The sequence below is a fragment of the Collinsella sp. AM17-1 genome (assembly GCF_003470665.1).
Lineage (GTDB): Bacteria > Actinomycetota > Coriobacteriia > Coriobacteriales > Coriobacteriaceae > Collinsella.
The window spans coordinates 1-57,671 of record NZ_QRJZ01000007.1 but is presented as its reverse complement, the minus strand read 5'-3'; the positions used below and the strand labels follow the sequence as shown (position 1 = coordinate 57,671).

At 61.1% G+C, this 57,671-nt stretch carries 46 protein-coding genes and 2 tRNA genes (1 of these 48 running past the window's edge); 12 read left to right on the top strand and 36 right to left on the bottom strand.

The window, feature by feature from the left end:
• From DW195_RS04965 to DW195_RS04925, 10 genes are all read right to left on the bottom strand, one after another.
• A protein-coding gene (locus DW195_RS04965) for an ABC transporter substrate-binding protein (protein ID WP_118206029.1) crosses the window boundary here: on the bottom strand, positions 1–806 show its 5' portion. It extends 250 nt beyond the left edge of the window; only the first 806 of its 1,056 coding nucleotides appear in the window; the start codon lies at positions 804–806; the stop codon falls past the left edge of the window.
• Positions 807–808: 2 nt separating this feature from the next.
• Positions 809–2,563, bottom strand: coding sequence for an NADH-dependent [FeFe] hydrogenase, group A6 (locus DW195_RS04960; RefSeq protein ID WP_118206052.1), 1,755 nt, complete (start codon positions 2,561–2,563; stop codon positions 809–811).
• A gap of 50 nt (positions 2,564–2,613) precedes the next feature.
• Positions 2,614–4,446, bottom strand: a complete 1,833-nt coding sequence (locus DW195_RS04955) for an NAD(P)-binding protein (protein WP_118206028.1) — start codon at positions 4,444–4,446, stop codon at positions 2,614–2,616.
• A gap of 256 nt (positions 4,447–4,702) precedes the next feature.
• A complete protein-coding gene (locus tag DW195_RS04950; RefSeq protein ID WP_117583957.1) occupies positions 4,703–6,085 on the bottom strand; it encodes a 6-phospho-alpha-glucosidase in 1,383 nt (460 codons plus the stop codon).
• Positions 6,086–6,088: 3 nt separating this feature from the next.
• Positions 6,089–7,705 carry a PTS transporter subunit EIIC gene (locus tag DW195_RS04945; RefSeq protein WP_118206027.1) on the bottom strand — a complete coding sequence of 539 codons (1,617 nt, stop codon included), beginning with the start codon at positions 7,703–7,705 and terminating at the stop codon, positions 6,089–6,091.
• A gap of 99 nt (positions 7,706–7,804) precedes the next feature.
• Positions 7,805–8,659, bottom strand: a complete 855-nt coding sequence (locus tag DW195_RS04940) for a PRD domain-containing protein (RefSeq protein WP_117862088.1) — start codon at positions 8,657–8,659, stop codon at positions 7,805–7,807.
• A gap of 18 nt (positions 8,660–8,677) precedes the next feature.
• Positions 8,678–9,190, bottom strand: a complete 513-nt coding sequence (locus DW195_RS04935) for a PTS glucose transporter subunit IIA (RefSeq protein WP_158559620.1) — start codon at positions 9,188–9,190, stop codon at positions 8,678–8,680.
• Between the two features lie 280 nt (positions 9,191–9,470).
• Positions 9,471–9,644, bottom strand: a complete 174-nt coding sequence (locus tag DW195_RS10745) for a 4Fe-4S binding protein (RefSeq protein WP_370215087.1) — start codon at positions 9,642–9,644, stop codon at positions 9,471–9,473.
• Between the two features lie 12 nt (positions 9,645–9,656).
• Positions 9,657–10,232 carry a 4Fe-4S ferredoxin gene (locus tag DW195_RS04930; RefSeq protein ID WP_199576312.1) on the bottom strand — a complete coding sequence of 192 codons (576 nt, stop codon included), beginning with the start codon at positions 10,230–10,232 and terminating at the stop codon, positions 9,657–9,659.
• A 627-nt stretch (positions 10,233–10,859) separates the two neighbouring features.
• A complete protein-coding gene (locus DW195_RS04925) occupies positions 10,860–13,130 on the bottom strand; it encodes a DEAD/DEAH box helicase (RefSeq protein WP_118206026.1) in 2,271 nt (756 codons plus the stop codon).
• Positions 13,131–13,690: 560 nt separating this feature from the next.
• Here DW195_RS04925 and DW195_RS04920 point away from each other — a divergent pair.
• The 4 genes from DW195_RS04920 (at position 13,691) to DW195_RS04905 (ending at position 17,306) form a co-directional block, all read left to right on the top strand.
• The gene (locus DW195_RS04920; protein ID WP_118206025.1) at positions 13,691–16,030 is read left to right on the top strand and encodes a cation-translocating P-type ATPase; all 2,340 of its coding nucleotides are present in this window, start codon (positions 13,691–13,693) and stop codon (positions 16,028–16,030) included.
• Positions 16,031–16,177: 147 nt separating this feature from the next.
• Entirely contained in the window at positions 16,178–16,399 is a 222-nt protein-coding gene (locus DW195_RS04915; RefSeq protein WP_006235338.1) for a heavy-metal-associated domain-containing protein, read from the top strand.
• Positions 16,400–16,447: 48 nt separating this feature from the next.
• Positions 16,448–16,720, top strand: coding sequence for a metal-sensing transcriptional repressor (locus tag DW195_RS04910; protein ID WP_117583949.1), 273 nt, complete (start codon positions 16,448–16,450; stop codon positions 16,718–16,720).
• 112 nt (positions 16,721–16,832) lie between these two features.
• Positions 16,833–17,306 carry a hypothetical protein gene (locus DW195_RS04905; protein WP_118206024.1) on the top strand — a complete coding sequence of 158 codons (474 nt, stop codon included), beginning with the start codon at positions 16,833–16,835 and terminating at the stop codon, positions 17,304–17,306.
• Positions 17,307–17,439: 133 nt separating this feature from the next.
• Here the strand turns inward: DW195_RS04905 and DW195_RS04900 are convergent, their stop codons facing one another.
• From DW195_RS04900 to gltB, 5 genes are all read right to left on the bottom strand, one after another.
• The gene (locus DW195_RS04900; protein ID WP_233540820.1) at positions 17,440–18,810 is read right to left on the bottom strand and encodes an amidohydrolase family protein; all 1,371 of its coding nucleotides are present in this window, start codon (positions 18,808–18,810) and stop codon (positions 17,440–17,442) included.
• A gap of 295 nt (positions 18,811–19,105) precedes the next feature.
• Positions 19,106–20,182: a hypothetical protein gene (locus tag DW195_RS04895; protein ID WP_147356486.1), complete on the bottom strand. Its 1,077-nt coding sequence runs from the start codon at positions 20,180–20,182 to the stop codon at positions 19,106–19,108.
• A gap of 353 nt (positions 20,183–20,535) precedes the next feature.
• Complete coding sequence (locus DW195_RS04890; RefSeq protein ID WP_118206021.1) at positions 20,536–21,243, bottom strand: hypothetical protein; 708 nt, start codon at positions 21,241–21,243, stop codon at positions 20,536–20,538.
• A gap of 354 nt (positions 21,244–21,597) precedes the next feature.
• Complete coding sequence (locus DW195_RS04885) at positions 21,598–23,079, bottom strand: glutamate synthase subunit beta (protein ID WP_118206020.1); 1,482 nt, start codon at positions 23,077–23,079, stop codon at positions 21,598–21,600.
• 5 nt (positions 23,080–23,084) lie between these two features.
• Entirely contained in the window at positions 23,085–27,791 is a 4,707-nt protein-coding gene (gene gltB / locus DW195_RS04880; protein WP_118206019.1) for a glutamate synthase large subunit, read from the bottom strand.
• Between the two features lie 203 nt (positions 27,792–27,994).
• On the opposite strand from gltB, the gene DW195_RS04875 reads away from it, so the two are divergent.
• Positions 27,995–29,251 (top strand): Nramp family divalent metal transporter, encoded by a 1,257-nt coding sequence (locus DW195_RS04875; RefSeq protein ID WP_118206018.1) that lies wholly within the window; start codon positions 27,995–27,997, stop codon positions 29,249–29,251.
• Positions 29,252–29,717: 466 nt separating this feature from the next.
• On the opposite strand, the gene DW195_RS04870 is transcribed toward DW195_RS04875, so the two are convergent.
• The 6 genes from DW195_RS04870 to DW195_RS04845 all read right to left on the bottom strand — a co-directional run bounded on the left by DW195_RS04870 (position 29,718) and on the right by DW195_RS04845 (position 32,250).
• The gene (locus tag DW195_RS04870) at positions 29,718–29,861 is read right to left on the bottom strand and encodes a rubredoxin-like domain-containing protein (protein ID WP_055251878.1); all 144 of its coding nucleotides are present in this window, start codon (positions 29,859–29,861) and stop codon (positions 29,718–29,720) included.
• An 89-nt stretch (positions 29,862–29,950) separates the two neighbouring features.
• Positions 29,951–30,454 (bottom strand): flavin reductase family protein, encoded by a 504-nt coding sequence (locus DW195_RS04865; RefSeq protein ID WP_118206017.1) that lies wholly within the window; start codon positions 30,452–30,454, stop codon positions 29,951–29,953.
• A gap of 153 nt (positions 30,455–30,607) precedes the next feature.
• A complete protein-coding gene (smpB, locus tag DW195_RS04860; RefSeq protein ID WP_006235325.1) occupies positions 30,608–31,078 on the bottom strand; it encodes an SsrA-binding protein SmpB in 471 nt (156 codons plus the stop codon).
• The gene (locus DW195_RS04855; RefSeq protein WP_118206016.1) at positions 31,068–31,985 is read right to left on the bottom strand and encodes a hypothetical protein; all 918 of its coding nucleotides are present in this window, start codon (positions 31,983–31,985) and stop codon (positions 31,068–31,070) included. Before DW195_RS04855 ends, smpB begins: the two co-directional genes overlap by 11 nt.
• A 97-nt stretch (positions 31,986–32,082) precedes the next feature.
• A tRNA-Glu gene (locus DW195_RS04850) sits at positions 32,083–32,159 on the bottom strand.
• Positions 32,160–32,176: 17 nt separating this feature from the next.
• A tRNA-Gln gene (locus tag DW195_RS04845) sits at positions 32,177–32,250 on the bottom strand.
• 276 nt (positions 32,251–32,526) lie between these two features.
• Between DW195_RS04845 and DW195_RS04840 the strand changes: the two genes are divergently transcribed.
• The gene (locus DW195_RS04840) at positions 32,527–32,937 is read left to right on the top strand and encodes a hypothetical protein (RefSeq protein ID WP_118206015.1); all 411 of its coding nucleotides are present in this window, start codon (positions 32,527–32,529) and stop codon (positions 32,935–32,937) included.
• A 72-nt stretch (positions 32,938–33,009) separates the two neighbouring features.
• Here the strand turns inward: DW195_RS04840 and DW195_RS04835 are convergent, their stop codons facing one another.
• The 15 genes from DW195_RS04835 to DW195_RS04765 form a co-directional block, all read right to left on the bottom strand.
• Complete coding sequence (locus tag DW195_RS04835) at positions 33,010–33,369, bottom strand: arsenate reductase family protein (protein ID WP_118206014.1); 360 nt, start codon at positions 33,367–33,369, stop codon at positions 33,010–33,012.
• A 122-nt stretch (positions 33,370–33,491) separates the two neighbouring features.
• Positions 33,492–34,073, bottom strand: coding sequence for a VanZ family protein (locus DW195_RS04830; protein ID WP_158567900.1), 582 nt, complete (start codon positions 34,071–34,073; stop codon positions 33,492–33,494).
• Positions 34,074–34,177: 104 nt separating this feature from the next.
• A complete protein-coding gene (locus DW195_RS04825) occupies positions 34,178–34,783 on the bottom strand; it encodes a recombinase family protein (protein WP_035137411.1) in 606 nt (201 codons plus the stop codon).
• Between the two features lie 177 nt (positions 34,784–34,960).
• Positions 34,961–37,096: a ribonuclease R family protein gene (locus DW195_RS04820; RefSeq protein ID WP_118206012.1), complete on the bottom strand. Its 2,136-nt coding sequence runs from the start codon at positions 37,094–37,096 to the stop codon at positions 34,961–34,963.
• Positions 37,097–37,231: 135 nt separating this feature from the next.
• Entirely contained in the window at positions 37,232–38,152 is a 921-nt protein-coding gene (ftsX, locus tag DW195_RS04815) for a permease-like cell division protein FtsX (RefSeq protein WP_089572231.1), read from the bottom strand.
• A complete protein-coding gene (gene ftsE, locus DW195_RS04810) occupies positions 38,139–39,359 on the bottom strand; it encodes a cell division ATP-binding protein FtsE (protein WP_117759469.1) in 1,221 nt (406 codons plus the stop codon). The genes ftsX and ftsE overlap by 14 nt, the downstream gene beginning before the upstream one ends.
• Positions 39,360–39,809: 450 nt before the next feature.
• Positions 39,810–40,751 (bottom strand): transketolase family protein, encoded by a 942-nt coding sequence (locus DW195_RS04805; RefSeq protein ID WP_055251857.1) that lies wholly within the window; start codon positions 40,749–40,751, stop codon positions 39,810–39,812.
• Between the two features lies 1 nt (position 40,752).
• Positions 40,753–41,583: a transketolase gene (locus tag DW195_RS04800; RefSeq protein WP_099432020.1), complete on the bottom strand. Its 831-nt coding sequence runs from the start codon at positions 41,581–41,583 to the stop codon at positions 40,753–40,755.
• A 207-nt stretch (positions 41,584–41,790) separates the two neighbouring features.
• Positions 41,791–42,681, bottom strand: a complete 891-nt coding sequence (locus DW195_RS04795; RefSeq protein WP_035137417.1) for a YitT family protein — start codon at positions 42,679–42,681, stop codon at positions 41,791–41,793.
• A gap of 167 nt (positions 42,682–42,848) precedes the next feature.
• Entirely contained in the window at positions 42,849–43,997 is a 1,149-nt protein-coding gene (gene prfB, locus DW195_RS04790) for a peptide chain release factor 2 (protein ID WP_118206011.1), read from the bottom strand.
• Positions 43,997–46,804 carry a preprotein translocase subunit SecA gene (gene secA / locus DW195_RS04785; protein WP_089572242.1) on the bottom strand — a complete coding sequence of 936 codons (2,808 nt, stop codon included), beginning with the start codon at positions 46,802–46,804 and terminating at the stop codon, positions 43,997–43,999. Before secA ends, prfB begins: the two co-directional genes overlap by 1 nt.
• 342 nt (positions 46,805–47,146) lie before the next feature.
• Complete coding sequence (gene rpmE, locus DW195_RS04780) at positions 47,147–47,572, bottom strand: 50S ribosomal protein L31 (protein ID WP_006235303.1); 426 nt, start codon at positions 47,570–47,572, stop codon at positions 47,147–47,149.
• A gap of 186 nt (positions 47,573–47,758) precedes the next feature.
• A complete protein-coding gene (locus DW195_RS04775; protein WP_158567899.1) occupies positions 47,759–49,441 on the bottom strand; it encodes an ABC transporter ATP-binding protein in 1,683 nt (560 codons plus the stop codon).
• Positions 49,442–49,720: 279 nt separating this feature from the next.
• A complete protein-coding gene (locus DW195_RS04770; RefSeq protein WP_117769450.1) occupies positions 49,721–50,461 on the bottom strand; it encodes an ATP-binding cassette domain-containing protein in 741 nt (246 codons plus the stop codon).
• 5 nt (positions 50,462–50,466) lie between these two features.
• The gene (locus tag DW195_RS04765; RefSeq protein WP_117734371.1) at positions 50,467–52,689 is read right to left on the bottom strand and encodes a hypothetical protein; all 2,223 of its coding nucleotides are present in this window, start codon (positions 52,687–52,689) and stop codon (positions 50,467–50,469) included.
• 135 nt (positions 52,690–52,824) lie between these two features.
• On the opposite strand from DW195_RS04765, the gene DW195_RS04760 reads away from it, so the two are divergent.
• The 6 genes from DW195_RS04760 (at position 52,825) to DW195_RS04735 (ending at position 57,434) form a co-directional block, all read left to right on the top strand.
• Positions 52,825–53,337 (top strand): DUF2975 domain-containing protein, encoded by a 513-nt coding sequence (locus DW195_RS04760; protein ID WP_006235293.1) that lies wholly within the window; start codon positions 52,825–52,827, stop codon positions 53,335–53,337.
• 9 nt (positions 53,338–53,346) lie between these two features.
• Positions 53,347–53,598 (top strand): helix-turn-helix transcriptional regulator, encoded by a 252-nt coding sequence (locus tag DW195_RS04755; protein ID WP_006235292.1) that lies wholly within the window; start codon positions 53,347–53,349, stop codon positions 53,596–53,598.
• A gap of 18 nt (positions 53,599–53,616) precedes the next feature.
• Entirely contained in the window at positions 53,617–54,324 is a 708-nt protein-coding gene (locus DW195_RS04750; RefSeq protein ID WP_255413538.1) for a site-specific integrase, read from the top strand.
• A gap of 396 nt (positions 54,325–54,720) precedes the next feature.
• The gene (locus tag DW195_RS04745; RefSeq protein WP_006235289.1) at positions 54,721–55,008 is read left to right on the top strand and encodes an ACT domain-containing protein; all 288 of its coding nucleotides are present in this window, start codon (positions 54,721–54,723) and stop codon (positions 55,006–55,008) included.
• 79 nt (positions 55,009–55,087) lie between these two features.
• Entirely contained in the window at positions 55,088–56,506 is a 1,419-nt protein-coding gene (locus DW195_RS04740) for a citrate synthase (protein ID WP_118206008.1), read from the top strand.
• Positions 56,507–56,591: 85 nt separating this feature from the next.
• The gene (locus tag DW195_RS04735; RefSeq protein ID WP_118206007.1) at positions 56,592–57,434 is read left to right on the top strand and encodes a Cof-type HAD-IIB family hydrolase; all 843 of its coding nucleotides are present in this window, start codon (positions 56,592–56,594) and stop codon (positions 57,432–57,434) included.
• The last annotated feature ends 237 nt before the right edge of the window (positions 57,435–57,671 follow it).

Sequence of the window (57,671 nt, the reverse complement as noted above, 5' to 3'; positions counted from 1 at the left end):
AAGAACTCCGCAACGGCCTCGGGATGCTCCTCGGCAAAGGCACGGCGCACCACGGTCACGCCCGTCAGCAAACGGGAGCCTGTGTCACCCGCGAGCTCGTCCCACACATCGGTCAGGCTCACCGGTGCCGACAGCTTGCCCTCGCTCTTGGCGATGGCAGCGGTCTTGAATGGCTCCGGCAGCACGCCCACGGCGGACGGGTCGGCAAGCAGGGCCGACAGCACCTCGGTGGGTTCGCTCTTAAACTCAAGCGCCACCTGGCCAGTCAGACCTGCGCGCTCCAGCAGGTAGTTCATGACGTACTCCGGTGTGGTGCCCTTGCCCGTCATATAGACGGTATGGCCCGCCAGATCGCCAAACGAGGCCACACTCGCGTCGCCCGTCACCACATTCAGCACGCCCAGCGTGTTGATGTCGATGACCTGCACCGCGCCCTCGGTCTTGTTGTAGAGCACACTCGCCACGTTGGCGGGCACCAGGGCAATGTCGATATCGCCCTGAATGACCTTGGGCACAATCTCATCGGCGGCAGTATTGATCGCAAAGTCGAACTCATTGTCCGTCTCGCCATCGGCCGCCCGGTCCATAAACTGCACCAGACCAATCGAGGTTGGCCCCTTGAGCGAGGCGACGTGCACCTCGACCGGCTCTGCGGCAGCACCGGCGCCGTCCGTGGCAGCCGAGCCCGCGGCGGACCCGGCACCGGCACCCCCGCCGCCACAGCCCGCGAGCGCAAGTGACAGGGCGCCCGCGGCGAGCGCCGAGGCAAACCCCCGGCGCGACATTTCAAAATCAAACGCGCGCATCGCTAGCACGTCCCCTCGTTAGGCATCGTCCATGCGTGATGATCGGTATGCAGCAATTCCTCGGCCAGCGGCGAGGGCGGCGCACCCAAGAACTCGCGATAGCATACCTGAACATCGGGGTTCTCGTGCGAGAAGCGAATGTCGGCCGCCGCATCGAGGCCCCAGAGCACCTGGCCGCGCTCTTCCGCCAGCTCGCAGCCGTCATGGATGGGCTGACCACCGCCACCGACGCAACCGCCCGGACACGCCATGACCTCGACGAAGTCATAACTCACGCGGCCGTCGCGAATCGCGTCAAGCAGGCGGGCGGCGTTGCCCAGCCCGTGCGCCACGGCGACGCGCACCTTGGTGCCATCGATATCGGCCACGGCTTCCTTCCAGCCGTCCAGGCCGCGCACGTCGGTAAAGAAATCGGCATCGGGGTTCTTGCCCGTCACCAGGTAGTAGGCCGAGCGCACGGCGGCCTCCATCACGCCGCCCGTGGCGCCAAAGATCACACCCGCGCCCGTGCCAAAGCCCAGCGGCGTATCGAGCGGCTCCTCGGTAAGCGTGTCAACGCTCACGTGGCTCGCGCGAATCATGCGCACCATCTCGCGCACCGTCAGCGCAACGTCAACGTCGGGCGTACCGTCCTCGCCCACCATGCTCGGCAGCGCACACTCGGCCTTCTTGGCCGTACACGGCATCACGGACACCACAAACAGGCGCTCGGGCTCCACGCCCAGCACCTTGGCGTAGTAGGTCTTGGCGATGGCGCCAAACATCTGCTGCGGCGACTTGGACGTGGACAGGCTGTCGACAAACTCCGGATAGCGCGCCTTCACAAAGCGCACCCAGCCCGGGCAGCAGCTCGTAAACATGGGCCAGCCGCGACTGTCGCCCTCGCCCTTGGCGGCCTTACCCAGGCGCTCGAGCAGCTCGGAGCCCTCCTCCATAATGGTGAGGTCGGCCGAGAAATCGGTGTCGAACACGTACTCAAAGCCAACGCGGCGCAGCGCGCAAGCCAGGCGCTCGACGGTAGCCTCCTCGCGCGGAATGCCGAGCTCCTCGCCCCAGGCGCTACGCACGGCCGGCGCAATCTGCACCAGCACGATTTTGTCGGGATCGGCGAGAGCATCGAACACGGTCTCGGTATCGTCGCGCTCGCGCAGTGCGCCCGTCGGACAATGTGTAATGCACTGGCCGCACGCGACGCAATCGGTCTTGCCGATCGGCGCGCGCCCGCGGGTACCCACGGCGGTATGCGTGGCGCGGTTGGTCAGGTCCCAAATCCCTAAGCCCTGCACGCTCTCGCATACCTTGATGCAGCGCATGCATTTGATGCACTTGTCGTTATCGCGGATGATGGGGAAATCGAAGTCCCAGCCCTCGCGCGCCAGGTGCTGCTCGTACGGCAGATAGAAAATGCCAAGGTCGTTGGCGATGGTCTGCAGGTTGCAGTTGCCGCTGCGCACACAGCTCGTACAGCGCGAGTCGTGCTGGGACAGCAGCAGCTGCACGTTGGTGCGACGGGCCTCGCGGGCCTTGGGGCTGTTGGTATGGACCACCATGCCGTCGAGCACGTAGTTGTTGCAGGCGGCAACCAGCTGGTCGCAGCCCTCGACCTCGACCACGCACACGCGGCAACCGCCGATCTCGTTCAGATCGCGCAGGTAGCACAGGGTGGGAATCTGGATGCCGACGGACTTGGCCGCATCCAGGATCGTGGTGTGCTCGGGCACCACGACCTCACAATTATCGATCGTGAGCTTGACCATGTTGAGTGCTCCGCTTTCGGTGTTGTCGCTGACAGTGGTTTTGTTGGGCTCTACCATTCCAGGTTCCTCCCTCCGCGGAACGCGCCAAAGCCAAAGTGGTCGCAACGCAGGCAGCGGCTTGCCTCCTGGCGTGCCTCCTCCTCGGTAAGACCTTGCTCGACCAGATTCCAATCGTGGATGCGCTCGCCGGCTTCGCGCTCGCCCAGCTCGCAGCGGCCGCACTCGTGCTTGCCCTTAAACTGCACGGTCGGCAGCTCAACGTCGAGTTTGATCTTGTGGTCAAAGCCCAGATAGCGGTCGATATTTGCCGAAGCAACGCGGCCGGCGTTGATGGCACGGATGACGGTGGCGGGGCCGGTCTGGCAGTCACCGCCGCTAAAGAGGCCATCGAAGTTAGGCACGGCGCCATCCGAATCGGTGACGACGCGACCCCACTTGCAGGCGATGCCCATGTCCTCAAACGGCTTGGAATCGATGTCCTGGCCAATGGCCACAAACACGCGCTCGCAGGGAATGACGCGCTCGGGCGTGGCGGCGGCACGCGGGGCCGGACGCCCACGACGGGGCTCGCCGATGATCTGCGGCTGCACGCGCAGGCCACTCACGCGACCTTCCTCGCCCGTCTCGATAGCGAGCGGGGCGGTCAACTCCAGTACCTCGCAGCCCTCGGCCTGGGCGCCGGCGATCTCGGCGTCCTGGGCCGTCATGTCGCAGATGCGACGGCGGTAGACGATGCTCACCTTTTCGGCACCGCAGCGCACGGCGGAGCGCGCCACGTCCATGGCCACGTTGCCGCCGCCGATGACGCACACGCGCTGGCCGCTCAGGTCGGGCAGCTCGTCGTCGCCGATGGCGCGCAGCATCTTGACGGCCGACTCCACGCCGAGCGCTTCCTCGCCCGGAAGGCCGAGCTTCTTATCGCTGTGGGCGCCAATGGCCAGGTAGACGGCATCGAACTCGTCGCGCAGGCGGACAAGCTCCTCGCCGTTCACGGAGTGGTCGAGTTCCGCATCGATGCCGGCGCTCAAGATCCAGTCGATCTCGGCCTGCAAGCGCTCGCGCGGCAGACGATAGCTGGGGATGCCGTAGCGCAGCATGCCGCCCAGGTGGTGGCGCTGCTCAAAGATGGTCACCTTATGGCCCATCACGGCCAGGTAGTAGGCGCAGGAAAGGCCGGCCGGGCCGCCGCCGATCACAGCAACGCGCTTACCGGTGTTGTCCACTACATGCGGCTTGTGATCGTTGAGGTCACTGTGCTCAACGGCAAAACGCTTGAGGGCGAGGATGTTCATGGGGTCGTCGACCATGCCACGGCGACAGTGCATCTCGCAGGGATGCTCGCACACCAGACCGCAGACGAGCGGCAGCGGGTTGTTCTTGCGGATGACCTTGACGGCATCAGCATAGCGGCCGGCCTCGACGAGCGAAATGTAACCGGGAATGTCGACGTGTGCCGGGCAGCCCGAGACACACGGAACGCGGGCCTCGCGATCAAAGCCGCAGGAATGCTCACGGATGTGGTGCTCAAAGTCATCACGGAAGCCACGAATAGCCGTGAGTGCCATGGCGCCGGCCTCGTAACCGATGGCGCAGTCACTCGAAAGGTAGATAGTGCGGGCCGTGCGCTCAATCAGGTTGAGCGTGGACTCGTCGGCGCGGCCCTCGAGCACATCGGCAAGCAGGTCGCTCAGCGCGCTCAGGCCCACGCGACAGGGCGTGCACTTGCCGCAGCTCTGGGTGGAGCACAGGTTGACGAGCGCTGCCGTAAACTCCACGGGACACGGGGCGAGCGAGCTCACCGCCAGACGACGTCCGAGCGCATCGTGCAGGTCGTCCATGACGGCCTGAGCGTGGCTGCGTTCCATTACATGCAGTCGAGCCATAAGATCCCCTCTCACATGGCAGCCCGGAGGCGAGGCCGGGCGAAATTGCTACACGCACAACACTGACCTAAAAAGTTGTTAGGTCTCAACGCAGTTCGGCAGGCGGCATGAAATGTCACCCTCAGCGGTGAAATAGAACATTACCGCAGATAAATGCCATATTTGATAAAACGCGTTACCAAATGACAATGCCCCGTCCACGCAATCACGTGGACGGGGCATTACTCTAGGTATGCGGCCAGCGACCCTGTTGCTTTTACTTAAGCTCGGGCCAGTAACCCTTGTTGGCCTCGATCATGTCGTCGAGAACCTCCTTGGCGACCTTCATCGAAGGCACGGTCTTGTTGAGCGTAAAGGCCTTGAGTGCCTTCTCGTACGAACCCTCGATCGTAGCCTCGACCACGAGCTTCTCGGAGTTCAGCTGCTGCATCATGAGGCCCTGCTGGAACAGAGGAATGTTGTCGCGGCTGATGACCTCGGGGCCGTTCTTGCCAATGTAGGCAGGCAGCTCGACCATGGCGTCGTAAGGCATGTTAGGGATAGCGCCCTTGTTCTCGCAAATGACCAGGAAGCGCTGCTTGGTATCGTTCTTCAGAGCGATGGCCAGGTCGGCAATCCAGTCGCCGTGGCTGCCCGCATAGAACGTGCTCTCGTCGATCTCGCCCGTCTTCTCGTAATGGTCGATGCCGTCGAAGAGGTTCTTCTCGCGCGTTTCCTCAACCTCGTTAGCACGGGTGCGCTCGGGGTTGGAATGCTCGACGAACTCCTTCTGCTGCAGGTAGTAGTTCAGATACGTGTTGGGCAGGTACTCCGGGAAGCACTCCATGATCTCGTACTCGCCCTTCCAGACGTAGTACCAGCTGCCCTTGGTGTGGCGGTTCTGCTCGGGGTGCTCGTCGGTGGCCTCCTCGGGCTTCTTGGACATCAGCGAGCTCATGCCCTTGAGGTAGGAATCGGGCAGCAGAATCTCATGCTCCTTGATGTACTCGCGCAGCTGCGGGAGCACCTCCTCGCCCTTGTGGCGGATCGAGGTGAACCAACCAAAGTGGTTGAGACCAAAGTAATCGTACTCGACATCCTTCTTGTCGATATCGAGCGCGGCGCAAACCACGTCGATAATCGCGATCGGCATGTCGCAGATGTTGATGATGCGAGCGTTGGGACGCAGGACGCGGCAGCCCTCGGAGACGATGGCGGCAGGGTTGGAGTAGTTAAGAATCCAGTAGTCCTTCTTGGCATACTTCTCAACGTCGTCAATCAGCTCGACCATGGGGAAGATGGTGCGCATGCCGTAGGCAAGGCCGCCGCAACCGCAGGTCTCCTGGCCCACGCAGCCGTGACGCAGCGGAATCTTCTCGTCCTGCTCGCGCATGGCATAGCCGCCCACGCGCATCTGGGCAAACACGAAGCTCGCGTCCGTAAAGGCAGTCTCCTTGTCGGTGGTCACCGTGAGCTTGATGTCCAGGCCAAGGTCCTCGTGCAAAATCCAGTCCACGAGCACGCCGATCTTGCGCTGGCGCTCCTCGTTGATGTCGTACAGACGAATCTCGTCAACGTCGAGCTCGTCCTTGCGAAGAGCGATGGACTTGACGATGCCGGGGGTAAAGGTGGATCCGCCACCACACAGAGTAATGATCATTGTTTACTGCTCCTTCTCAATTGCGTTTTCGACCTTGTCGCGCATCTCGGCGACCTTCATGCCAAAGATGATCTGGATATTGTTGCCGTTGCGGTTGATGCCGCTGTTGGGCACGTGGTTGATAAGGTTCTCATCGATGAGGTCCGGGTTCTTAACGTTCACGCGGAGACGCGTAAAGCAGTTCTCGAGCTCCTCGATGTTGTCCTTGCCGCCAAGACCTGCGACCAGGTCGGCAATGCCCGCATCGACGCCCTCTGCGGGAGTCGCGGCAACAGCACCCTGCTTCACCGCGACAGACGCGGCGGCCTCGCCCTCGGCAACGGACTCAGCAAGCTCGGACTCTTCCTCGCGACCAGGCGTGTGGAGGTTGAGCTTCTTAATAAGGAAGGTGAAGAGGAAGAAGTACAGCGCAGCGTTGACGACTCCAAGCACCAGCATAACCGGCCAGTTGGTCTTATCGACACCGAGGACCAGGTTGGAGACCACGATGTTGATGATGCCGCCTGCAGTCGAAGCGGGCACGGAGAGGACCTTGAGCAGGACCAGGAAGATGCCGGAAAGAACCGAGTGGACGACAAAGAGCACGGGAGCGGCAAAGACAAAGAGGAAGTCCATGGGCTCGGTCACGCAGGAAAGCACGGCGGTGATGATCAGCGGGATGATGACGGCCTTGGTCTTGTCCTTGTTCTGCTTATAGGCGGTGAAGATAAAGGCGAGACCGATGCCGATGTAGGGCCACAGGTTGTTGAAGGTGTAGCTGTTGAAGTAGGTGCTATCGGAGAAGGGCTGGCCCGTCATTGCCATCTCGGCAACACGGATGGGATAGGCGCCGGCGATAACCTGATCGCCCAGCGTCAGGGTGCCACCCACATCGGAGAACTGGAACGGGGTGTAGATGAGGTGATGCAGACCGGTGGGAACGAGCAGCTTGTTGAGCATGCCGTAGATAAACAGACCGATGTTGCCCGACTCCTTAATGATGCCGGCAACGGAGGAGATGGCACCCTGAACCGGAGGCCAAACGATGCAGAAGCCGGCGCCCATGATCCAGGAGATGATGATCATGATCAGGAACGGGAAGCGAACGCCCGAGAACATCGAAAGGGCAATGGGGAACTGCTTGTTCGAGTACTTGTTGAACACGGCACCGGTGATGCAACCAAGAATGATGCCGCCGAACACGCCGGTATCGAGCACCTGGATGCCCATAACGGTGGCCTGGCCGGTTCCGGTAAGACCGAGCATACCGTTCGCCTCGGCAAGAGAGCCGGTGGCGTTGAGCACGATGTTGTTAGCCTGCAGGAACAGGAAGAACGACATCAGGGCGATCAGCGAAGCGTGGCCCTTGTTCTTCTTTGCCATGGCGCCGGCGATGCCCACGCAGAACAGAATCGAGAGGTTGTTGATGATAAACATCAGCGACTGATAGACAACGGCGCCCACAAGCTGGAACGGACCGGAGCCCAGCACAGGAATCACGGCGCAGATGGTCTTGTTGGTCAGAATAATGCCCACGATGAGCAGGATGCCGGCAACCGAGAGATACATCATCGGCTGAACGATCGACTTCGCGAACACCTCCAACGGCGCTTTGAAATTGAACTTCTTTTTTGCGGTCATAGCGGTACTCCCCTTCCTTTTCCGCAAATTGAGATAGGTGTGCCCTAGACAAGACCGTGAGCCTTGCCTTATATCAATCGATGTGTGGGCACGTTATGCCTAGAGACCAGGTTCTCCAAGCAGGTTAACAATGTGATATGCGAGATAACTCTTCTCGGCATCGGTAACGACAACGTTATAGGTAGACGCCAAGTGGTCGGCAATTGACTCCGCGCACGAGAACGCCCTCGGATACGCCGTTTCATCGATACGGAACAGCGCGTCGCCATTGACCTGCCCCGCCGCGGGATCGAGCGCTCGCTGCGCAAAAAACTGCAGATGGCGAACGAAACGCTCGTACGGCAACGAGGTGACGTCAAGGGTCGTGGCATAGTGCTCGGAAACAATCGCGAGCACGTCGCGAACAAGCTGGACCGAAACAATCAGACGGTCAGAGCGCTGCGGCATGGTGGCGTTGACGATATGCAGCGTAATAAAACCCTGCTCTTCTTCGCTCATCTGGATGCCCATATACTCCTTGATAATCTGCAGCGCACGGCCCGCAAGCGCGTACTCCTTGCGATAGAACTGCTGGATCTCGAGCAGCAGCGGGTTCTCGCAGGGAACGCCTTTGCGCTCGCGCTCCAAAGCAAGGCTGATATGGTCTGCGAGAGCAATGAGAATCTTGTCGTTGATATCAACATTGAGCTCTCGACGGAGCATCTGAACGATGTCCTCGGAAATCACGAGGTTGACGGTGGGGATGGACTCCAAAAGATGTGCCAAGCGGTCAATCGTACGCGAATCCTGAGAAGTTCCCTCCTGCAGCGCATAGGTCTTTTCGACCGACGCCTCGTCGATAGCGTCGCCGGCATGGCGGCCAAAGCAGAGGCCTCGGCCGATGACGATGAGCTCGGAGCCATCGTCCGAAGTGACCATTGCGACGTTATTGTTGAAAACTCGCTTGATAACCACGGTACCCACCACAAGAATTTACTCGGAAAGCCAGACGACAGGCTCTTTAACAGCAACAGGGCCGGAAGCATGCTCACGAAGAGTCGAGTTCTCCGAACGCTCGCACACGATAACGAAGACCGTGGGGTCGAAGCCAGCGGCGCGAACCGCCTCGAAATCGACCTCGACGAGGGGCTGGCCCGCGTCGACATGGTCACCCTGAGCAACAAGCGCATGGAAGCCCTTGCCCTCAAGTTTAACAGTGTCGATTCCGATATGCAGCATCACCTGAGCAGAGCTGTCGTCGGACATGATGCCCAGCGCGTGCTCAGTCGGAAACAGCGCCGCGACGGTGCCGGAAACAGGAGCGCACACCGTTCCCTCTTGGGGAACCACGGCAACGCCATCGCCCACGGCACGGCTGCTAAAAGCGGGGTCATTGGTATTTTCTAGATGAACAAGCTCGCCGGAAACGGGAGCGAGGATTTCGAACTCGGAAGCTGCAGTCTTCTGCTCATCCGAACCGCCCATCAGGCGAGAAAAGAAACCCATGGTGGCATGTCCCTTCATAAATATAGCCCAACCAAAATCAAGCGAATGCATCCATAGAGACGCACCCGTTCAAAGACTTTGGTTAGGCCCACGTCCGAGGGACTCGGTAACCTTCCGCATTTTTTTTTACGCGAATTATTGTAGACAAGCCCAAAGCCGGAACAATCATTATGACCGGCGAACGGTATTTTTTCTTCGATAAACGGTATTTAGGCGGCACTTAGGGACGTTCCTTTCCCGCCGGCACCCAGGGACACTCCTTGCAGCAATTTCGCATGCGTTAGATGAAGAGCTCGCATTTCTTCCGCACGACGCAAACCTTGCTCAGCATCTGGGAAACAGCGGATAGCTCGTTGGGATCAAGCTCGCGAGCGCCTCGCGGGCATACGGCGATGCAGCGCATGCAGGAGATGCACGCCTCGTCAGCTGCTCGCTTGGGGTCGCCCTTGTCGATAGCACAAACGGGTCACGCCGCGGCGCATGCACCACAGGAGACGCATTCCTCTGTTGCCTCGGGTGCCATACGGCGACCTCCAGCTTGTTTATAAGGACGATTGCCGGGGATAGAGGGCTCGGACGCATCCTCAGCCAACAGCTTTTGCTGAATTTGTTGCGCAAACTCTGCGAGCTGCGCCGCATCCTGCGCATCCGGACGACCGGCAGCAAACTGTCGCGCAATGGAATGTTCTGCAATGGCTGCAACTGCCGCGATTACCCGGAATCCCGCATGCTTCGCAACGTCCTCCAGCTCTACGAGCGTGTCCTCAAACGCGCGGTTTCCGTAGACGCACACCAGAACGGCCCGCGCTCCGTTGCCGTGAACCATGTTCAGTCGGTCGACCGCCATGGCAGGGACTCTGCCGGCATACGCTGGCACGGAGATAACAGCCACGTCGTCCTCAGTCATCGAGACAGCGCTGAGATCTAGCCCGCTATCGGTCAGATCGACGGTAACGGTATTATTGTCCAGCGCCCCGGCCACAAGGCCAGACACCTTCCGCGTTCCACCCGTCGGACTAAACACAATTTCGAATACGCTCATCGAGGCACCCTCTCCCTACGCCTGGCAACGCGTCAAGCCGTTTTCACATTCAGACAGAGTATACGGCGCATGAGGGGGAGCTCCCCGTTTTGGTGCGCCAGGCACCCCAATGCACCCACCCTACGCTGTCTGCCTCTTCGTTTTGTATAAATTACGGTACAGATTGTATATATTTACGGGATACCGCCGTGTTCTCCTGAGGTACCCCATCCTGGCCCGTACAAAAAACGGAGTATTCTGCAACGTGACCGCGCCAGCACCGCCGCGGGTGGGCAAAACTGTAGGGCGCCGTATCATTCTAAGTCCCGACATGGCGAGAATGACGCGCCCCCTGCTCCGGAAAACGGCGAAATCTGACTCGGAACGCTCGCTAGGGATATCCGAAGGCCACCGTTGGCGACGTCGAATCATATGCAGACAACTCGAACTGCAGAATACTCCAAAAAATGCACGGCGCACCCCATAGGACCCATTGCTGCATGGCAGGAAACAAGCCCACGGCATCCTCTAGATGCATTCCCGAGGAAATCACATTTGAACTAGCGATCGGATACGGCAAACAAAAGGGCCCCGAACGTAGTTGCTCGGGGCCCTTGGTTCACCTCGCTCTAGCGGGCGATGCGTATGTTATTTGCGCTTGCCGCCGCCGTCGCCGGGGCGACGGGAGCTGCTACCGCGCTTGCCGCCACGGCTGTTGCCATAGCTGCCACGATTATCGCGACCGCCGGCACGGCCGCCGCGGGAGCCGGCCTGGTTGCCGCCACGCCCGCCACGATAGCCGCCACGACGCTCATCGCGGGTGTCGTCGTAGTTGCGCCAGTCATCGCGACGATCGCGGCTGGCACGCGGGTCGCGACGATCGCGCGACTCATTCGAACGACCGGCGCCGCTGCGGCCACCGTTGCCACGAGCGCCCTCGCGACGCTCACCACCGCGGCCGCCCTCGCGGCCTCCGCGCTCGTCAAAGCGCTTGCCGCCGCGGGACTCGCCACCGCGGGTACCACGCTCGTCACGCGAACCACGGCCTTCGCCGCCGCGACGCTCATCACGGCCACCGCGCTCGTCATCACGACCGGAATGACGGCGGTCGCCCGCACCGCGCTTGCCACCGCGCGAACCGCGGCCCTCGTCCTCGCGCTCGACACGACGACGGCCACCGCGATCCTCATCCTCGCGACGGCGGCGATGTGCCTCACCCTGGAACTGCTTGGCACGACGCTCGGCACGGTTACCGCGCGCAGGCTGCTCAGCGGCACCAGCACCAGCGCGCTCCTCGGCAGCCACCTCGCGGGCCACGCTCTCAACAGCCTCGTCCACGCGAGCCTGAACGCCCTCGCGCACGCGGGTCTTCCCGCCGCGCTTGGGACGGCTCGGACGCTCGCCGTCGCCGCGGCGCTCGTCGCGACCGCGGTTGGAACGACCGGCAACATCGCCGTAATCGTCGCCGTTGCGCTTGCCGTCGCGACGTGCCTGCTCAAGCTTCTTCTTGCTCTTGGACTTGCCGCGCTTGGTCTTCTTCTTCACCTTAAAGGCCGCAGGGTCGCGCTCGGGATCAACCGCGGGCGGATTGGGACCCACGTGCAGGTCGCCGGCCTCGTAGATGTCGGCGGTCTTGTCCATGAGCTTCTCGATCTCGTAGAACTCGTCCACGTCCTGCTCGGTCACAAACGTGATGGCCCAGCCCAGCTCGCCGGCGCGGCCCGTACGGCCAATACGGTGGATGTAGTCGGTCGGCTCGGCCGGCACGTCAAAGTTCACGACGTAGCGCACGTCGCTGATGTCGATGCCGCGAGCGAGCACGTCGGTTGCCACCAGCACGTCGACGGTACCGTCGCGGAAGGCCGAAAGGGCACGCTCGCGCTGGGCCTGGCTGCGGTTGCCGTGAATCGCGGCGGCCTTGATGCCCTTACGCTCCAGACGACGGCAGCAGCTGTCGGCGCGGTGCTTGGTGCGCATAAAGACGATGGTGCGCTCCGGGCCCTCCTTCTTGAGGAACTCGGGCAGCAAGTTGTTCTTGGCCTCGATGGACACCGGGAACACAAACTGGTCGACGGTGTCGGCGGTCGACGTGGTGGGCGCGATCTCCACGCGGGCCGGGTCGCTCACCAGGTCGGTGATCTCGCCCACGGCTTCCTCGTCGAGCGTGGCCGAGAACAGCAGCGTCTGGCGCTCGGCCGGCGTCTCGCGCACAATGCGGCGGACGGCGGGCAAAAAGCCCATGTCGAGCATGCGGTCGGCCTCGTCGAGTACCAGCACCTTGACCTCGTCCAGGTGGCAAGCGCCCTGCTCGATCAGATCGACCAGACGGCCCGGCGTGGCGACCAGAATGTCGCAGCCGTACTTGAACGCCGCGGTCTGCGGCTTGTAGCTCACGCCGCCCACGACGGTCACGGCAACGTGGCCCGTGACGTCGGCGATCTTGCTCGCGACCTCGTCGATCTGCTGGGCGAGCTCGCGCGTGGGGGTGATGACGAGCATCACGGGGCCACGGCCGTTGCCCTCGGGCTTTTTAGCACCGCGACGGCGGTTGCGGCCACCGCGCTCGCGCACGGGTTTGGGAGGAGCGATGTGCTCCAGATTGTTCATGGTCGGCAGCAAAAAAGCGGCCGTCTTGCCGGTGCCAGTCTGAGCGGCAGCAAGCAGGTCGCGGCCCTCGAGCACCACGGGGATTGAGCCGGCCTGCACGGGCGTCGGCGCCGTGTAGCCCAGGTTCTCGATGGCACGAAGCATCTCGTCGGAAAGGCCCAGCTCGTCAAAGGCGGGCAGGCTCTCGGTAGCGGACTCGACGGCCTGGGCAGCATTGGCCTCATCGGCGGCATCGAAGGCAGCCTGGGTCATGGCCTCGCGGGTCTCGTCCAGGATCTCGGCGTCGGTGACGTCGGATACAGAATTACGCATATGTTGTTGTTCCTTATCTGCACGCGCAATGGGCACGGCATGCGGCCGCGCGGGCGTGCTTGGTAGTGCGCTAATACATACAAAAACGGGTGCGCACAGAGAGGACGTTGCTCAGCACGCTGGCGATCGCTTTGGCAGCCCTATCACGCGCCGTCCAGACGCAGCGGCCCTAAGCGATGGAGCAGATTCGCCGCGGGTTAGTATACCCGTGCTTCGCATGCCCCCACGTAAACCACAGATGACGGAGCGGACGAGACGGGCCTGGGCCGATTGTCTCAATCTGTAACAGTTACGAGACAAAACCGGGTCTACACGTTACAGATTGAGACGAACTCAAACATCGCAAAACATAATCTCGATCTGTAACAGTTAGAGGTCATTTTCCCCGCTAGATGTTACAGATCGAGATGTTTGACATGAGCTGCCAACGATTGAGCAGCCACCCGCATCTGTAGCGAAATGTCATACATTTTCATCCCCACTGGACACCCCCAGGGGGTATGGGTGTATAGTATCGGCAGGTTAACAATTCCAACACCGAACTGCAGAAAGGAGAAACCATGGCTCAAGATAAGTTCGACGTGGGCGGCATGACATGCGCCGCCTGCCAGGCGCATGTGGATCGCGCCGTGAGCAAACTCGACGGCGTCCAAAGCGTCGCGGTCAACCTGCTCGCCGGTTCCATGATGGTCGACTACGACCCCGCGCAGGTCACCTCCGACGACATCTGCACCGCTGTCGACCGCGCGGGCTACTCGGCCTCGCCCATCAGCACGGGCACCGACGCTGTCCAAAGCGGAAGTGCGCAAGCCAGGTCCGGCGCCGCGCATATGGAGTCACCGACCAAAAAGTTGGAGGCCGCCGCCTCTGCCATGCGCACCCGCCTCATCGTCTCGATCATCTTCCTCATCCCGCTGTTCTACATAGGCATGGGGCACATGCTCGGTTGGCCACTGCCCGGCGTCTTCACCGACCATGCCCACAGCATGACGCTCGCCCTCACCGAGCTCGTCCTGCTCATCCCCATCGTCTATGTCAACGACGCGTACTTTATCAATGGGTTTAAATCGCTCGCGCACGGCGCGCCTATCATGGACGCCCTCATCGCCGTGGGCGCCACCGCGTCCATCGCCTGGTCGCTCTACGCCATGTTCATCATGGCCGACCAGCTAGCCGCAGGTCAGGTGCACGAGGCCATGATGACGAGCATGGACAACCTATATTTTGAGAGCGCCGGCACCATCCTGTCGCTCGTCACCGTGGGCAAATACCTCGAGACGCGCAGCAAGTCCAAAACCGGCGGCGCTATCGAGGCGCTCATCGACTTAGCACCCAAGACCGCGACCGTCGTGGCCGAGGACGGTATCGAGGCCACCGTCGACGTCGATGCCATTCTGCCCGGCCAGGTGCTGCGTGTGCGCCCCGGCGAGTCCATCCCCGTTGACGGCGTGGTGCTCGATGGCAGCTCGGCCGTGGACGAAAGCGCGCTCACCGGCGAATCCATTCCCGTGGAGAAGACCGCCGGCGACACTGTCAATGCGGCCACGGTCAACCGCACGGGCTCGTTTACCTTCCGCGCCACGCGTGTGGGCGCCGATACGTCGCTCGCCAAGATTATCCAGCTCGTCGAGGACGCCAACGCTACCAAGGCGCCCATCGCCCGCATGGCCGACAAGGTCGCCGGCGTGTTCGTGCCCGTGGTGTTCGTGATTTCGGCCGCAACCTTTGCGGTGTGGATGGCACTGACCGGCAGCATAAACGAGGCGCTCACCTCCGCCGTGGCCGTGCTGGTGATCAGCTGTCCGTGCGCACTGGGTCTGGCCACGCCCGTCGCCATTATGGTGGGCACCGGCAAGGGCGCCGAAATGGGCATTCTGTTTAAGAGCGCCGAGGCGCTAGAGAACCTGCGCAGCGTGGGCGCCGTGGTGCTCGATAAGACGGGCACCGTCACCCGAGGCAAGCCGGCCGTGACCGATATCGTGGTTGCCGCACGTGCCGACGGCTCGCCCACCATGAGCGAAAAGGCGCTGCTCAAGCTGGCCGCCGCGTTGGAGCGCTCGAGCGAGCACCCGCTGGCCGAGGCGATTATGGCCGAGTGCGAGTCGCGCGGAATCGTCGCGCGCATGGTCGAGGACTTTGCTGCCGTGCCCGGTCGTGGCGTTACGGCACGCGAGGGGCAAAACGCCATTGCCGCTGGTAACGTGTGCCTGATGAACGAGTTGGGCGTTACCGTGCCCGCGGGTCTTGCCGAGCAATTTGCTGCCGAAGGCAAGACGCCGCTGTTCTTTGCCAAGAACGGCGAGCTTGCCGGCACCATTGCCGTGGCTGACGAGGTCAAGGAGACGAGCGCCGAGGCCATCGCCGCGCTCCGCAAGCTCGGCGTCGACGTGCGCATGCTCACCGGCGACAACCGCGTCACTGCCGAAGCAATCGCCCACCGTGTGGGACTCGACCGTGCGCAGGTCATCGCCGACGTCCTGCCCGCCGACAAGGAACGCCACGTGCGCGAACTGCAGGATGCGGGCAGCAAGGTCGCCATGGTGGGCGACGGCATCAACGACTCCCCCGCCCTGGCGCGCGCCGACGTGGGCCTTGCCATTGGCACCGGCGCCGACATCGCCAAGGAGGGCGCCGACGTGGTACTCATGCGCAGCGACCTCATGGACGTCGCCCGCGCCATCGAGCTTTCGCGCGCCACGATCCGCAACATCAAGCAGGACCTGTTCTGGGCGCTGTTCTACAACGGCATCGGCATTCCGCTGGCGGCGGGCGTGTTCTTCCCGCTCACCGGATGGCAGCTCTCGCCGATGTTTGGCGCTGCGGCCATGAGCCTGTCGAGCGTGTGCGTCGTAAGCAACGCTCTACGCCTGCGAACCTTTAAGCCGAAAGTGGCAAAATAGGCTCACCATTAAGTCCATTTAGAACGGGTTTTCCAGGTGCCCGAGATTGACCTGAAAGAGGAGCGACGCGTACTTTGGTACGCGAGCGACGGCTTGAAGGTCAAGGTCGGGTGCCTGGGAAAGCCGACATAACAGAGAGGAATACCCATGCGTTACACAATCAAGACTTCCGGCCTCATGTGCGGCCACTGCGACGCTACTGTCGAGACGGCACTGCTCAACGTTGCCGGCGTGACCGACGCCGATGCCGATCACGAGACTCAGACCGTACAGGTGGAGTGCGCCGACACCGTGACCGCCGAGCAGCTTGCTGCCGCCGTCGAGGGCGCCGGCGAGAAGTTCCACGCCCTGTCCGTAACCGCCGCGTAGCAGCTACCAGAGACATTCGACCCCATCGACCAGAAACGAGGACCCGCCATGATGGCAGACCATAAATCGGTGACCCGCATGCTCAAGACGGCACGCGGTCAAATCGACGGCATCCTGCGGATGGTCGAGGAGGACCGCTACTGCGTCGATATTTCCACGCAGCTCATGGCAACGCAGGCGCTCCTCGCGCGCATTAACGCCGACGTGCTCAAGGCCCACATTGAGGGCTGCGTCGCCTCGGCCATCGAATCGGGCGACGAGGAGCTCAAAGCCGCCAAGCTCGCCGAGATCGAACGCGTCGTCGACAAACTCGCCAAGTAATTGGTGCAATGGGGACAGGTACGTTTGCACCACATTGGTGCAGATGAACTTGTCCCCCTTGCTCTAAATCGGGTATAAAGGCGTGCAGCATATCGAATGAAAGGCAATGTGCATGAATGACTTTATGAAGGGTCGCAACGGCGCCGATGAGCTCACCATCGTGATGGGCTTTGCCGGAATCGTCATCGCGATGATCGGATCGATGGCCCGTATCCAGTGGCTCAGCTGGATCGCCATCGCCGTGATCGTGTTGGGCGTGCTGCGCGGCCTGTCCAAAAACATCGACGCGCGCCGCAAGGAGAACGATGCCTTTGTCGCGGCGACCGCAAACGTCCCCGGCCTAGGCAAGTTCGTCGCCAGCTTGGGCGGCGGGACTGCGGCCGCCAACGCCTCGCGTGCGGCCGGCACCAGCAAGGAAGACTTTGAGCGTGCCAAGCGCACGGCCAAGAAGATGTGGAAGGGCCGCAAAACCACGGCATACCTCAAGTGTCCCAACTGCGGCCAGATGCTCTCCGTCCCCAAGGGCAAAGGCAAGATCCGCGTCACCTGCCCCAAGTGCCACGCCAAGATGGAAACCCGCTCTTAGCGCCCGCACGCGGGACAAATTAATCAGGTTTGTTTGTCCCAAATCTTAAGTATTTGTTCGATAAAAAAGCCGAGGCCTCGTGTTGAGACCTCGGCTTTTTGTATGTGGCAACGGAGCTACACCTTTGTCACACCTATGCCACACCGTCGCGGGCGAGCTCCTCGGCCAGCGCCTCGGCCGGCATGGCCATAATCGCGTCGAGCTCGGCGTCCACCTCGGGAATACGCTTTACCTTGAGCTTGCGTACCAGATCACCGCGACACATCACATGTATCGGCTCACGCAGAGCGCACAGGTCATCGAGCGGATTCTTGCGCGTCACCAGAATATCGGCGGCCTTGCCGCACTCGATCGCACCGGTCTCGCCGCCCAGCCCCAGGAGCTCGGCATTGACCTGCGTAGCCGTATGCAGCGCGAAGGCGTTGCTCACGCCGACATACTTGGCAAAATAGGCCACCTCACGCCACATGTCGTACTGCGTCACGAACGGGCAGCTCGAATCTGTGCCAAGGCCCACCTTAACGCCAGCTTCCAGCGCCGCACGAGCACTCTCGATAATGCCCGAGCACACGATGTCGCCGTTCTTCTTTTGCGTATCGGTCGAATGGGTCTTTTCCGGGTCGAGCAATACAAACGGTAGCGCCGGGCTGATCGTGCAGGTAACGCTGGGCGCACGTCCCTCGAGCTGCGTGCCCGCGGCGCCACGGTACAGCTCCAGGATCTCGGGCGTCATCGGGGCACCGTGCTCGATCGTATCGACGCCGGCCTCAAGCGCGGCCTTCACGCCCTCGGTACTCTCGACATGGGCCATAACCGGCAGGCCCACCTCGTGCGCCGCCTTGCACGCCGCCGCGGCAACCTCCACCGGCATACGCAGCACGCCCGGCTCGCCCACCTCGGTCGCATCGAACACACCGCCCGTTACGAACAGCTTAATGACGTCGGCGCCGCGCGCATACAGGTCTCGCACCTGCTCGGCTGCCTCGACGGGGCTGTTGGCCACCTGGGCGAACAAGCCCGCGCCATGGCCGCCCGGCACCGTGACGCCCGTTCCCGGCGCCACCAGGCGCGGACCCTGATACTTGCCGGCGTCGATAGCGTCGCGCACGGCAATGTCGGCAAACAACGGGTCGCCCGCGCCGCGCACCGTGGTCACGCCGCTTGCCAGCTGCTGCTGGGCACTGCCCTTGAGGATGCGGCAGACGATGGCACGGCCCACGGGATTATCGAGTTTCTTCATCAGCGCTCCCGCATCGCCGGCCGAGACAGGCTTGCCCGAGCCGCACAGGTGCACGTGCATATTGATGAGACCGGGCATGAGATACGCACCACCCAGGTCGATAACCTCGGCACCTGCAGGCGCCTGCGCCACAGCACTCGGCCCCATCCAGGTGATGACGCCGCGCTCAACAGTCACGGCCATATCGGGTTGCGGCTCCATATGCTCCGAACCATCCAGAATGGTCGCATTGATAAACAACGTGGAACGATCGGCAGATGCCATATCGAGCTCCTCCCTCACGATTAACTTGAACATTTGTCCATTATCACCTAGTCCCGCTGGATTGCTGCAGACGCATCGGTTAACGGAAGGAAGAGAGGATGTGGGGGACGGAATACGTTGCAGTCCCATCCCAGCGGCACTAGGGAAATCTCTCGATCTATAACAGGTACAGGGTTATTGGGCCCCCTGATGTTACAGATCGAGACATTCGGTCGACGTTTCACCGGCTTGTCTCGATCTGTAACAATTACGAGCTCAAACAAACTCTAAACGTTACAGATCGAGACAAAACCTCTCAGCGCCCATACCACTGGCATCTCCACTCCTCAGCCAATTCAACCTGCCGAGGAATACCCGCCAGCCTCATTTTCTCGACTAGCTTCCCCGGGTCTTTGAGTTCGTTAAACGTAAACCGAAGCACCTTATGCCCGAGCATTGTCAGATGAGATTCCCGCTGACGCTCTGCCACGAATGGGTCAACCGACTCCCGACCCTCGCCGCTCTGCAAGGTGTACTTCCCCTTTCCGTCGAGCTCGCCGATGACACACGTCCCGTCCTCGAGCCGCCAAAAATAGTCGACGCGAAACACCTGGCTCGGATCGAGCGGGTCGCGAAACTCCACCTGCAGCTCCGGAACCGGAAAGCCGTACGCAATAAAGAATGCTCGGAACCGAGACTCGCCGCCGTTTTCAGACAGCCCGTCCGCATACGACGCAATCACCTGTGCCCTGCGATACCCTCGCCTGCCCTCGCAATCGGCGCGGAGGCGCTCGCACAAATCCCCACGTGATACGCCTTTCGCCCGCAGTGCAGAATCGGCAATCGCCAACCCATAGGAGAACGGCGCACGCAGTAGGCAATCCTCCACCGTGCGCCAAAACGACGTCACCCGCACGCCATCAACATGCTCGAGTGCGCCCGCCATCTGCGGACGCAACAACCTGCACCCGCCGCTCAACGTCACCGAACAACCCGTCTTAACAAGAAAACGCGACCCAAGCAGATCATTCGGCACCTCCAGACCCCACAAAAGCGCCGCGTCATAGCCCCAAAACGCCCAATCGGGATGAAACTCTGCAAGCCCTTTGATGGTACGCAGCGTTCGCTCCGCCGGCGTCAGCACACCCCAATCATGTTGAAAGCAGAACAAATACGGCTCGGGTTCCGCGATATCGTCGGTTCCAACATGGCGTCGCATCCACATGAGCTCGGTATTGTCATGCGTTGCGAGCAGCGCACCTTGCTCGGTCGCCTCCGTGAGCCTGGCAAGCATCCTATTCCGCGCCAAGGTGTTACGTGTCGTCTGCTTGTGTTTAAGAACGGTATTAGACACTTCCATCACCACCACATCGGACAAATAGACCATCGCCACCGTTGCCTCCGCTGACAAATGTCTTGATCTGTAACAGGAAGACAGTCTTTGGGCCTCTAGTTGTTACAGATCGAGATTTTCAGTCGTGCGTCCAACCTTTGTCTCAATCTGTAACAGGTAGGTCGAATTTGGGCCTGTAGATGTTACAGATTGAGACATTCCCCCAACCAGGTGCCAAACGTCTCGGTCTGTAACAGTTAGACGTTCTCCAGGCCCCCAAACGTTACAGATTTAGACAAACCAGCGGCACCCAAGCGTTCGTCTCGATCTGTAACAGGTAGACCGGTTTTTTGTCCCTAAACGTTACAGATCGAGACAAATAGACACGCGGCGGCGCTGCGACAGCCCATCCCCTACTCCCACTCCTGCTCGTAGATGTTGAGCGACTTTACGTACCGCCCCTGGGCGCCCATGATGTCGCGGACCAGGCGCAAAAAGAAGCTGATGCATGAGGTGTCGAAGCCATCTTCCAGGTCTTCTGGATGAACGGCGCCAGGCCCGTCGACCGCCGTGTCACTCAGGCGTGCGATGTCATACAGATAGAGTTGTCCCGCCGTCAGCCAGACATCGTCGACGCAGGCGAGGCGCACCGCAATCGCTCCGTCGCTCCAATGCTCCTTTTGCACGATATGCGGGTCGTAGACATCAAAGCGACAGTCGGTGCGCGTGTCCTTCAGCGCGACCATACCAGTCGCAGGATCCTTGTCCAAAATGCCAAAGCGCGAGAAATACTGCGTGTCGCGTACCTGCTCGAGCCGCTTGAGCGAGGCAGGCGAAAGCGATGTCGGCGGCTCTTCAACATACAGCTCGAGCAGCGTCTTGCCATGGCGATAGGGGCGCTCGAAGAGCAGCCAATCGGTAAATGCCATGTTGTAGGCCATGATTTCGTTTTGCGAAGGCTCGGTGCAATAGCTGAGCCACGGGTCGACAATGATCTCGAACTGTTCGCGCGCCGGCTCCAAAAACTGGAACTTCCGTAGCATCCAAAAATGGGCCATGTCGGCAATATCGTTGCCGACGGCTTCGGCTAGCTGCGCTCGGTCTAAAGCGTGGTCAGTCATGGCATCCTCCTCAAACTGATGGACCTCAATTTGAGCTTACGAGGAGGGTGGTCGGCCACGGCCAGCGCGGGTAAAATAGGCCTCCGGCTGCAAACCAGATGCTAACCAAACACTTGGCGGGACACTTGACCGAATGAGCGCACCGCAAAGAAACCGCAGGTAGACATAGACAGCCAACCCGCCCTTTTGAGCCAGATGCCCGCAGTCACCACAGAAACAACAGGTGACCACAGCCCAAAAAGTCGACAAATGAACACCCGCACGTCAGCAAACGAACAAATCGTTCGCAAAGAGTGTCCCCAACGACTAGACAAAAAAATGACTAGTCATTGGGGACGTTCTTGAATGACTACCTTACAGCTCCAGCGCGTCTGCGACTTCGGCAGCGCAGGCCAGGGCATCGGCCATGGCGTTCACCACGAGCGAGCTGCCGTTGCGGGCGTCGCCAGCGACAAACACCGGCGTGGCATCCGCAGCAACGCCATCCACGCGAGCCGCACGATGCGAGCCCTCGGCAGCCATCACCGGCAGCGGACGGCCCGCCGTGGCAACAGGCACGCTCACTGCATCGAACACACCGTGCTCCGGGCCCGTAAAACCGCAGGCGATGAGCACCAGCTGGGCCGGCACCTCGTGCTCGGAGCCCGCGATGCGCTCGGGCTTGCCAGCCGACCAATCCAGATCGACCACGCGCAGGCCCGCGGCCGCGCCCTTCTTGTCCAACAGTACCTCGAGCGTATCCACACCCCAAGCGCGCATCTCGCCGCCCATGGTAGCGATGGCCTCCTGCTGGCCGTAATCGGTCTTCTTCACGTTGGGCCACTGCGGCCAGGGGTTGCTCGCCGCGCGCGCATCAGGCGCCGCCGGCAAGAACTCAAACTGGCGCACGCTACGCGCACCCTGACGTACCGCGGTGCCCACGCAGTCGTTACCGGTATCGCCGCCGCCAATGACCACAACGTCCAGGCCACGCGCGTTCACCGCGGGCTCGCCGCCGTCGAGCACCGAGACGGTCGAAGCCGTCAGGTAGTCCACCGCGTACACCACGCCCGGGGCATCCACGTTCGCAGCCGAAAGCCCACGCGGAGCACGAGCACCGGCAGCCACCACGACGGCGTCAAAGTCATCGAGCTCGGCCGTCACCGCAGGGTTAGTAACGTCGACAGCCAGCTCAATCACAATGCCCAGCTCACGCATGAGCGCCACGCGACGCTCGACCACGGACTTCTCGAGCTTCATGTTGGGAATGCCGTACATGAGCAGGCCGCCCGGACGGTCGTCGCGCTCAAACACCGTCACGCGGGCGCCGCGACGTGCAAGCTCCCATGCCGCCACCAGACCAGCAGGACCGGAGCCCACCACGGCAACCGTGGGCGCGCCCTCCCCCGCCGGCTCAAAGCGACGCGGACCGCCATTTGCCCACTCATGGTCGCTGATCGCACGCTCGTTGTCATGGATCGTCGTGGGCTGGCCATCGACCGAACCCAGGTTGCACGCGGCCTCGCACAGCGCCGGGCACACGCGACTCGTGAACTCGGGCATGGGCGAGGTGAGCGACAGACGCTCGGCAGCCTCGTCCCAGCGGCCGCGGTACACCAGCTCATTCCACTCGGGAATCAGGTTGTGCAGCGGGCAGCCGCTCGGGCGTGCCTTGCCAAAGCTCGCGCCCATCTGGCAAAACGCCACGCCGCACATCATGCAGCGGCTCGCCTGGGCACGGCGTGCGTCGTCGTCGAGCTCCACGTACAGCGGATCGAAATCGCGGCTGCGCTCCTCCACGGGGCGAAGCTCGTGGGTCACGCGATCGATATCAAGAAAAGCACCGGGCTTACCCATGGCACTTACGCCTCCTTCTTGGTCGAAGCAACAGAGCTGGCAACGGCCACGGGCGCAACACCTGCGACAGCCGCTCCGCCCGCCACGTCAAAGCGGGCAACATCAGCAGCGTCGGCGCGACCGGTCACAATGTCAAACGCCAGCTCCTCGGCCTGCGCATGCGTCTTGCCGGCAGCCTCGCCCGCGGCGACAATCGCCAGCACGCGCTCGTACTCGGTCGGAATGACCTTCACAAAGCGCTTGCTCATCGAGTCGAAGCTGTAGAGCAACTTAATGCCGCGCGGGCTCTGCGTCGCGTCCACGTGCTCCTGGATGAGCTCGCGAATCTGCGCCAGCTCGCCGGCCGTCGGGGCCTTGAGCTCAACGCTCTCGTGGTTCACACGGGCATCGAGCGTGCCGTACTGGTCAAAGACATAGGCCACGCCACCTGTCATGCCGGCGGCGAAGTTCTGCCCGACCTCGCCCAGGATGAGCGCCAGACCGCCCGTCATGTACTCGCAGCCATGGTTGCCGCAGCCCTCGACCACCACGGTGGCACCGGAGTTGCGCACGGCAAAACGCTGGCCGGCAAGACCGTTAATGAAGCCGCGACCGCTCGTGGCACCAAAGAACGCAACGTTGCCCACGATGATGTTCTCGTCGAACTTGTAGGTCGCATGCGGGTTGGGGCGCACCGACACCTCGCCGCCCGAAAGGCCCTTGCCAAAGTAGTCGTTGGCGTCGCCGCACACGTTGAGCGTAATGCCGCGCGGCAGGAAGGCGCCAAAGCTCTGACCGGCCGAACCATCGCAATCGATGGTGATGGAGCCGGCGGGCAGGCCCTCGGGATGCGCCTTGGTCACCGCGTTGCCCAAGATGGTGCCCACGCAGCGGTTGACGTTGGCGATATCGGCGCGGAAGCGAATCGGGCGCAGGTGCGCGCGAGCGTCGGCCGTGTAAGGCACAAACAACGTGGAGTCGAGCGTCTTGTCGAGCTCACTGTCCGCGGCCATCTGCGGCAGGAAGTGGCGACCGTCGGCGCCCGGAATATGGGCACCGAACTCGCAGGTCGCGCTCGCCAGCACGGGTGACAGATCGAGCAGGTTGGCCTTGCGGTTGCCCGGGACCTCGATCTGGCGTAAACACTCGGGATGGCCGACCATCTCGTCGATGGTGCGGAAGCCCAGGCTCGCCATGACCTCGCGCAGCTGCTCGGCTACAAAGAGCATAAAGTGCTCAACGTGCTCGGGCTTGCCGCGGAAGCCGCGACGCAGGCGGCAGTTTTGCGTCGCGATGCCGGCCGGGCAGGTGTCCTGCTGGCAGTCACGCTGCATGAGGCAGCCCATGGAGATGAGCGGCATGGTCGCAAAGCCAAACTCCTCGGCGCCCAGCAAGCAGGCGACGGCAACGTCGGTGCCGTCCATGAGCTTGCCGTCGGCCTCGAGCACCACGCGTGAGCGCAGGCCGTTTTGCAGCAGCGTCTGCTGGGCCTCGGCAAGGCCAAGCTCCAGCGGCAGACCCGCATGCCAGATAGAGTCGCGCGCAGCGGCACCTGAGCCGCCGTTGTGGCCACTGATCAAGATCTTGTCGGCAGCACCCTTGGCCACACCGGTGGCGATGGTGCCGACGCCGGCCTCGCTGACCAGCTTGACCGACACGCGCGCGCCGGGGTTGGCGTTCTTAAGGTCAAAGATCAGCTCTGCCAGGTCCTCGATGGAGTAAATATCGTGGTGCGGCGGAGGCGAAATCAGGCCGATGCCGGGCGTGGACTGACGGACCTCGGCGATCCAGGGGTAGACCTTCTTGCCGGGCAGGTGTCCACCCTCGCCGGGCTTGGCGCCCTGGGCCATCTTGATCTGAATCTCGAAGGCGCTGCACAGGTAGCGGCTCGTCACGCCAAAGCGTGCGCTTGCCACCTGCTTGATGGCGGAGTTCTTGGAGTCACCGTTGGCCAGCGGGGTCTCGCGACGCGGGTCCTCGCCGCCCTCGCCGGAGTTGGAACGGCCGTGCAGGCGGTTCATGGCGATGGCCATGCACTCGTGTGCCTCTTTGCTGATGGAGCCATACGACATGGCGCCGGTGTTAAAGCGGCGGACGATGTTGAGTGCGGGCTCGACCTCGTCGAGTGCCACCGGAGTGCGGCCACTGGCATCAAAGTCGAGCAAGTCGCGCAGGCGCACGGCACGACCAGTGCGGTGCAGGCGAGCGCTGTACTCCTTAAAGGTGTCGTAGCTGTCCTCGCGGCAGGCAGTCTGCAGCAAGTAGACAACCTGCGGATCGATGAGGTGATCCTCGCCGCCGAGCGGGCGCCACTTGGTCAGACCCAGCGTGGGCAGCTGATCGGGAGCCGGGCTCTTAAGGATGGCGAGCGCGGCGTCGTAGCGCTCGTTTTGCTCGCGCTCAACGTCCTCGACACCCATACCGCCCACACGGCTCACCGTGCCGGCGAAGTACGCGTTGACGAACTCCGGAGTAAAGCCGACGGCCTCGAAAATCTGCGCGGAGTGATAGCTCTGCACCGTGGAGATACCCATCTTGGACATGATGGAGACGATGCCGGCGGTCGCAGCCTTGTTGTAGTTGGCGATGCCCTGCTCGGCCGTCACGTCCAGGTCGCCGCGTGCCGCCAGATCGCGGATGCACGCATGCGCGTTGTACGGATAGATGCCGCTCGCGGAGTAGCCCACCAGTGCCGCAAAGTCGTGCGGGGACACGGCGTCGCCGCACTCCACCACGATGTCGGCAAAGGTACGCACGCCGGCGCGGATCAGGTGATTGTGCACGCAGCCCACGGCGAGCAGCGACGGCACGGGCACCTCGCCCGCAGCGGCACGATCGCTCAACACCACGATGTTTACGCCGTCGCGGACCGCAGCCTCAACGTCCTCTGCAAGCTGCTTGAGCGCAGCCTGCAGCGCGCCCTCGCCGGCATCGCGGCGGTACACGGCACGGAAACGACGGGTCTTAAAGCCAACACGGTCGATGGCGCAAATGCGGTCGAACTCCTCCTCGCTCAGCAGCGGACGCTCCAAGCGCACCAGCTGGCAGGCTGTACGGGAGTCCTCGAGCAGGTTGCCGTGGTTGCCCAGGTAGAGCGTGGTCGAGGTGACCATATGCTCGCGAAGGGCATCGATGGGCGGGTTCGTGACCTGAGCGAACAGCTGATAGAAATAGTCGAAGAACGAACGCGTCTTCTTGGACAGACAAGCCAGCGGCGCGTCGATGCCCATCGAGGCGAGCGGGGCCTTGCCCTGCTGGGCCATGGGACGCACGACCTCGTCGACGTCATCCCAGTGATACCCGAGCTTAGCCATGCGCACGGCGGCGGGTACCTCGGCGTCCTCGGCGGGCGTTGCCGCGGCAGGCCTATCGAGCACGTCGACGGTCAGCGTCTCCTCGGCAATCCAATCACGGTAGGGCTTTTCCTTGGCGTAACGGGCGCGCAGCTCGTCGTTGTAGATGACGCGCCCGCGGGCAAAATCGACCTCGAGCATCTGGCCCGGCCCCAGACAGCCGCTCGTCAGGATGTTCTCGGGGCTCACCTCGATGGTGCCCACCTCGCTTGCCAGCATAAAGCGACCGTCGCGCGTCACATAATAGCGGGCGGGACGCAGGCCGTTACGGTCGAGGGCGGCGCCCAGGGTACGGCCATCGGTAAAGGCGATAGCGGCAGGACCATCCCACGGCTCCATGAGCATGGACTGGTAAGCGTCGTAGGCGCGGCGCTCCTCACTCAGGTTGTCGTTGTGGTCCCACGGCTCGGGCAGCAACATGGACGCGGCACGCGTGAGCGGACGGCCGTTCATGACCAAAAACTCGAGCACGTTGTCCAGAATCGCGGAGTCGGAACCCTCGCGGTTGATGATAGGCATCACGCGCTCAAGGTCGTGCTGCAGCACAGGGCTGTACAGGTTGGGCTCGCGGGCGCGGATCCAGTTGACGTTGCCCTTGAGGGTGTTGATCTCGCCGTTATGGATGATAAAGCGGTTGGGGTGCGCGCGCTCCCAGCTGGGCGTGGTGTTGGTGGAGTAGCGCGAGTGGACGAGCGCCACAGCCGTCTTGACGGCGGCGTCGTTGAGGTCGATGAAGAAGCGGCGCATCTGCGTGGCGACCAGCATGCCCTTGTACACGATGGTGCGCGAGCTCATAGAGCACACGTAGAAGATCTTGTCGCGCAGGGCAAACTCGGCGTCGGCCTTCTTTTCGATGGTGCGACGGCACACGTACAGGCGACGCTCAAAGGCATCGCCGGCGGGCGTGTCGTCGGGGCGGCCCAGGAAAGCCTGCAAGATGGTGGGCATGCAGGCGCGGGTCGTCTCGCCCAGGTCGTGCGGGTCGACCGGCACCTCGCGCCAAAAGAGCAGCGGCACGCCGGCCTCGGCGCAGCCTTCCTCAAACACGCGGCGGGCATCCTCTACGCCCTTGTCGTCCTGCGGGAAGAACAGCATTGCCACGCCATAGTCGCCCTCTGCCGGCAGAATCTGGCCGCACTTTTGAGCCTCTTTACGGAAAAAGTGATGCGGAACCTGGAACAGGATGCCAGCGCCGTCGCCGGTGTTCTTCTCGAGTCCCGTGCCGCCGCGGTGCTCCAAGTTGACCAGAATGGACAGTGCATCGTCCAGAATCTGGTGATGGCGCTCACCGTTGATATCGGCAAGCGCGCCGATGCCACATGCATCGTGGTCGAATTCGGGGCGATAAAGGCCCTGCTGCTGAGCGGAATCTGCCTGCATCGCGATCCTCCCCTAGAAATTTAGACAGTCAGTTGACTAGGCATACTAGGAGCATCGCCGGCCCGCTGTGTTTCCCGCCCGTTTCGAAACAATCGCGTAACGCACGCAATTATTTTGTTAGTCGTCGTTAACTTTAAAGTCCAAAACGGGTATCCTTTGCGGCGTCAAGCAAACGGCACGTCGCCCATACACAGGAATCGACCATGCTCAACCATCTCAAACAACACTTTGGCTCCCGACGCACCGGTGGTCACGGAGGCCTAGACATTGCGCGGCATATCGGCCCCGGGCTGCTCGTGACCGTCGGCTTTATCGACCCGGGCAATTGGGCCTCCAATATGGCCGCGGGCTCGCAGTTTGGCTACGCGCTGCTGTGGATCGTCACGCTGTCCACGATTATGCTCATCGTGTTGCAGCACAACGCGGCACACCTGGGTATCGCCACGGGCATGTGTCTTGCCGAGGCCACGACGCGCCACCTGCCCCGCCTCGTAGGGCGTGTGATACTCGGTAGCGCATATCTAGCCACGATCGCCACCGCCATGGCCGAAGTCCTGGGCGGTGCGATCGCGCTTCGAATGCTCTTTGGGCTGCCCGTGCGTGCGGGCTGCGTCATCGTGGCGGCAGTATCGATGGCGATGCTCATGACGAGCTCCTACAAACGCGCCGAACGCTGGATCATCGCCTTCGTGGGCGTGGTAGGACTCTCGTTTTTGGCCGAGCTTGCGCTGGTCAAGGTCGACTGGCCGCAAGCCGCCGCAAGCTGGATCACGCCCAGTATGCCCACTGGCTCGGCAGCGATTATCGTAAGTGTCCTAGGCGCGGTCGTTATGCCACACAATCTCTTCCTGCACTCCGAGGTCATCCAATCCATGCACTTCGAAGGCCAAGGCGAGCAAGTTATCGAAGAACGTCTGCGCTACGAGCTCTTCGACACGCTCTTTTCGATGGGCGTGGGCTGGGCAATCAACTCGGCCATGGTCATCCTGGCCGCAACGACCTTCTTTGCGCACGGCATTGTCGTAGACGACCTCGCCGTCGCAGCGGCCACGCTCTCCCCCATCTTGGGCCCGGCGAGCTCGACCATCTTTGCGGTAGCGCTGCTGTTCGCGGGATTATCGAGCAGCGTGACAGCGGGCATGGCGGCGGGAACCATCACTGCGGGCATGTTCGACGAGGAATACGACATCCACGACCGACATTCCTCGGTCGGGGTGGCGGCCTGTTTCGCCGGAGCAGTGGCGGCGTGCCTAGTCGTCCCAAATCCTTTTGAAGGTCTCATCTGGAGTCAGGCACTGCTGTCGCTTCAACTGCCGATTACGGTCTTTGTGCTCATACGGCTCACCAGTTCACCCCGCGTCATGGGCAAATTCGCCAACTCGCGTCCACTCAACGCGCTGCTTGTAGGGATCGGTGCCATCGTGACGATTCTCGATGTCGTGTTGTTGACAGGAATGTAATGGGACGAGCACCTACCCAGGCAAACGTCTCGATCTGTAACAGATAGACCAGTTTTTGATGTCTAGATGTTACAGATCGAGATCATTCCGAGGGACAGCTCCGTTTGTCTCAATCTGTAACACGTAGACCCCGTTTTCACTGTTAGATGTTACAGGTTGAGATCTTCTGCCGAACGGTTTTGGTTTGTCTCGATATGTAACAAGTGGGCCCAATTTCCACTTCTAGATGTTACAGATCGAGACATTTCTTCAGCTCCAACCTTTTGTCTCAATCTGTAACAGATAGGCCCGTTTTGAGCCGCCACATGTTACAGATTGAGACAAACGGTCGGCCAGACTCACGACAGACAGGATCGGCTAACAGCAGCCGTGATCCCTTGGGGACGGAGGAAAAGGGCCCCGGCCGTGAATTCGACCGGGGCCCTTGGACAGAGCTCTGTATGGCTAATCGCCGTGTGCCTGCGAGCTACTCCTCGACGAGCTCAAACTGATCGGGACCGACGCCGCACACCGGGCACACATAATCCTCGGGCAGCTCGGGCGTATCGACCTCAACCTCGTAACCGCAAACGACGCACACGAACTTATACGTCTTCTTCTCCTCAGCCATGATGTTCTCCTCTCGAACGTGACTGGTGATGTACTTCATTTATCAGTATAGATTCTCAATAATATAATGCAAGTATTTTTAAAACATTTCTAGCCTTGATACGAGGACGCCTTCGGAGGCGTCTTGCCCTTTAGGACCTTGTGATAGTAATCGTAGGTGAGCGGCGTCTCGTCACTCAGGCGTTCGGCATCCTCGACCTCGCCGATAAACAGTAGATGCGTGCCCACATCCACAGTGTCGATCAAACGGCAGCTAAACAGGGCCGCCGCATGCTCGGGCACATAGGGCATGCCCAGAGCCGTCTCGCGGGTCTCGTATTTGGCAAACTTGTCATAGTTGCTGCTGGTGCGAAATCCAAAGTTGCCAATGTAGAGCATATCCGCCGTCTGGTCGATCACGGTCAGCGCAAAGGCCTTGGCAGTCTCGATCACGCCAGCGGTCACATTTTCCTTGTTTACGGCAACCGAGATGCGAGGCGGTGCTGCCGTCACCTGCACCGCCGTGTTGATGACGCAGCCGGCACGCTGCCCATCGGCCGCGGCGCTCACCACATACAGGCCACTCGGCATGGTAAAGAACGCAGTTTTGTCCATAACAAGTACTCCCCTAACCCGGGATTGAACCTTAAGGCTGTATGTACCCATAAAAAGCGGCGCCCATAACGGACGCCGTCTTTTGGAAATATATGGCAAAACAGCAAGGAAGACGGGGCGGGCGCGGTAGGGCACCTTCCCGTGAACTCGCTCCTAGCGGTTGCGCTCCTTGAGGGCGCGGTCAATCTCGCGCTGGACATCGCGCTTGGCCATGTCCTCGCGCTTGTCGTAGAGCTTTTTGCCTCGGCCCAGGCCCAGCAGCAGCTTTACGCGGCCGTCGGTATTAAAGTAGAGCTCCAACGGAACCAGCGCATAACCACGGTTGCGAAGTTTGCCGTCAAGAAAGTCGATCTCCTTACGGTGCAGCAGCAGACGACGCCGACGGTCGGGATCGCGATTCCACACGCCACCATGGCTATAAGGGTGGATATGCAGGCCGACGAGCCAGCACTCCCCGCCGCGGATCAGCGCGAAGGTATCGGTAATCTGGCACGCGCGCTCGCGAATCGACTTGACCTCGGTACCGCTCAGTTCAATGCCACATTCGAACGTCTCGTCGATAAAGTACTCGTGATGTGCCGAACGATTCTTGGAAATGAGCTTGCGCTCGCGCTTACTGGGCATCGCTGGCCTCCTTGACGCCGTCGGCTCCCTTGTCGGCGCCTGCGCGCTTTGCCTTGCGCTCGGCGTTAAGCTCGGCATCGCTCTCACGCACCAGCTTAATGATCGCCGCGCATGCCTCCTCGCCCACCAGGTCGCGGGCACGGACCGTCAGGCGCGTAGCCTCCTGCTTGTCGCCGTCGCTCGCAGCGTCGGTCGCACACATGATCAGGCAGATGGCGATCTCGGCCGAAGGTGAAGTCGGCACGCCTTGCAGGGCCAGTTCACCCATCACGTGGTCGTCGCTCTCATCAGCGGCATCCGGATAGGTGGTATGGATCTTGTTGAGCAGGCGCGTCGTATGCGCATCATTGGGCGCCAGGCGCAGCGCCAGACGCGCGCAGCCCACGGCAGCCGAAATGTTCTCGGTCTCGGGCTCCAAGAAGTACTGACCCAAGTTGGTGTAGGCGCGTGCGGCGCACTTACCGTCGCTCGCGCGCTCCAGCACCGAGAACGAGAGCGATGCCCACTCCTGCTTGTCCTCGAGTGCGCGGAACAGCTCGGCCAGGTCCAAGCGATAGTTACAGTTCATGGGATCCCAACGTACGGCCTGCATCAGGGCATTCCGAGCACTCACATAATCCTGCTGGCGGATGTAGGCAAACGCCATGTCGGAGTACAGGCGGTCAAAGGGAACCTCGACCTGCACCAGTTCGCGCGGATCCTTCTCCACGCGGCGATAGGCCAGGCGCTCAAACTTGCTGTCGAAGCTAAAGTACTGGCGCTTCTCCTCCGTCTTGCACTCGGCGTCGATATACTCCTCGGCGAGCTCCACCAGACGCTCCAACAGCGGCGTCGCCGTAGCCAGGTCGCCCTGCGCCAGATAGTTCTCGGCATACGTGATGTCTTCCAAGCTGATAGGCAGGTCCATGACAACTCCTCGGTCCGGGCGGCAGACTCAACGCGCGCCTTAAATATCGGTCAATACACAAAACCCGGGTCTCTTACGAGGCCCGGGCATTCAATTTTGGTAGCCCGTACCAGATTCGAACTGGTGATCTCCGCCTTGAGAGGGCGGCGTCCTAAACCGCTAGACGAACGGGCCATATGTAGCAAATGCAATGGCTGGGATGGAGGGAGTCGAACCCCCATTGACGGAACCAGAATCCGCTGTCCTGCCATTAGACGACATCCCAATGACTGCATCGCTGCGCTCGGCTGTGCCTTTGCGCAAGAAAGAAATATACGGGAAGTACCGCCGTGACGCAAGCCCCAATTTTGACTTTTTTAAAATTCAGCCAAATTGGCCTAATTTAGTCCAACCCGTGAAGGACCTGTGAAGCCGACCGCAGTACACGAAGGGCAAAACGCCGCGAGCGGTAGCCGTCAACCGTTGGCAGATTCTACCGCGAAAACGATAGCACCAGGCAACACAATCGAAGTATCAATGATCACGTAGATATCGAGGCGCCATGGACGAAGAGCTTGATTACCTATGGGAGACCCTGGGCCTCGAGATCACTGCTGACCTTTGGCCCGAACGGGACAAAATCCATCCCACACTGCGCCCCGCCATCACGGTGATGCAGGCAAACTACCGCCGTGCATCCTTTTTGATCATGCGGATGTCATGGCACGCGGGACTCCCCGACCTTAAGCGAATCCAGGCAAGCCTCGTCGAGCTGTCCGGCATGCCGACCGTCATATCCGAGGCGCGCCTGGAGCAGCGCCAGCGCGAGCGACTGCAACAGCAGCGGATTCCCTTTATCTGCCCCGGCATTCAGGCATACCTGCCCTTTATGGACGAGGAGTACTGGAGCGGCAAGCCCAACAAGCACGTAAAGGTCTACGATCCGCACGAATGGGCACAGCTCGAGGATTGAGCCGAGCGAGCCCGCCGATGGAAAACACGTCCTACCCCGATCACTCAAAACGGGTCGCACTTTCCGCAGCCGCTACAGCAACGCCTCGGCCCAGGCCGCTTCCCTAAAGCCGGGAATCGCAAAGTCGTCGCCCACCAGCAGCGGACGCTTGACCAGCATGCCGTCGGTCGCCAGCAGCTCGTAGCACTCCCGATCCGTCATGCCCGCATCCAGACGCGCCTTCAGGCCCAGCTCTCGATATTTCATGCCCGACGAATTAAAGAAGCGCCGCACCGGCAGCCCCGAACGAGCAATCCAGGTCGTAAGCTCATCAGCCGTGGGATTGTCCAAAACGATATCGCGGTCGATATACTCTACCCCGTGTTCGTCCAGCCATGCCTTGGCCTTCTTGCAGGTCGAGCACTTGGGATATTCGACAAACAGTACGGTCATGGGATTTCCTTTCTTAGAGAAAACAGGTGTCTGGAAAACTGCACATCGACGACCACTCGCGATTGCAGCCGTTATTGTAGTCAATGTCGAAGCGTAGGCAGTCGCGATGTCTCGTCTTAAGGCTAGCGCCTCGCATGGGCGCCGATTGGTCGATTCGCATGGCGCACCAACGCCGCCGCCAGCAATACCAACAGCATGGCGGTGACATAGCCCGCAGCATCGAATCCTAGATCGATAACGTCGAAATGCCTGCCGGGAACAAAGATCTTATGTACCTGATCGCCAACGGAGCAGGCGGCGAAAAAGAGCAATACGGGCACGCAACGGGAGCATACGCTCCACGGACGCCTGGAAAAGCAAACCACGACCACCGAGGCGAACAATCCGACGAAGAAAAACTCTACGGTATGGGCAACGCGACGGACGTTCGTGCCCACCCACATGCGAATGGAAACAAGTCGGCCAGACTGGACATTCGAGGCAGCCGAATCGGTGCCCCCGGTCATTCCGTTCTCCGTCTGGGCTTCACCCGTGGCATCGACAGCCTGAACGCCCGTAGCCTGGCCCTCCACCACACGCGCGGTGGACTCGCTCAGCAACGACGTCTCCACCGCATTTTGCTCCGTCAGCACCCAGATGCCCGCCAGCGTTGCAGCGAACAGAACGATCGCGATCCATCCGATTATTTGTTTTACGCGCGCCAAGGGCCAACCTCCTTTTTTGAATATCTGCGAGTGTAGCCCCAAATGGCATCGTCACCGTATCAAAATATGAATCGCAACAGGAAGCGACAAAGCGACGCAAACCCCTACCCCGCCTCGCGCATCCAGCGATCGAACGTCCCCACGCACACGCCCAGGCACTTTGCTGCCTGGCTGCGGGTTATATCGCCTGCCTCATAGCTATCGCGCACCAGCTCAAACTGAGGAGGGCACGGCTTGCGAGGTCGACCGAAACGGACCCCTCGCGCCCGCGCCGCTGCAATTCCCTCCGCCTGGCGCCGATGGATATTCTCGCGCTCCACCTGCGCCACGTAGCTCAGCAGTTGCAGCACAATATCGGCAATCAGGGTGTTGGTCACATCCGGCGCGCCGCTGGCCCTGACGCGCGTGTCAAGCAATGGCATATCCAACACCACAATGGCAACCCCGAGCTCCTTGGTAATGCGTCGCCATTCCTCAAGAATCTCGGAGTAATTACGACCAAGTCGGTCGATAGAAAGCACCACCAGCACGTCCCCGTCTCCCAGGACGTGTAGCAGCTCGCGATAACGCGGTCGATCGAAGTCCTTGCCGCTCGCATGGTCGGCATAAATATTCGCTGAGCCCACGCCATAGGCGCCCAGCGCATCCAGCTGCCGATTTAGATTCTGATCGCGCGAACTCACCCGCGCATAACCATACACCGTCGCCATCTCATCCCCGCTTTCTTGTAAACCTGCCAAAAAGGGACAGGTTTATTTTGGTAGGTTTTACCTCTCGAATAGCAGGTAAGCGGGCGGCCGAGCAGACGGCAAGGTAGCCATGATCCAAATGCGGAGGGCGGCCCCGAAAGACCGCCCTCCGCTCTCCCGCCATGAGTCGAGATTTGGCTAATGGATAAGCTTAAAGTCCAAGTGCCCACGCGTGGTATTGACGCGCGAGACCTCGATAATCACGCGCTGGCCCAGTTCATAGCGAGTCCCCGTGTCGGCGCCCGTCAGCGTAAGCGCATCCTCGTCGAACTCGAACCACTCGTTGCCCAGACTCTTGATCGAAACCAAGCCTTCGACCTGCGTCAGGTCCAAGCGCACAAAGAGGCCCATGCTGCTGACCCATGAGACCGTTCCGGCATAGCGCTCGCCCAGGCGATCCTCATAGTACTGGGCAATCTTGATCTTTTGCGTCGCATGGCTGGCGGCATCGGCCGCACGCTCCGCATCGCTGCACGCACGGCAAATCTGCGGCAGAATGCGCGGCAGCGACTCGCGCCCCTTGCCGATCAGCCGCGGCGTACGGACCAAGGCGTCCTTGCCGCCGAGCTGCTCATAGGCCAACTGCAGTTTGAGCACGCGGTGCACCACCAGATCGGGGTAGCGACGGATGGGACTCGTAAAGTGGCAGTAGCACGGCGCGGCGAGCGCAAAGTGGCCCTCGTTGCGCGGCTTGTACAGCGCGCGCTGCATGCTGCGCAGAAGCAGCGTGTTGACGAGCGGTGCGTTGGCCGTACCGGCGGCAGCATCAACTGCAGCCTGCAGCTCATCGGGACTCCCCAGGGCAATACCGGCAGCACGGCGATCGTCGATGATGCCCAGCTGCGCCAGCGCAACGGCGGCACCGTGCAGGCTATCGGGGCTCGGATCCTCATGCACGCGATAGCAGGCCTCGATATCACGGTCTGCCAGCCACTCTGCAACGCACTCGTTGGCGAGCAGCATGGCTTCCTCGATAAGCGACGTGGCACACGAACGCTCGCGCGCCACAATCTGCACGGGTACTCCGTCCTCATCCAATAGAGCGCGAATCTCGGCCGTGTCAAAATCGACTGAGCCGCGGACGCGACGAATACGACGGCGAAGTTCGGCGAGTTCGTTGGCGGCGACAAGGAAATTGCCGAGGTCGACGTTATAGCCGCGGGCGGCCTTCTCGCACGCAAGACCGCGCTCAAGCGCCTCCTCGCGCGAGGCCTCAGCAGCCGCAACATCCTCGGCCGCACCCTCCAGCACCCCATACTCCACCGCGCCGGCACGCACCAGCAGCGCCTCGGCGCCGTCATAGTCCATACGCACACGCGAGCGAATCACGCTGGGGTACGGATCGTAATGCCGCACGCGACCCTGCGCATCGAGTTCAATGTCAACGGTAAACGCAAGACGGTCCTCGTCAGGGCGAAGCGAACACAGGTCACAGGACAGGCGTTCGGGCAGCATGGGAAGCACGCGATCGGCCAGATACACCGATGTCGTACGATGGCGAGCCTCAAGATCGATATGCCCGTCCCAAGCCACATAGTGAGAAACGTCAGCGATATGCACACCCAGCTTGTAGCCACCCTCGGGCGTGCGCTCAAGCGAAATGGCATCGTCAAAGTCGCGCGCGTCAACCGGGTCGATCGTGATGACAAAGCGGTCGCGCAGATCGCGGCGGAGCGGGTCCTTAAGCGCCGCGGACACATCGAGCGAAAGCCCCTCGGCCTCGTCCAGCGCGGCCTCGGGATAGCTATCGGTATAGCCGTAACGTGCCATCACGTATTGAACGCCCAAATCGGGCGCGTCATCTCCGCCAATGCGGCGTTCGATCGTCACGGTGCCCGATTCCAGGCGCGTCGGGTAGGTCAAAATGCGCGCGACAACGGCATCACCCGGGTGGACGCCCAGACGATCCGCCGAGGTATCCTCGGGCAGAATGAAGAAGTCGGCCTTCAGGCGCGAATCGAGCGGCTCGATCACACCGAGCGGACCAGCGGTCTGGTACGTACCCACCACGCTTATGGCTGCGCGCTCAACCACGCCTTCGATCACGGCGCGCCGCTCACCGTGCGGGCTGTTCTTAATGCTCACGGCAACGGTATCGCCATCCATGATCTCGCGCTTACCGCGGCCCATGACCTTGTAGTCGCCGTTTTCGGTTACAACGTAGGCGCTATGCTCATGGAGCTGCACGCGCCCGGTCAGGCTCGGACGGCGTTCGCTGCGCACCGGCCCGCGCTTATTGCGAGCTCCACGCTTATGCTTGTTATTGCGCCCCATGGCGCCTCCTAACTATCGATTGCGAACTCCAAAGAGTCTACCCAAATGATCCGTTTTCCTGCCGTCCCCTAGGGATCAAAAAACGGGCCGCCCCGCAAGAGACGACCCGTTGGAAGGGATGAATTCCAGGCATGCCTACACGCGCAGGTAGCGGCGCATGGCGATGGCAGAACCAAAGAGACCGATAATCACGCCGACCAGAATCAGCGCAGCATAGGTCACCAGGTAGTACTGCATCGGCAGGGCAAACGACATCCAGCCGATGCTCTCCTGCAAACGCGGAATCATCAGATTGCGCAGCAGCTCCAGAACGCCGATGGAAAGCAGCGAGCCCAAAATGGCCTGCAGTACGCCCTCGGTGATAAACGGGCCGCGAATGAAGCCGTTGCTGGCGCCGACCAGACGCATAATCGCAATCTCACGACGACGCGCCGTGATGGACAGGCGAATCGTGTTGTTGATGAAGATGAATGCGATAAAGGTCAAAAGGCCAACGAGCACCACGGCGGCGATGCGGATGTAGTTGGTCACCTGGAACAGGCGGCTCACTTCCTCCTGGCCGTACAGCACGCTCGCGTTGACGTCGCCGTCATCCGCGATCTTCTGGAAGTCGGCGTTCTTCTTGAGCTTCTGGGCCGTGCTCTCGACCTTGGACGGATCGTCCATCTCAATTGCAAACGAAGCCGGCAGCGGGTTCTGGCCATCGAGCGCGCTCATGGTGGCGTCGGCGTTGCCCGACATCTTGCTCGTATACTCGGCCAGCGCGTCGTCCTTGTCCTTATAGGTCACGGACTTGACGTTATTCCACGTCTTAAGCTCGGCCTCAAAAGCCTGAACATCGGCCTGATCGGCGTCATCGCTAATGAACGCGTTGATGACAACCTGATCCTCGACGGTGCCGATCACGGAGTTCAGCATCGCGGAGCCCATGATGAACAGGCCGATGATAAACAGCGAAAGGAAGATCGTGATGACGGCGCCGAGCGAGGTAGTCCAGTTACGGAAGAAGTGACTGATTGCCTCTTTGAAGGAGTAGCCCACGTTAGTTGGTGCCATAGTTGCCGTAACCTCCCCTCTCCTGGTCGCGGATAACGTGGCCGCCCTCGAGGGCGATCACGCGACGGTGCATGCTATCGACCATCTCGCGGTCGTGCGTGGCGACGATCACGGTGGTGCCGGTGCGGTTAATACGCTCGAGCAGCTTCATGATGCCCAGCGAGATCGCCGGGTCGAGGTTACCCGTGGGCTCGTCGCAGATCAGCAGCGGCGGACGGTTGACCATAGCGCGGGCGACGGCGACGCGCTGCTGCTCGCCACCGGAAAGCTGGTCGGGCAGCGAGTCCATCTGATCGGCCAGACCGACCAGACGCAGCACCTCCGGCACCTGGCTGCGAATGACGCCCTTGGGCTTGCCGATGCACTGCAGGGCAAACGCCACGTTTTCGTAGGCGGTCTTTTGCGGCAGAAGCTTAAAGTCCTGGAACACGGCGCCAATCTGGCGGCGCAGGAACGGAACCTTGCGGTTCTTGATCTTCATGAGGTCCTGACCGGCAACCAAGATGCGGCCGCTCGTCGGCTTGACGTCGCGGTTGAGCGTCGACAGCAGCGTGGTCTTACCCGAGCCGGAATGACCGACCAGGAAGACGAACTCGCCCGGATAGATCTCAATGTTGATGTCGTCAAGTGCAGGCTTGTTGGGCTGTGCCGGATAGATCTTGGTGACATGCTCCATAAGGATGACGGGCTCGACACCGGCCTGCTTGGCCATCTTCTTGCGGCTGGCCTGCGGATCGATGGGCGCAAACACCGACGTAAAATCGGGGTTGTTGAGCGCGTTATCGAGGCTTGCGACCTCGGCGGCCTGATCGCTCTCGACCACCGGGGCAGCAGGCTGCGTGGGGTCGGGAATGGCGGCAAAGAGACCGGACTGCGCAGGCTGAGGAACCGGCGTCGCAGGAGCCATGGGGTCGGGAATGCCGGCCATGGTAGGCTGCGGCGTGGCGGCGCCAGCCTGAGGCTGCTCCACGCGAGCGGTCACGGCCTGAACGGGCTCAAAACCCGCCGTGCCGGAAAGCGCGACATCGCTGGTGGGATTGTAGGCAAAGGGATCGGATGCCGGCTGTGCCTGATCTGCCGGCTGAGTGGGGGCCTGAGCAACAGGCTGGCCCTCTGAATCCGGAGTGGCGAAACGACTGCCCTGGACGCCTGTCTGCGTCTTGGGGGCATCATCGCCCGCACCGGAGGTACGGAAGTGGTTACCCACTGGTGCTCCTTATCGTCGTGCGTTTAAACTACATGAGCGCTTTGTATTTTAGCAGCATTAGCTTTGCTGCACATAAGAAGCATGGCGGGGTTTGGGTCTCACCGGCCGGGCGCAGGGTTACCTCCCAAATCGTCCTCGCGCATGGCCGGCATTTGTCCTGCTCCTGCGGAGCTGCGGACAAACGCCGGCCTGCGCTGCGGAAAGATTTGGGAGGTAACCCTGCGCCCGGCCTGCGGCTACTATGGGGCCGACGCACCAACTTGAGATGCTGCGCATACAAAATTGGAAGGGTCTGAATTGCACTTTGTTGGGATGGGCTCGTTTCCCCATGGGAACTTTGCTTGGCAGGACTCTAATTTAAATTCAGCATAAACAGGGGCGCCCTCTTTGAGGACGCCCCTGTTCTGGCTTGTTTGCGGTTGTCGACGCGATACTTTGCCTCGTCTTGCCTTATGCCAAGAACTCCTTGGTGGTCGCCACGATGTTGGCGGCGTCCAGGCCGTACTTGTGCAGGAGCTCGGCACCCGGGCCAGACTCACCGAAGGTGTCGTTGACGCCGATCTTCTTGAGCGGCGTCGGGCACTGCTCACACAGGACGTCGGCAACGGCGCTGCCCAGGCCACCGATCACAGAGTGCTCCTCGACGGTTACGACGTGGCCGGTCTTGGTGGCGCTCTTGACGATCAGGTCGGCATCGATGGGCTTGATGGTGTGCATGTTGATGACCTCGGCGTCGATGCCCTCGGCAGCGAGCTGCTCGGCGGCCTCGAGAGCCTCGCCGACCATCAGGCCGCAGGCGATGATGGTGACGTCGGCGCCCTCGCGCATGACAATGCCCTTACCCAACTCGAACTTGTAGGTCTCGGGGTCGTTGATAACCGGCGAGGCCAAACGGGCGAAGCGCATGTACACCGGACCGTCGCACTCGTAGGCGGCGCGCGTCACGGCGCGGGCCTCGACGTCGTCGGCAGGAACGATCACGGTCATGCCGGGGATGACGCGCATGAGGGCGATATCCTCGCAGCACTGGTGCGTGGCGCCATCCTCGCCCACCGAGATACCGGCGTGCGTGGCACCGATCTTAACGTTAAGGTGTGGATAGCCGATGGAGTTGCGGACCTGCTCAAAGGCGCGGCCGGCGGCAAACATGGCAAAGCTGCTCGCGAAGGCGACGCGGCCGGTGGTTGCGATACCGGCGGCAACACCCATCAGGTTGCTCTCGGCGATGCCCACATCGAAGAAGCGGTCGGGGCAGGCGGCCTTAAACTTGCCGGTCTGCGTGGCGGCGGCCAGGTCGGCGTCGAGGACCACAAAGTCGTCGTGCTCGTTGGCGAGCTCGACGAGGGCCTCGCCGTAGCTTACGCGCGTGGCGATTTTCTTGACGTCTGCCATCCTAGAGCTCCTCTCCGGCGGCCGTGAGCTCTGCCATGGCCTGCTCAAACTGTTCATCGTTGGGGGCCTTACCGTGCCAACCCACCTGGTTCTCCATAAAGGAGACGCCCTTGCCCTTCGTGGTCTCGGCGATAATGGCGGTCGGCTGACCCTTGGTGGCGCGGGCCTCGGCAAAGGCGGCGCGGATCTGGTCGAAGTCGTTGCCGTCGGCGAGCTCCACCACATGGAACTTGAAGGCGCGGAACTTGTCGGCGAGCGGCATGGGGTCGTTAACCTCCTCGACGGGGCCGTCGATCTGCAGGCCGTTATGGTCGACGATCACGCAGAGGTTGTCGAGCTGCTGGTTGCCGGCAAACATGGCGGCCTCCCAGACCTGGCCCTCCTCGCTCTCGCCGTCGCCCAGCAGGGCGTAGGTGCGGTAGTCGTCGCCCCAGTGCTTGGCGGCAACGGCCATGCCCACGGCGGCGGAGATGCCCTGGCCAAGCGAGCCGGTGGACATGTCGACGCCCGGGGTGTCATTCATGTTGGGATGGCCCTGCAGGTGGCTGCCGATGTGGCGCAGCGTCTCGAGATCCTCCTTGGGGAAGAATCCGCGCTCGGCGAGCACGGCGTACAGACCAGGCGCGCAGTGACCCTTGGAAAGCACGAAGCGGTCGCGGTCGGCCTTGCGGGGGTCGGCCGGGTCGACGTTCATTTCCTCAAAGTACAGATAGGTCATGATGTCGGCAGCGCCGAGCGAACCGCCCGGATGGCCGGACTTGGCAGCGTGCACGCCGGTGACGATGCCCTTCCTTACCTCGTTGGCAACCTTTTTGAGCTCTTCGTCGCTCATTGTGCCTTCCTTTCATCCTCATTAGACAAAATGCGCACGGCACCGAAGGTAATCCCAACACAGCCGCAATGCACGTACGTCATTCATTATGCTGGAAACTGATGGCTTTACCAGAGTTTTTATCATTATTTGAACAATTTAGCAGGCAGAACCGCTGATGAAACGGTTTATCAATGTGAACGTCTTTTGGATGGAACGCGATCGACCCTACGCGCTAATGTCCTTGAATCCCTCGCCGAAGGCTTCCGTAACGTCAGCGACCGTCACAATGGCGTGAGGATCGCGCTCGCGCACAATCGTCTTGAGGGTATTGAGCTCTCGACGGCTCACGATGACCATAATCACCGGCTTCTCGGCACCCGAATACATGCCAGTCGCCTTAAACTTGGTACAACCACGACCCAGGCCATACATGATATCGGCAGCAATATCAGGGAACTTGTCCGAGATGATGAGTACCATACGGCGCTTGTTGCCACCATCGACCACAGCATCGATCACGTAGCCGCTAATGACCATCGAAAGGCCTGCATATAGTGCGTTTTCGATTGAAAAGACCGGAGCCGACAGCGCGCATACGGCAACATCGATCGCCATGACGGTCGAGCCCACCGGCAGCGAGGTGTTACGCGAGATGATTTGGCCAATCGTGTCCGAGCCGCCGGTGTTGGCGCCGGCGCGCAACACCATGCCGTAACCGATGCCCGTAATAATGCCACCCCACATGGCGGGAAGCATCAGGTCCGCATCCGCTAGAGGTGCTACAAACGGGGCGAACAGATCGGTAAAGAAGCCCAGCAGCACAAAGCCCGTCGCGGTCTGCACCACGTAGAACATGCCGCCCTCGCGCATAACGACCAACAACAGCAAGGCGTTCATCACGATCGTCTGAATACCGACGGGAAGCGATAGGCCGCGCGATGCACCGACCGCCTGGATAATGGTGGCAAGGCCCGTAACGCCACCGGCAGCAAGGCCGTTGGGGATCAAAAACAGGTCGGTCGCAATAGCGGCCAGAGCGCACCCCAACATAATCTGGGGCAGGTCGTGAAAGAAGTTCATCGAAAGAATGCGCTTGATGTCCAGACGATATGCCATGCTGCCTCCCTCAAAAAAGCGCACCCAAACGGATGCGCTTCGAACTTCTTGCTGTATTCGATTCTACCGATTCGCCGGACAAAAACCACCCCTGCGCAGGGTTTGCTCTGGATACAAAACCACCCTGCTGGGAGGGTTTTAATCCATTTCCACATAAACCGGGCGGTTTAAGCAGACGGGGTCTCCGCATCAGCGTTGCCAGTGGCCCAGCGATGGTAGCCAATAACAAACGGGTCCAGGTCGCCATCGTCAAGAACGGCCTCGACATTGCTGGTCTCCACGCCCGAGCGCAGATCCTTGACCATCTGGTACGGGTAGAGCACGTAGCTGCGAATCTGGTTGCCAAAACCAATCGTGGTCTTGGGTCCGCGAATCTCATCGAGCGCCTCGGCACGCTTCTCGAGCTCAATCTCGTACAGGCGAGCCTTGAGGATCTGCATGCACGCGGCCTTGTTCTGGATCTGGCTGCGCTCGTTTTGGCAGGTGACCACAATGCCGCTGGGGAAATGCGTCACGCGCACGGCGGAGTCGGTGGTGTTAACGCCCTGGCCGCCCGGGCCGCTCGCGTGGTACACGTCCACGCGGATGTCATCGGGACTGATCTCGATGTCGATATCATCGGGTAGCACGGGGATGACCTCGACGCCGGCAAACGTGGTCTGGCGGCGCTTCTTGTCGTCGGTGGGGCTGATGCGAACCAAGCGGTGGACGCCGGCCTCGGCGCGCAGCATGCCAAATGCGTCCTTGCCCTCGACAGTAAAGGTCGCGCGGTCGATGCCGATGACCTCGGCTGCGGGACAGTCGTTGATGGTGACCTTCCAGCCGCGACGCTGGCAGTACTTCATGTACATCTTAAAGAGCATGAAGGTCCAGTCCTGGGCCTCCAGACCACCCTGTCCGGGCTTGATGGTCACAATGGCATCGCCGTGATCGAACTCACCGGTAAACCAGCTCGAAAGCTCAAGCTCATCGATGGCACGGGCCAGGCGCTCAGCCGTGGCTGTAGCCTCCTCGCGAAGGGCGACGGCGTCGGGGTCATCCCCCATCTCCTCGGCAAGCTCCAGCGCAGCGCGGGCATCGGAAAGCTCGCCGCGCGCGGTGTCCACGGCAGCGATATCTTCCTTGGTACGCGCGATCTCCTCCATGGTGGCACGGGCGGCGTCGGCGTCATCCCAAAAGCCAGGGGCAACACTTTTGGCCTCGAGCTCGGTCACACGGGTACGCTTCTCGTCCAGGTGGAGATACGACTCGACCTCGCCGAGCCGGTCCGCGAACGCGTCCAGCTCGGCGGGCGTTATCTCTAAAGCCTCAGCCATTAACGATTCCTGCCGTGGCAGTACTTAAACTTCTTGCCGCTACCGCAGGGGCACGGGTCGTTGCGGCCCACGTTGACGTACGGATCGTCGCTCTCGGACTTGCGATAAGTGGTCACCTTGCCACCGTTGTTGACGGCAGCCGGTCCGCCTTGGACAGCCGTGCGGGCCTGCACCTGCGCCTGCTTGCGCAGCACCGAGTCGCCGTTATCACCATCGACCTCGGCAGGACCGGAGAAGCGCGCGCCCTCGAGCGCGGGCTCCTCCTTGTGCTCCACGGCACGCGGGGCAGCCTTGATCTCGATGCGCAGAACCGTGCGCAGGTAATCCTCATACATGGTATCGACGAGTATCTGGAACGCGCCGTAGGCCTCGGTCTTGTACTCAACCAGCGGGTCGCGCTGGCCAAAGCCGCGCAGGCCGATGCCGGTCTTAAGGTAGTCCATCTCCTGCAGGTAGTTCATCCAGCGGGTATCGATGACGCGCAGCATGACCTGGGTGTTGAGCTCGCGCATCAGGTCCTCGCCCAAGCGCTCGGCCTTCATGTTGTAGCACTTCTCTACGTAAGCCAGGACATCGGCAGCCAGGGCCTCATAATCCTCGTCGGGGAACTTCGGCGTATCGATGTGGCCGGTGAGCTCCACAACCCACTTGCGCAGGCCCTCCAGGTCGCGCTCGCCATCGTGACTGTCCTTGGTGCAGAACTCCTGCACGCAGCGGTACACGGTGTCGTGCATGACCTCGGTGATGTGGTCGGTCAGGTCCTTGCCGTCCAGAATCTTATTGCGCTCGGCGTAGATGACCTGGCGCTGCTTGTTCATGACGTCGTCGTACTCAAGGACGCTCTTACGCATGGAGAAGTTGATGCTCTCGACCTTGTGCTGGGCGCTCTCGACGGCCTTGGAGATGATCTTGTGCTGGATGGGCATGTCGTCGCCCATGTCGGCCGTGACCATCATCTTGGAGACGCGGTCCATCTTGTCGCCGCCGAACAGGCGCATGAGGTCGTCCTCGAGCGACAGGTAGAACTGGGTCTCGCCTGGATCGCCCTGACGGCCGGAACGGCCGCGCAGCTGGTTGTCGATACGGCGGGACTCATGGCGCTCGGTGCCGATGACGGTCAGGCCGCCGGCGGCAAGCACGCGCTCGCGCTCGGCCTTGCAAGTCTCCTTGGCCTCGGCGTTAAACTGCTCGAGCTGCTCGGGCGTCACGTCCTCCATGGTCAGGCCCTCGTACTCCAGGCGCTCGCGCACCAGCTCGTCGGGGTTGCCGCCCAGCAGGATGTCAGTACCACGACCGGCCATGTTGGTGGCGATGGTCACGGCGCCGTAGCGTCCGGCCTGGGCAACGATGTGGGCCTCGCGCTCATGGTGCTTGGCGTTGAGGACCTCGTGAGCGATGCCGCGCTTGGTAAGGGCGGCGGACAGCTTCTCGGAGCTCTCGATGGAGACGGTGCCCACCAGGACCGGCTGGCCCTTGGCATGACGCTGCTCGACATCGTCGGCGACGGCGTTGTACTTGGCCTGAATGGTGCGGTACACCAGGTCCTCGTGGTCCACGCGCTGCACGGGCTTGTTGGAGGGGATGACCTCGACGGGCAGCTTGTAGATCTCGCGGAACTCGGCATCCTCGGTAAGTGCCGTGCCGGTCATGCCGGAAAGCTTGTCATACAGACGGAAGTAGTTCTGCAGGGTAATGGTGGCCAGCGTCTGGTTCTCCTCGCGCACGAGCACACCCTCTTTGGCCTCGATGGCCTGGTGCAGGCCCTCAGAATAGCGGCGGCCCTCCATGATGCGGCCGGTGAACTCGTCGACGATCTTGACCTCGCCGTTGGTGACTACGTACTGCTTGTCGCGGTGGAACATGTACTGGGCCTTCAGCGCCTGCTGCAGGTGGTTGACCAGCTGGCCGGAGAGATCGGCATAGATGTCATCGATACCCAGGCGGCGCTCGATTTTCTTAAGGCCGCGCTCGGTGGCGGCGATGGTGTGCTTGGCCTCGTCCATGACGTAGTCGCCCGTGGGCTCCACGTCCTCGGTGGCGGTAAGCATGTCGTGCGACACGTCCTCGCCGCGCTCAAGGCCACGCACAGCACGCGCGAAGTCCTTGTAGGTACTGGCGGACTTGGTGCCAGCGCCCGAGATAATGAGCGGCGTCCTGGCCTCATCGATCAGGATGGAGTCAACCTCGTCGACGATGGCGTAGTTGTGGCCGCGCTGCACGCGCTGCTCGGGACGGGTAACCATGTTGTCGCGCAGGTAGTCGAAACCGAACTCGGAGTTGGTGCCGTAGGTGACGTCTGCCTGGTAGGCCGGACGCTTGAGCTCGAGCGGCATGTTGTTCTGGAGCAGACCGACGGTCATGCCCAGGTACTTATAGATGCGGCCCATCCACTCGGAGTCACGCTTGGCAAGGTAATCATTGACAGTAACGACGTGCACGCCCTTGCCGGCAATAGCGTTGAGATAGCCGGCCAACGTGGAGACGAGGGTCTTACCTTCGCCGGTCTTCATCTCGGCGATGTGGCCCTCGTGCAGTGCCATGGCGCCAATGAGCTGCACGTCAAAGTGGCGCATACCCATGGTGCGCTTGGAAGCCTCACGCACGGTGGCAAAGGCCTCGGGGAGCATGTCGTCGAGCGACTCGCCGTTGGCGTAACGCTCGCGGAACTTATCGGTCTGGCCGCGGAGCTCCTCCTCGGTCATCTTCTCAAACTGGGGCTCAAGACCGTTGATCTGGTCGACGATCTTGTAGTAGCGCTTAAGGTCCTTATCGGATCCAAAGGACAGCAGCTTTGACATGAATCCCATGTGGTTTTCCTTTTTGGCCATCGCCCACGCCGTGCAGCTGCGGGCGAGTTAAACACAGATGATTGTACTTTAGCCAAACAAGGCGCGGCCTATACGGTCGACCTCGACCGCCACGTAATAACTACGACCAACCTGCCACAATGGGACAGGTTAATTTTGGCAGGTTTTATCTGGCCAAACGCCGCCTCTCTGCCATTTGGTGCAAGCAAACCTGTCCCCTTCGCACCAATCTGGTGCAATGGGGACAGGTTGGCTTTGAACCAATAAAAAGAAAAGGGCCGCGCACCCAAACGGATGCGCGGCCCTTATGCCATGAATGCGAGCGATTCCGCGGCGAGCTATTTACTCAGCAGCCTCGGTGGTCTCGGCCTCGGCAGCGGCCTCCTCGACGGGAGCCTCTGCAGGAGCCTCGGCGGCCTGCTTGGCAGCCTCCTCGGCAAACTTAGCGGCACGCTTAGCCTTCTCGGCAGCCTTGGCCTCAGCGGCGGCCTTGCGAGCGGCCTCGGCCTCAGCGGCCTTGGCGGCCTTGGCGGCCTTGGCCTCCTCAGCCTTCTTGAGCTGGGCGGCAGCGGCGCCACCGAACTTGTCGGCGAAGCGCTGGACGCGTCCACCGGTGTCGACGAACTTCTGCTGGCCGGTGTAGAACGGGTGGCACTCGTTGCAAAGCTCGACCTTCATCTCGGACACGGTTGCGTGCGTCTTGAAGGTGTTGCCGCAGGAGCACGTCACCGTGCACTCGACATACTGGGGATGGATACCCTGCTTCATGGTAGGACTCCTTATTAGTCAGGCGCTGGTTACCGATCAGCGCATAAGGCGTCTTGGTTTCCGACCAAGACAACAAACTCGGCTATGGTACCACGGCGCCGCGTGTCCCACAAAAGGTTCACGGTCTTTTCGGCACAACACGAGCTGGACCTTAAATATCAACTTCATCCGAACACTCCCCCACATTCATCTCTCGTATGTATCGAGGTATTCCTGCTTGAGCGTCTGCGAGGACGACTTGATCTTTTCCACGAGCGTGCCGGCCTCGATGAAGTAGAACGAGTTGGTGAGGTCTGCCAGGTCGTCGAGCAGATGGCTTGAAATGAGCACGCTTCGTCCCCGCGCCACCTCGCTGCGCATCGCGTCGCAGGAGGTTTTCCGCTTTCCCGGATCGAGGCCGTTCAGCGGTTCATCGAGGATGAGGTACGGGCAATCGGTCGCTATCGCCATGGCAAGCTTTACCTGCTGCTTCATTCCTGTCGAGAGTTTACGGGTCGGCTTGTCGAGATATGGGGAGATTCCGAGGGAGTCGCAGAGCGAGTCGATGTCGGCGGCCGATTTCCACGCCTCCCTAACGAAAGCAAGGTGCTCGATGGCCGATAGCGTGGGATAGAGATCCGTGCCGCCTGAAGAGCTCAGGTAGACGAGTTCTGCAAATTCGGCTGATCGACGTTGGCTGATTCCGTCTGCCGCCAGGCTTCCCGAGCGGATGCGGGTGGGAAATTGGCCCGACAGCGCTTCAAGAAGGGTGGTTTTCCCCGAGCCGTTGGGAGCAATGAGGCCCGCCGCCGTTCCCGGGCTCAGGAAAAGCGATCCGATTGAAAGTATCGTCGTGCTTCCGTATCCCACGCTCGCGTCCAGAAGCTCGAGCCCATGGTGCTTTTTCGCGGGTCCAGGCTGTTTGGGCGAACGTGTCGCAACGGCGCCGACCGCAAAAAGGACCGCGACGTATGCCAGGGCCACGGCAAGCATCGATGCGCTGCCTGAACCGGAGCCAATGAATTCTGTCGGGAAGCATCCTACGTAACCCGTTGCCTCGATAGGCGAGAATACGGCCAGCGGCAGGAGATTGAGCGCGGCGTTATGCTCCAGTGCCGAATCGGACAGTAACGGGAATGCCGGGGCCGCGACAAGCAGCGCGGAGGTAAGGGGGCCCGCGAGGACGCGCCTCGTTGCGGTCGATAGGACGGCGGAGCAAACGGATATCAAGGTTCCGCCCGCAAGCAGCGCGAGAAGCAGGGCTGTGAAGACGTTTCCCGCGGTCGTGGTGGCAAGCGCGCCGTCATGGAAGAAGGCGATCGGGTACCCAATTTGCCCGAAGCCGTTTAGGGCCAAGGCGTAAATGCCCCCGGGTGCGAGGCCGGCGAGGAGCATCGCGGCCCCCGCGACGATTATCGAAAACACGATCTGGATAAGGCGCCGGAATTTGGGCACGGGCGCCTTCGCCGCCAGGGTCGCAGGCCTTGTGGCGCCGAGCACGAGTATCGACGAGAGAAGGAAGGGGATGAAGGGAAGGAAAGACGGCGCCGTGGCAATGGCGTAAGGCAGGAAGGAAAGGAATGGCAGGTCGTTTGCGGAGGCCGGGATATCCGTGATGCCGGAGCTGCTCAGGGCACGGCAATATGCGAGCGCCGCGTCATTGGTCTCTCGGTCTCCCACGATGGACCCGGATTGGAAGCCTTCGTCCATGAGCGCGTAGTAGCTCTCGGCAGAATCGAGAAAGGCGGCGTCGGTTTGAGCGGCAAGGGCGGCGTTCGCGTATCTTGCAAGCTCCGCGTCAGCTTGCTGCTCTGGCGATAGGTCTGTGCCGTTGGCCTGGGGTGCGCGCGTATTGAATGCGTCGACAAAGCCCCGCATGCCCTGTTTCATAAAGAAGGGCCCGTAGATGGGTGAATTGAACGCAATGGGGACGGAAAAGGCTGCAGCGAGAACGAGCGTACAAATCCATGCGGCCTTGTCTCTTAGGATCAGTTTGAGAAGAAGTCGACAGTACATTTGGAAGCACCTACGTTCCTCAAAGAATCGTTAGATTAATGATGACAGACCGAATGAAGATGCGTGCGATGGGGGCGAGGCGAATGGCTGAGCGGTATCGATACGCGGGTTCAACGGTATTATATTGACTACATAGATTTTTAACTTGCATTTCTACCCGCCCTTTTCGTAGAGTCGCCGATACGTGCTTAGCGCACCCTCGGCGCGTCCGGCAGGCTTTGCGAAATGGGATCCAGGAGACTTCGGCGCAGCATCATCTTGCGGAATGCTTCTAATGAGCCTCCCATCCTTCAAAAACAGAATCTCATCGCACAGCCTATCGACCGAATCCAAGATGTGGGATGACATGATGATGCACGTACCAGAATCGGCCAGCTTCCTGAGAATCTCGGAATGCAAGTCCACCCTGCTGGGGTCGAGCGCGTTCATGGGCTCATCTAATAGAAGGTACCGCGCGCCCGTCGCATACGCAATCGCCAGGGTAAGCTGCTGCTTCATGCCCTGGCTCAGAGTGCGGATCCTCATCTTCGCGAACTCGCCTATCTGCGTTTGTTCCACTATCTCTTCGATATCGCGAGCATGCGGCCACATATCGCAAACCATCTTGAGGTGATCTTCCGCACGCAATCCGGGATACAGCAGCGTCCCCTCACCAGGTGCATAGAAGATCATAGAACGGACCTCTCTCGCACCCGTACCCTGCACCTCATCCAGAACGATGCTCCCGTCCACGCGAGGACCCGGCAAACCTGCCATCGCACGCAGCAACGTCGTCTTTCCATGCCCGTTCGGAGCGACGAGACCGTAGACCGTACCCGGGGCAAACTCAGCGTTCACCGAATCTACGAGCACCTTCTTTCCATAAGAGATCGTCAGCGTTTGAAGGTCAATCATCGAGATCATCCCCTTTCGATCTTTGGAACACTCAGGCGCACCATCAACGGAGATACGGCGCCCAAGACCACCAGCAGAGCGCCCGATGCGCCGACGACCTCTCCAAAAGGCATCGCGTTCGTCCCTCGCCCAAGGAACCCAATCGTCCCCACCTGGGAAGCGGGATCAAACGAGGCGAATGGAGCCAGCAGCGCGACGCCCATGCCCACGCTTTCAACATGAGCGCTCAACGAACCCAACACCAAGAGAACCGCGCAAACCATTCCGGTGACAACGGGGTTGCGGCTAATCGCTGCTGTCAACGCAGCGACGACGGAAATCACGCCGTATGCCATGACCAGCAACGGAATACTGCACAACACCGCCTCCCCCACCATGGACGTTGTCGAAGCTCCCGCCCGAATGAGAGCGACGGGATACTCCGATCCACCCGCACCGTTCTTAATCACGGACACAACGACAGCGGGAACCATCGACACCAAAAGCAGCACCAAGCCAAGCAGGAGAGCCAGCGCAACAGCCGTCAGAAAACGCACATGCGCTGTTGCGGGGATCTGGAGAACCAGAAGGGAACGACACTGCAGGTGGGTGCACGCGAGCGATGTGACAACCACGGGCAACAGCAAAAATAAGGAGGGAAGCGCTGCCTGGAGATACGAAAGGAGGATTAATGGGGGCATCTTCGTACTTAACTCGTAAACCTTGGGGTCCGGCAAGCTCGCGATCGACTCAAGCAGAAGGGCGCGCGCCTCCGCACGAGAAGGAGTCTCCGGCTCGATTCCGATCGATTGCAGGAGAGTCGCATCTGCCGCGCCCAGCTCACCTCGAGCGCGCTCGTACGTCGCAAGGCTTCGAAACCCCTCCGCAGGCATAGGCGCGTACACGAAACCCGAAAGAGCATCCCGCATGTCTTCCAGGGCCGCTTTGCCCTCGACGTCCATATTCGCAGCGTTCTGCTCTAGATACCGATCTATTGAACGGAGCTCCCCATCCCTATACCGAACAGCGGAAACGTTATCAGCGTCAGGAAACATCTCGACCAGAGCCGGGGCCAGCATCGTCGTCGACATTGCAATCGCGCATACGGCGAGGGTAGGAGAACGCAGGAGCAGTTTCCCCATCGTTCTTACGTATGCAACGGCGGAGGCACAAGCGCTCGAACGAGTTGCCGTTCTCGATGCAGTGAAGGAACCTCTCTCAAGACAAATCGGGGATATCGGGCACGCGCAGCCGCTCTTTCCAGCAACGCAAAGCAGGCTAATTGCCAGCACCTCGATCCCGATTGCGCATACGAGGGCAATCGCGCCACGCTCGAAGCAAAGTCCAGGCAGATTCACTATCTGCGTTGTCGGGTACGGGCTATAGGCGCCGACGGTCAACTCAGTGTTCGCATACGTAAGGGGATTCAACAGGGCGAACTCACGTAAAGCGATGGATCTTCCGTAATACCCGGGAACCATCGTCACCCCCATCAGGGCACATACGAACACGATTCCAAGCGTAGGGTTATTGGCAATCTTCACGGCAAGGTGAACGACAAGCGAGATGAACGCTGCCACCAAGAATTGCAAGATGGCCGTCTGCGCGAACACCAGCCAAGCCGGTTTGATAACCGGAGTCGCATATTGAATGTAGCCTATCGGATAGAACGGCGAGCCCGGGCCATTCTTCACAAGCGCGGCGATTATCCCTGGAAGATTGATGGCGAGGACGGCAAGCATTGCAAAAACACTCGCCCATACGCTCGATGCAACAAGTCTACCCAGCTCGCCCATCGGTGCCTGGATGATGAGCTTTTCACGTTTGTTAAGACGCGCGGCAAGGAACGAGACGGCAACGGCCGTTGCGACCCATAGCAAGTACTCCTTCGATCCGTCATAATAGGTGTACTCTCCATCCGATATCTGCAGAAACGGAAGTAGGGGAGAGAGCGGTGCCAAGATAAGACGTCCCGCGGCAAGAGGGTACAGAAGCGCGGGCATGCTTGATGAAGAGGTATAGACACCGTCCTCCCCCGCATTCACAAGCGCATCCGCATAGGATGCTGACAATTCCTGCTCAACACGGGTTATTCCCGACTCGAGGTATTCGACCCGTCCGTCGATGCCAGCCGCGCTCCTGAAGACGGGCAGAGCACAAAGAACCATCAACGCAACAACGACAACACAGAGCGACCTGGAGGAGAGAAGCGACCTAAAGATCGCCTTCGAGATTTTGAGCATATTCATCGCCAACCTTAACCTCATCCAGTCGGAACAGAGGGGCCGAACAAAATGCTCGGCCCTTATTACTTGCCGGCAAAGTCAATTTAACATAAACTGTTAAAAAGTAACCTGAGTTTTTTAAATTCTTCGGAGGTTATTATGAGTTCCGACAATCGCACTCCCCGGCTTCATTCCTTCCGCATCGCATGTGCGATAGCCTCTGCAACCCTTTGCGCCACCGCCATCGCACAAGTGGCGTTCTCCTTAAAGCCAGCAATCGAAGTGCTCGACAACCCTGTAATTGCAGACTCCCCCGCGTATCCAGCCCTTGCGATCTCGACATTGGTCCCTGCCGTCATCGGTATCGCTACGACCATCCTCAGCGCCGTTCTCGTGTGGACGATCAAGAGCGGAGACCCCTTCAAGAAAGGGTCTGCGACATGCTTGAAGGTGCTCGGCATTCTCTTCGTTGTTCAAGCTGCCACCAGCCTCTACGCCGGCTCACTCAAAACCTCCGTTTCGATGTTTGGCGGCGAGGGGGCCGTCGGCGCCCAAGAGATCGCTTCATCATTCGATTGGACCTCTCTGGTTCTCGGCATCGTCCTGTTCATGCTTTCCCAGCTCTTCTTGTACGCCCGAGAGCTGTACCTCGACTCCGACGAGATTGCGTAAGGAAACGCCATGCCCGTAATTGTTCGCCTCGACAAGATCATGGCCGAGCGAAAGATTTCCTCGAACGAACTTGCCGAAAGGATTGGAACCACGCCCGTGAACCTGTCCCGTATTAAAAAAGGGCATATTCGCGGCATTCGCTTCAACACACTCGAGCAGCTATGCCTCGCCCTTCGTTGCCAACCCGGAGACCTTCTCGAAGTCATGAGCGAAGAGGATGCCCGAAAGGAGTTCGGACTCGATTGGTCCGCCGAGGATTAGAGGGCGGTCGTACTCGCCCTGCACACGGGGATGCGAATCGGCGAGGTCTGCGGCCTTCGGTGGTGCGATGTGGATTTCGAGACGGGCCTGATCTCGATCGGACACTCGGTGGCGTACGCGAAGGGAATGGGTTCGTTCATCAAGGACACCAAGACCCATGACGCCAGGGGTATCCCCATCGACCCGGTCGGCCTACTCCCCTTCCTGAAGGAGACCCACGAGATCGACTGCGGAAAGCTGCGCTTGCGCGGCCTTACCGGGGCGGTCGAGATCGGGGACTGCTACATCCTGTCGGAGCCGGGCGCGACCTTCGCGACGACAAGCTATATCCGCAGGGCGTTCAAGACGTTCTCGGAGACCAACGGCCTCATGGGCACCAACGACGAGCTGATCACGTTCCACGGCCTTCGCCACACGTTCGCAACGCAGTGGATCCGCCAAGGCGGCGATATCAAGGCGCTCCAATCGATCCTCGGCCACAAGGACGCCATGGCGACGCTCAACGTCTACGCCGACATCGAGCCCATCTCCAAAATCCATAACATGCTGCACGCCACGCCGTGCCTTTGGCGCGGGCACCTCGGGCCGAGGGTCGATCCGGGTCCCATGTTCCAACAGAGGATCCAGGAGTCCATCGAGACGCTCCAGGCGTTCGGCTACGGCATCACCGAGCCGGACGACCGAAATATCGCCATACGCGCCGTGAAGACGAACAGTTGGCTCTAGCTCACCGAGTACGCGGCAGTGCTGGGCCCATCCCAACTGAGGTCACGGTGGTCCGATAGGGGCGCCGCCCGCGGCATGCGCCGCGGAGCGGTATCCCCTACCGAAGGGCGAGGATGCCCTCCGCTTCCAGTTCGGAATCAGCCGTCGGAGGCGTTCGGCTGACTGCGGGAACGGCCTGTCCGCTCAATGTGTTCGGCTGAGATCGGAAATCAACCCAACACGAGCCGGACACGCGCCAGACGGCTCTTCCCCGTACGGCCTTCCCCCTTACGCTCATGTTGCAGGCATGTAACGCCGCAGCGAGCGCGCCTTTTTTGCGCCAGACAGGTACAATGATGAACACTGTACCGTAGCGGAGCGCCCCGCGCGCGCCGCAACCACGCGAAAGGGTTTCCCATGGCCGAGATCTCGTCCTCCCGCATCGTCATCACCGTCCTTGGCAAGAACCGCCCCGGCATCGTCGCCGGCGTCACCCGCGTTTTGGGCGAGGCCAATGTCGACATCCGCGACATCACGCAGTCCATTATCGAGGACATCTTCACCATGACCATGCTGGCCGACACCGCCGAGTCCAAGCTCGACTTCGCCGAGCTGCAGAAGGCGCTGGCCGAGGCCGGCGAGCTTTCGGGCGTCAACGTGTCCATCCAGCGCGAGGACGTCTTTAACTTTATGTACCGCCTGTAGCGAACAGGCCGTACGGGAACAGGCCGGCGCATCTGCACCCAAGCACGCCGCCCCCCATACGGCCCCGAGAGGAGCGCGCATGGCTTACGACGCCAAGAAAATCTACTACCGCTTCGATGACCATCTGAGCCGCCTGGTCTTGGATTATGAGGCGAGCCGCCAGATTTCGCCCGAAAGCGAAAACCTCTACCACGGCCTGCCGACTGATCCGTACGACGAGGGTCTGTTCGTCGAGCATAACGTCAAGCGCGGCCTGCGCAATGCCGACGGCTCGGGCGTGGTCGCGGGCCTTAGCCGTATCTCGGACGTGCACGGCTACAACAAGGTCGACGGCAAAGTCGTGCCCGACCAGGGCAAGCTCACGCTGCGCGGCTATAGCATCGAGGATCTGGTCAACAATGCCCAGTCCGAGAATCGCTATGGCTACGAAGAAGTCGCCTATCTGCTTATCACGGGCTCGCTGCCCAACAAAGAGGAGCTCGACGGTTTTTGCGAGCGCTTGGGCGCCTTTAGGCATCTGAGCGACGAATACGTCAAAGAGTTCCCCATGACCACGGTGTCGTCGAGCATCATGAATGTGCTCCAGCGCGCCGTGTTGCTGCTTTACGCCTTCGACGCCGAGCCCGACGCGATTACGCCCGAGCATGAGATCGACGTCGCCATTTCCATGCTCGCACGTCTCCCGCGCATCGCCGCCTTCGCACACATGGCCTCGGTCGCCAAGCTTCGCGGCTCCGAGGTTCACGTGCCGCACCCCACGCCCGGTCTCTCCACCGCCGAGACCATCCTACAGGTCCTGCGCGGCGGCATGGCGTTCACCCGCGATGAGGCGATGCTGCTCGACGTGATGCTCATGCTGCATGCCGAGCACGGCGGCGGCAACAACTCCACCTTCGCTTGCCGCGTGCTGTCGTCTTCGGCCACCGACCCGTATTCCGCCTACGCCGCGGCTATCGGCTCGCTCAAGGGCCCGCGCCACGGCGGTGCCAATGCCAAGGTCGTGTCCATGCACGAGGACATCCGTGCGCATGTCTCCAATTGGGAGGACGAGGACGAGGTCGCGGCCTACCTGGGCAAGATCCTCGACAAGCAGGCCTTCGACGGCACGGGCCTCATCTACGGCATGGGCCACGCCGTCTATACACTCAGCGACCCGCGCGCCGAGGTATGCCGCCGTTACGCGCGCACACTTGCCGCCAAGAAGGACCTGGGCGAGGAATTCGCACTCATCGAGCGTATCGAGCGCCTGGCACCCCAGGTCATGCGCGACCACGGCATGACCAAGCCCATCTGCGCCAACATCGACCTGTACACAGGCTTTATCTACAAGATGCTCGGCGTGCCCGAGACGCTCTTTACGCCGCTATTCGCCGTCGCCCGCATGGCCGGCTGGTCGGCGCACCGCATGGAAGAGCTCTTCTGCGCGCACCGTATTATTCGCCCGGCCTATCGTCCGGTGATCGAGCCGCTGGAGTACAAGCCACTCGCCGACCGATAGGACGCGGACCGTTATAGATCTTGAGCGTGGCCAGGGACCCAAGCCCTTGGCCACGCTTTTTTGCCAATAGAAAGGGCTGCATCAAATGATTGTGTTTTCCGATATGGACGGAACACTGCTGACGAGCGATAAGCAGATGAGCGACGCCACTTGGGCAATGCTCGACGAGCTCGCACGTCGTGGCATCGAGTTTGTTCCCTGCACGGGGCGTCCGCTGTCGGGCATCTTTGAGCCCATTCTCGCCCATTCCGCCGTACACTACGCGGTCTGTGCCAACGGCGCCAGCGTCTGGCAACTCGACGACGATGTGCCCACCGACGCCTCGTGCGCCACGCGCATCTTGAGCCGTCCGCTCGATTGCGGCATTGCCCACCGCATCCATCGCATTGCCGCCGGCCACGATGTGACCTTCGATATCTTCGCGGATGGACAGTGCTTCCTCCCCCGCTCGCTTTACGGGCGCCTGGATGAGTTCTGCGGCGGCGACCCCCACATCGCGGCTTCGCTCAAGCGCACACGAACACCGATCGACATGGATATCGACAGCAAGATCGACGAGGTCGAGACGCTCGAACGCATCGCCATGTACTGGCACGACCCGGCCGATCGCGACGCCATCGCGGCGGCGCTCGACACGCTCGGAGGCATTGAGATCACGCGTTCTTACGCCATGAATATCGAGGTCATGGGTGAGGGCGCCACCAAGGGGACAGCCCTCACGTGGCTATGTGAGCATCTGGGCGAGCGTCTCGCCGACGCCTGGGCGTTCGGCGACAACATCAACGACATCCCCATGCTGCAGGCAGCGGGCCACGGCATGGCCATGATCAACGCCGAGTCCGAAGACCGCGAGGCCGCCGACGCCATCACCGAATACGACAACGACCACGACGGCGTCGCCCGCACCATCATGGCCGCCCTCGCCTAGTCATTGGCCAGTCACTGGGGATGTTCTTAAGACTAGTCACTGGGGACACTCTTCGCAAAAAGCTGCAAGGACTGTCCCCCACTGTCGGCAGAGACGATATGAGCAGGACATAAAACATTGAGAGCCCCTGCTGCATGAAGGACCGCGGATTAGGCCGACAATGGTGAGTGTCTAATCCAGCCGTGGCGGCCACGCCGCATTCATGGAAGGGGCTCCCATGCTCGATACTACCACCTT

Excerpts from the sequence above, each read along its gene's own strand:
- DW195_RS04960 (WP_118206052.1), bottom strand. The coding sequence starts at position 2,563 with ATGGTCAAGCTCACGATCGATAATTGTGAGGTCGTGGTGCCCGAGCAC.
- DW195_RS04955 (WP_118206028.1), bottom strand. The coding sequence starts at position 4,446 with ATGGCTCGACTGCATGTAATGGAACGCAGCCACGCTCAGGCCGTCATG.
- DW195_RS04950 (WP_117583957.1), bottom strand. The coding sequence starts at position 6,085 with ATGATCATTACTCTGTGTGGTGGCGGATCCACCTTTACCCCCGGCATC.
- DW195_RS04945 (WP_118206027.1), bottom strand. The coding sequence starts at position 7,705 with ATGACCGCAAAAAAGAAGTTCAATTTCAAAGCGCCGTTGGAGGTGTTC.
- DW195_RS04935 (WP_158559620.1), bottom strand. The coding sequence starts at position 9,190 with ATGGGTTTCTTTTCTCGCCTGATGGGCGGTTCGGATGAGCAGAAGACT.
- DW195_RS04930 (WP_199576312.1), bottom strand. The coding sequence starts at position 10,232 with ATGAGCGTATTCGAAATTGTGTTTAGTCCGACGGGTGGAACGCGGAAG.
- DW195_RS04925 (WP_118206026.1), bottom strand. The coding sequence starts at position 13,130 with ATGCGTAATTCTGTATCCGACGTCACCGACGCCGAGATCCTGGACGAG.
- DW195_RS04920 (WP_118206025.1), top strand. The coding sequence starts at position 13,691 with ATGGCTCAAGATAAGTTCGACGTGGGCGGCATGACATGCGCCGCCTGC.
- DW195_RS04915 (WP_006235338.1), top strand. The coding sequence starts at position 16,178 with ATGCGTTACACAATCAAGACTTCCGGCCTCATGTGCGGCCACTGCGAC.
- DW195_RS04910 (WP_117583949.1), top strand. The coding sequence starts at position 16,448 with ATGATGGCAGACCATAAATCGGTGACCCGCATGCTCAAGACGGCACGC.
- DW195_RS04905 (WP_118206024.1), top strand. The coding sequence starts at position 16,833 with ATGAATGACTTTATGAAGGGTCGCAACGGCGCCGATGAGCTCACCATC.
- DW195_RS04900 (WP_233540820.1), bottom strand. The coding sequence starts at position 18,810 with ATGGCATCTGCCGATCGTTCCACGTTGTTTATCAATGCGACCATTCTG.
- DW195_RS04890 (WP_118206021.1), bottom strand. The coding sequence starts at position 21,243 with ATGACTGACCACGCTTTAGACCGAGCGCAGCTAGCCGAAGCCGTCGGC.
- DW195_RS04885 (WP_118206020.1), bottom strand. The coding sequence starts at position 23,079 with ATGGGTAAGCCCGGTGCTTTTCTTGATATCGATCGCGTGACCCACGAG.
- gltB (WP_118206019.1), bottom strand. The coding sequence starts at position 27,791 with ATGCAGGCAGATTCCGCTCAGCAGCAGGGCCTTTATCGCCCCGAATTC.
- DW195_RS04875 (WP_118206018.1), top strand. The coding sequence starts at position 27,995 with ATGCTCAACCATCTCAAACAACACTTTGGCTCCCGACGCACCGGTGGT.
- DW195_RS04870 (WP_055251878.1), bottom strand. The coding sequence starts at position 29,861 with ATGGCTGAGGAGAAGAAGACGTATAAGTTCGTGTGCGTCGTTTGCGGT.
- DW195_RS04865 (WP_118206017.1), bottom strand. The coding sequence starts at position 30,454 with ATGGACAAAACTGCGTTCTTTACCATGCCGAGTGGCCTGTATGTGGTG.
- smpB (WP_006235325.1), bottom strand. The coding sequence starts at position 31,078 with ATGCCCAGTAAGCGCGAGCGCAAGCTCATTTCCAAGAATCGTTCGGCA.
- DW195_RS04855 (WP_118206016.1), bottom strand. The coding sequence starts at position 31,985 with ATGGACCTGCCTATCAGCTTGGAAGACATCACGTATGCCGAGAACTAT.
- DW195_RS04840 (WP_118206015.1), top strand. The coding sequence starts at position 32,527 with ATGGACGAAGAGCTTGATTACCTATGGGAGACCCTGGGCCTCGAGATC.
- DW195_RS04835 (WP_118206014.1), bottom strand. The coding sequence starts at position 33,369 with ATGACCGTACTGTTTGTCGAATATCCCAAGTGCTCGACCTGCAAGAAG.
- DW195_RS04825 (WP_035137411.1), bottom strand. The coding sequence starts at position 34,783 with ATGGCGACGGTGTATGGTTATGCGCGGGTGAGTTCGCGCGATCAGAAT.
- DW195_RS04820 (WP_118206012.1), bottom strand. The coding sequence starts at position 37,096 with ATGGGGCGCAATAACAAGCATAAGCGTGGAGCTCGCAATAAGCGCGGG.
- ftsX (WP_089572231.1), bottom strand. The coding sequence starts at position 38,152 with ATGGCACCAACTAACGTGGGCTACTCCTTCAAAGAGGCAATCAGTCAC.
- DW195_RS04805 (WP_055251857.1), bottom strand. The coding sequence starts at position 40,751 with ATGGCAGACGTCAAGAAAATCGCCACGCGCGTAAGCTACGGCGAGGCC.
- DW195_RS04800 (WP_099432020.1), bottom strand. The coding sequence starts at position 41,583 with ATGAGCGACGAAGAGCTCAAAAAGGTTGCCAACGAGGTAAGGAAGGGC.
- DW195_RS04795 (WP_035137417.1), bottom strand. The coding sequence starts at position 42,681 with ATGGCATATCGTCTGGACATCAAGCGCATTCTTTCGATGAACTTCTTT.
- prfB (WP_118206011.1), bottom strand. The coding sequence starts at position 43,997 with ATGGCTGAGGCTTTAGAGATAACGCCCGCCGAGCTGGACGCGTTCGCG.
- secA (WP_089572242.1), bottom strand. The coding sequence starts at position 46,804 with ATGGGATTCATGTCAAAGCTGCTGTCCTTTGGATCCGATAAGGACCTT.
- rpmE (WP_006235303.1), bottom strand. The coding sequence starts at position 47,572 with ATGAAGCAGGGTATCCATCCCCAGTATGTCGAGTGCACGGTGACGTGC.
- DW195_RS04775 (WP_158567899.1), bottom strand. The coding sequence starts at position 49,441 with ATGAAACAGGGCATGCGGGGCTTTGTCGACGCATTCAATACGCGCGCA.
- DW195_RS04770 (WP_117769450.1), bottom strand. The coding sequence starts at position 50,461 with ATGATTGACCTTCAAACGCTGACGATCTCTTATGGAAAGAAGGTGCTC.
- DW195_RS04765 (WP_117734371.1), bottom strand. The coding sequence starts at position 52,689 with ATGAATATGCTCAAAATCTCGAAGGCGATCTTTAGGTCGCTTCTCTCC.
- DW195_RS04760 (WP_006235293.1), top strand. The coding sequence starts at position 52,825 with ATGAGTTCCGACAATCGCACTCCCCGGCTTCATTCCTTCCGCATCGCA.
- DW195_RS04755 (WP_006235292.1), top strand. The coding sequence starts at position 53,347 with ATGCCCGTAATTGTTCGCCTCGACAAGATCATGGCCGAGCGAAAGATT.
- DW195_RS04745 (WP_006235289.1), top strand. The coding sequence starts at position 54,721 with ATGGCCGAGATCTCGTCCTCCCGCATCGTCATCACCGTCCTTGGCAAG.
- DW195_RS04740 (WP_118206008.1), top strand. The coding sequence starts at position 55,088 with ATGGCTTACGACGCCAAGAAAATCTACTACCGCTTCGATGACCATCTG.
- DW195_RS04735 (WP_118206007.1), top strand. The coding sequence starts at position 56,592 with ATGATTGTGTTTTCCGATATGGACGGAACACTGCTGACGAGCGATAAG.